Genomic DNA, 52,234 nt, shown 5'->3' with positions numbered 1-52,234 from the left:
GTCTCGTTCACCGTGACCCGCGCCGCGCCGCGCACCACGATCCAGTGCTCGGACCGGTGATAGTGCTTCTGCAGCGACAGCCGCTGGCCGGGCTTGACGATGATGCGCTTGACCTGGTGGCGCTCGCCATTGTCGACCGACTGATAGCTGCCCCAGGGCCGGTGCACCTTGATGTGCGCCTCGGTGACCTCCGGCGCGACGGTCTTGAGCTTGGCGACCAGCCGCTTCAAGCCGTTGGCATCGCGCTGGCGCGACACCAGCACGGCATCCTGCGCCGCCACCACGACGAGATCGTCGACGCCTTCGAGCGCGACCAGCGCCTTGTCGGTGACGACGTTGCAGTTGCGGGAATCCTCGAACACGGCGGTGCCGCGCGCGGCGTTGCCCTGCCCGTCCTTGTCGGACAGTTCCCAGACGGCATGCCAGGAGCCGACGTCGGACCAGCCGCACGACACCGGGGCCACGGCCGTCCGCTCGGTCTTCTCCATCACGGCATAGTCGATCGAGATCGGCTTGGCCGCGGCGAAGGCGTCGGAGTCGAGGATGATGAAGCTGAGGTCGCGGCCGGCCTTGGCAACGGAGTTGGTGACCGTCTGCACGCTGTCGCTATCGAACTTGCGGTATTCGTCGAGCAGGACCGACGCGCGGAACATGAAGTTGCCGCTGTTCCAGAGATAGCCCTCGCGGATGTAGCGCTCGGCGGTCGGCTGGTCCGGCTTCTCGACGAATTTTGCGACCGCCCGCACCTCCCCGGATACCGGCGCGCCAGGACTGATGTAGCCGTATTCTGTGGCCGCGCGCTCCGGATTGACGCCGAAGGTGACGATGCGGCCGGCCTCGGCGGCCGCGAGCCCCTGGCGGCACGCCGCGAGAAAAGCCGGGGTGTCGCGAACGACGTGATCGGCGGCGAGCGCCAGCACGACGGCATCCTGATGGCGCGACTGGGCGAAGGCCGCCCCAGCGGCGATGGCCGGGCCTGAATCGCGCCGCATCGGCTCCAGCAGGACGTCGGCCTCGATGCCGATCTCGGCCAGTTGCTCCAGCACCATGAACCGATAGGCCAGATTGGTGATGATGATCGGCCGCTCGAACAGATCGGCATCGGAGACGCGCAGCAGCGTGTCCTGGAACGTGGAACGGGCGCCGAACAGCGGCAGGAACTGCTTCGGCCTGACCTCGCGCGAGGCCGGCCACAGCCGGGTTCCGGCGCCGCCGCACATGATGAGAGGAATGATGCGTCCGGTCATGAAATCAATCCGTCAAATCCCGTGATACTCGCGGTACCATTTTGCAAAACGCCCAATGCCGTCGGCGATCGAGGTCGCCGGCCGGAAGCCGATGTCGCGCTCGAGGTCGCTGACATCCGCGTAGGTCGCCTCGACGTCGCCGGGCTGCATCGGCAGCATCTCCCTGATGGCTGGCCGCCCGAACTCCTTCTCCAGCAGCGTTATCACGTCCATCAGCTGTTCGGGATGATTGTTGCCGATATTGTAAATCCGCCATGGCGCCCGGCTGCTCGACGGATCGGGCCTGTTTCCGTCCCAATCCGGGTTTCCCTGTGGCGGCCGGCCGAGCAGGCGGACGATGGCCTGCACGATGTCGTCGACATAGGTAAAATCACGCCGCATGCGGCCATGATTGAACAGCTTGACCGGCTGTCCGGCGCGGATGGCCTTGGCGAAGATGAACATGGCCATGTCGGGCCGGCCCCAGGGACCGTAGACCGTGAAGAAGCGCAGACCGGTCGCCGGCAGCCGGTACAGATGGCTGTAGGAATGCGCCATCAGCTCGTTGGCCTTCTTGCTCGCCGCATAGAGGCTGATCGGATGATCGACATTGTCCCTGACCGAGAACGGCAGCTTGGTGTTGGCGCCATAGACCGATGAGGACGAGGCGAACAGCAGATGCTCGCAGCCATGATGGCGGCAGCCTTCGAGGACGTTGATGAAGCCTTCGAGATTGGCGTCGACATAGGCGTGCGGATTTTCCAGCGAGTAACGCACGCCGGCCTGGGCGGCGAGATGCACCACGGCTGGAAAGCGATGCTGAGCGAACAACGCCTTGATGCCGGCGCGGTCGACCAGATCGAGCTTGTGGAAGGTGAAGCCGGGCTGCCTCTTGAGAATGTCGAGACGCGCTTCCTTCAGCTTCGGATCGTAGTAGGCATTGACGTTGTCGATGCCGATCACCTGGCGTCCGTCGGCGAGCAACCGCTGCGACAGGTGAAATCCGATGAACCCGGCGGCGCCGGTCACGAGGATGGGATGATCAGCCATGGTCGCTCCGTCAGGGTCGCCACAGTTCGATGGCGGCGGGTTTGCTCGCGCGGTCGAGCTTCATCTTCACGTCGAGCACGAGGCCGCTCTCCTCGCGCAGCAGGCCCTGTACGAGAGGCCAGCCTCCGGCGAGATATCGATCGTGCGACACGGCCAGCACGACCGCGTCGGCCGGACGCAGCGCCTCGATCGCCGTCAGGCCGATGCCGTACTCCTCATGCACGGCCGCAGCATCGGCCAGTGGATCGGCGACCTGCACCTCGACGCCGAACGACTGCAATTCGCTGATGATGTCGATCACGCGCGAATTGCGGATGTCCGGCACGTTCTCCTTGAACGTCATGCCGAGAATGGTGACGAGGCCACCCCGGCCCTTCCGCCGCAGCAAGCCGCGGATGCATTCGCGCGCGATGCGCCGGCCCATCTCGTCGTTGATGCGGCGGCCCGCCAGAATGACCTCGGGATGATAGCCCGCCTTCTCGGCGCGGTAGGTGAGGTAGTAGGGATCGACGCCGATGCAGTGACCGCCGACGAGGCCGGGCGTGAACGGCAGGAAGTTCCACTTGGTGGCGGCGGCGGCGAGCACGTCACCGGTATCGATCTCCAGTGCCTGGAAGATCAGCGACAGCTCGTTCATGAACGCGATGTTGAGGTCGCGCTGGGTGTTCTCGATCACCTTGGCCGCCTCGGCGACCTTGATCGAGGGCGCGCGATGGATGCCAGCGGTGACGACCGAGCCGTAGACGGCGGCGACGATCGCGAGCGTCTGCGGATTCTGTGCCGAGACCACCTTGGTGATGGTCTCGAAGCGATGCGTCTTGTCACCGGGATTGATGCGCTCCGGCGAATAGCCGACGTTGAAATCCGTCCCCGCCTTCAGCCCCGAGCTGCTCTCCAGCAGCGGGACGCAGTCTTCCTCGACGGCGCCCGGGTATACGGTCGACTCGTAGACGACGATGTCGCCGCGCTTCAGAACGGCTCCCACCGTGCGCGTCGCGGCCAGCATGGCGCCGAGATCGGGCCGCCTTGCGTTGTCGATCGGGGTCGGAACGGTAACGATGAAAAAATCGGCAGTCGCGATATCATCCGGCTCGCTGGTGAAGCGCAGGCCCGGCCGGCGCAGATCGGCCGCATCGACCTCGCAGGTCCGGTCCCTTGCGTCCTTCAGCTCCGCGACCCGGACCGCATCGATATCGAACCCGATCGCCGGGCAGCCTGCCCGCGCGAACGCAGCCGCGACCGGCAGGCCGACATAGCCAAGGCCTATCACCGCAATCTTCCGGCCATGAGACATAAATTGATATTCCGGTCGTTTCGGAGGCCATTGACGCCACCCCTGCGACTGTTTAGCCACCGGGGCATCAGGACCGCAAGGGGCGGCTACGGCTCCCCCTGGACCCGGGGTCCAGCCTTGCCAGGACGGGAGTTGCGCGTATCGCACTCGGCTTGGAGCGTTTCAACCAAGAGCGAAGCCAGCCTGGCATGCGTGCGTTTTTGATTCTTCTCCTCCGGATCGTGGTGTCGCTGGCTCTGCTGTATCTCGCTCTGCGCGGGATCAACTTTGCGGCGATCCGTGAGCGGCTCAGCCAGATCAATATCGGCTGGATCGGACTTGCGGTGGCCATCACGCTGGTGCAGATCTTCATCGGTGCCCTGCGGTGGCGCGAGATCTCGGCGCTGTGCGGCGCGCCGCTGACGGACATGCAGGCGTTCCGCTACAACATGATCGGCGCCTTCTTCAATCAGACCCTGCCGTCCTCGATCGGCGGCGACGCCGTGCGTCTGTGGCTGATCGGGCGCACCGGCGCCGGCTGGCGCGCAGCCAGCTACTCGATCCTGACCGACCGCGCCGTCGGCTTCATTGCGCTGGCACTGATCATCGTCGCGAGCCTGCCGTGGAGCTATGGCATGATCGCCGACGAGCACGGGCGGCTGGCCCTGGTGCTGGTCGACGCGGCGGCGCTGGCCGCCGGCGTCGGCTTCCTCACCATCGGCTATCTGCCGGCCAAATGGATGAAGGCGTGGTGGCCGACGCGGCACGTCTATGCCTGCTCGGTGATCGCGAACAAGGTGATCTTCGGCCCAGGCACCGCTGCGAAGATCGCCGTGCTGTCGCTGTCGATCCATGTGCTGGCGGTCGTCATCGCCTGGTGCGCCGTGCGCTCCATCGCGGCGCCCGCCGCGTTCGAACAACTGTTCCTTCTGACCCCGCCGATCATGCTGATCACGATGCTGCCGATCTCGATCGCAGGCTGGGGCGTGCGCGAGGCGACGATGATGATCGCGTTCGGCTATGCCGGCCTGGCGCCTGCCGACGGCACCGTCGTCTCGATCCTGTTCGGCGCGGTCTACTTCATCGTCGGCGGCATGGGTGGGCTGGTGTGGATCCTCAGCGCCGAAAAGGGCGCCGGCCGCCTCGCGGTTCCCGCGACGGTCGAAGACTGACCTGGATCATGATGCGATTCCAAGGAATCGCATCATGATCTCATCTCTTTGTTTGAGCATGATCTTTTCGGAAAACCGGTTTCCACTTTTCCGGATCATGCTCTAAGCGGCGCGCGCCCATTCGTCGTGCCAAGCTTGCGCCATCAGCACGTTCCACAGCCAATAGGAATGATTATGGCGGCGGCTGACGTGCTCGTCGAACATGCGCGTCACCCGCACCGGATCGAACAGACCCTGCCGCCTCAGCCGCTCCGGCGACAGCAGATCCGATGCCCAGGATTTCAACGGCCCGCGCAGCCACGCGTCGAGCGGAATGCTGAACCCCGTCTTCGGCCGATCGATCATCTCAGCCGGCACGTGGCGATATAGCACCTGCCGAACCAGCCATTTGCCGCGGCCGTCCCGCACCTTCATGCCGGAAGGCACCTTGGCCGAGAACTCGACGACGTCCTTGTCGAGGAACGGCACGCGCGTCTCCAGCGCCACTGCCATCGCCGCGCGATCGACCTTCTGCAGGATGTCGTCGCTGAGATAGCTGAGGGAGTCCGCCAGGGTCATGCGGTCGAGCGGATCGAGCTTCGCCGCAAGCTGCCGCATCTCGTTCCCCGCCCAACTCTCCCGCTCCGTGCCGCCCACCACCGTCCCGGCCGGATCCTGATCGACCGAGCACAGCGCCCGGTAGAGGCCATCAAAGCCGTCGGCGGCAATGACGCGGCCGAGCTTGGCGACCTGATCACCGGCATGCCGAACCTTCAGTCGAGCCGGCAACAGCGGCTGCAGCGCCCTGAGGACCGTATCGGCCGGCTCCGGAGCAATCGCGCCGAGCACGACACCGATCGCGCGCCGCAGCGGCATCGGCACACGGCCCAGGCGCGCCTGCAGCGTGCCGCCCCAGACATGCCTGTTGTAGCCGCCGAACAGCTCGTCGCCCGCGTCACCTGACAATGCGACGGTCACGTGCCGGCGCGCGAGCTGAGCGACCAGATGCGTCGGGATCTGCGAGGAGTCGGCGAACGGCTCGTCGTAGATCCGCGGCAGCTTCGGTACCACGTCCATCGCGGTCCGCGCATCGACATACAGCTCGGTATGATCGGTACCGAGATGCAGGGCGACCCTGCGGGCATCCTCGGCCTCGTTGTAGCCGCCCTCGGCAAAACCGATGCTGAAGGTGCGGACCGGCTGGCCCGACTGCGCCTGCATCAAGGCCACGATGGTCGATGAATCGACGCCACCGGACAGGAACGCGCCGAGCGGCACGTCCGACAGGCACTGCCGCTTCACGGCGACCGACAGCAACTGCTCCAGCCGATCGACGGCCTCGCGCTCGTCGGCAATGCGATCGCCCTGGGCGGCGACAACGCGATCGCGCAGCGACCAATAGGGTTGCGGCGCGGGCCAACTGTCGGGAGCCGCATCCGCGGAGAAGCGCACGAACGACGCCGGGGGCAGCTTGCGGATGCCGGTCCAGATCGTGGCGGGCGCAGGCACGTAGGAATAGCGCATGAACGCCGTGAGCGCCGCGCGGTCGAGCGACGGCGCCCAGGACGGATGCGCCGCCAGCGCCTTGAGCTCGGAGCCGAACACCAGATCGGCGCCGCTCCAGCCGTAGAACAGCGGCTTCTCGCCGAAGCGGTCGCGCACCAGGATCAATTGCCGAGTCTCGGCGTCCCAGAGCCCGACGACGAACATGCCGATCAGGCGCTGAAGCGCCGGCTCAACGCCCCATCGGCTGATCGCGGCGAGCAGCGTTTCGGTGTCGGAATGACCGCGCCAATTCGGTGCGGCGCCGGCGGCCTCCAGCTCGGCACGGACATCGAGATGGTTGTAGATCTCGCCGTTGAAGGTGACGGTGTAGCGTCCGCAGGCACTGTGCATTGGCTGCGCCCCGGCCTCGGAGAGATCGAGGATCGCCAGACGGCGATGTCCGAAGGCAACTCCCCTCGCAGCACTGATCCAACTGCCGGACGCATCGGGGCCGCGATGCGCCAGCGCCGCCGTCATCCGTTCGACGATCCCGGCCAGTTGGGCCTCGTCAGCTCCGCCGGGGCGAAACAGGCCGGCTATGCCGCACATGGTGCCATCTCCGCCGCTTCGTCCCCCCTCTGCATGGCTCAGTCACCCTCACCGGTGTCGTGCAGCAACTCCGTCTCATGATTGGCCAGGAAACCGAGGCTCGGACGGCTGGTGCCATAGTAATAGGGCAGCTCCAGCGCGCGCCTCCAGCGCGACAACAGTCGCGCGCCATCGTGACCAGCTTCGAATTCGGCCAACCGACCGTCGGCGACGGCCAGGACCTCGTCCGCCGTGTGGCGGATGTCGTCCGCCGAGTTGGTCTCTGGATGCGCACCGCTCCGGCCCAGCACGGCCGCGTCGAACACGCGCCAACGCCAGGGCGACGTTGTCAGTTGGTGCTGCGTCAGTACGGTACCGTCTGCCAGTCTGACGGGCTTGAGGGCAAAACGGACGTTGCTGTTCCACAGCTGGGCGTCGGTCGTGATCGCATTCACGATCGCACAGGGAATACCGAAACTGACAGCGACATTCGTCAACCCGGACGTCGTCCCGATGAAGGCGTGGGCGTGGCGGATCAGGTGGATGTCCATCGGCTCCGATCTGAATTCGCTCAGCGCGTAGTCGATCGTGCGCGCCATCGGAGGAAGCCGCGGCGAGTTCGGACCGCCGAGCTTGACGACCCATCCGCCACGGGAGGTGACCAGACGAATGGCGTCCAGAGACGTCTCGATCGGCGCATTGCGGTGGGTCTGCCCTGTGCCCATGAACTCGAAATAATGCGCTGCGTCCCGGGTATGCAGGCACACATACCAGTCGTCGGGCTTCATGCCGTATCTGGAACGGAACGCGTCGAAGCGAGCCGTTGCGGCGGCCGCGCTCCGATCGTAGGCATCACGCAACGGATGCCCTCTTCCCTCGCGCTCCCATTGCTCGATGGCGATCGCTCCCGCATCCTGCCAGGGAACGACCCGCCCATCGGGCAACCTGAACGCGTTGAAGTTCAACCCGCACCAGCGCTGCAGGGACAGCAGTTCCTCACCCAGTCGCTCGGACACGGTTTCACCGATCACCACGACCTTGCCGAAACTCTCAAACAGCTTGAAGAAGACCGCGTTGGCGATGCTATCGGGACGGACGACGATCACGGCTTCGCCTGACCACCAGCCCAGCGCTCGCATCCGAAACAGAATGTCGAGCATGCCCAGATGGCCGATCTGCGTCGCCCATTCCTCAGGAACGAGCCGCAACGTATCGAAGGTGACGCCGAGCCGGTCGAGCAGACGCTTCAACTCATCAGAAAGCGGTGGCGGCGATGCCCGCAGTTCCTGCTGCGCATCCAAGGCGCGCTCGTACAACCGAATTGCAGTCTCGCCGCGACCGACATGCATCACACGCTGGCCCGTGAAGTTGCACAGGTCGAACAGCCGGCCTCGAGCGCCGCAGAGGAAGTCGAGGCTGTTCGGGACATAATACGGTGAATTCCGAGCCGCGATGTTCTGGTGGGGACGGAGAAAATGCAGGCTGCTCCGACACGCCCAGAACATGGCGTCGAGCGCCGCCGCGTCATCCCCTCCGATCACGTCGACCATGGCCTTGTAGAAGGCGAGATCGACCATCGCTTCGAGCTGTTCGGGCTTCGCTCCCGCCGCGGCATCGCGCGCTTCCGAAAACTCGCCCAGCTCGAACAAGGATCGAACCAGCGCGTATCTGGTCTCCGCATCATCGAACGCCAAGGTTTCGCGGCCGACAGTCCCGGCCGCCTCGCCATAGGCGCCGATGCTGCTCAGGGCTTGAATCGAAGGGCCGGGGAAATATCGGCTGAGAGCCGTCGAAAAACGAAACTCCGGCCGAGCTGCAAGATGCGACGTCACATAGGGAAAATACGCCTGAGCCAGGCGCCGCCGGAGTGGAAGTCTCGCGGCGAAAGCGATGACCAGACCAAAGAACACCGCGCGTCGCGGCAGCAGGTTGAGGGTCGCTCCGACTATAACGAAGACCTGGTAGACAATCCGTCGGCGGCCGCCGCGCATCGGCCTTTGCTTTTGCAGTTTCATACGACCAAGTTCCACACAACCTTGAAATCCCGGATTCCGCGCGTTCGGATCAAGGCGGAGCCTGGACGACCGGCCGTTCAAGTCGCCTGCGCGCCAAGGATCACGTCTCGGGATGAGGACAGTACGCTCGCCGGGTCCAATGCGAGAATTCCCCGTGCAGACATCGCCGCCGCAAATGCCAACCAAGGATTGAGCCGATTGGATCGCAGCTATAACAGAGGTGCCGGGAATTTTCCAAGCCGAACATGGGGATGAACGCAAGCAAAACTGGACGAAATGAGAATTCAGAATTCTAAGCCCCGGTGGCGATTAGTCTCGGGGAGCCCCACCTTGAGCGAGGGCCCTCGATGGCTCGGACGAAGCGTGTCGGACGAACCCGCGTGGAGCCGGCGGCTCCTTGGCTGGAATTCAGCAACATCGGCATCATTTGCCGTCGCCAGTTCCGACTGGAAATGCCCGTTTGAAAGCCGCCGTCTTGACGATCTCGCGAGCGAGATAGCTCGTAAAGACTTGCGCGCCGTGCCTGTCCAAATGGCCGCCGCCGTCGATCGTCGTCAGGCCATCGAATGGCGGCGCGATCAGTTCGATGTTCAATTCCTTCGCCAGCTCTGCCGCCTGCTGGACGCAGGACTGGCTGTGCGGGACCAGTGTGAGCACGACCTCTCCGCCCACCTCGTGGAGAAATCTCTTCGCATAGTCGACAATCGCGGGGGTCGTATGACAGTCCGGATCACGGGCCGATAGCATCGGCTTGTTGCCCGCGGCGACATAGCCCGGATTGGCATCCAGCCCCATGTCGCCGTCCGTGATGTTGCGATAGAGGCCGGTGGGCGAAAAATGGCCATTCTGATAGGCCGCAACGAGGTCCTCGATGCGCCAATGCAGATTGCGGCCGATCACCGTCAGGTACCCCCGCATTCGGTTGCGCTGGACGGCGGCGATGGGCTGCTTCTGCGGACCAAGAGTGACGCTGAGATCGTTGCTGAAAAAGTGCACGAACTGATCGTCGGCATTGATGACCCACAAACGCGGACGGATTTTCCAGCGCTGGATCACGAGCCGCGAGTACTCCCCGCCGCGAATGCCCACGAAGGCCATGTTGTAGATCCCCAATCGACCGAGCACCGGTGATTGCGCGAGCGTCTGCCGGTCTACCGCATAGCTGACGAAGGACGGGCCGAGAAAGACGAGATCGGCCTGCTTTGCGGCTTCGACCGATCCTCCCAGATTGCTGTAGAAGATATCCTGGTCCTGGATCTGCGGAATGCTGCGGCCGCCGAAATCACGATACCAGTTGGTGTCGCCTTCCCGTGGAATCTGCAGCAGCCCATCACGCAACGTCCACACGTCCGACGAAAAGAGCGACAGACCGAGCGAAAACGCGAGCGCGGCCGCCACGCCGACAATTCCGACTGCGATGAGATAGCGCCCGAATCCGCCCGGTTCAGCTGACTTTTCCGGTGCAGAACGGCCGACTGTCGACATGACGCAATTCCCGCTCGATAGGTTGTCTCGGTGGGTGTCGTGGCAGCTGCTTCGGCTCCGACAACGAGAGTCTAGACACGACGTCAGCCGGTGGAACAGAGGGCTTTCCACTCCTCCCCAGCTTGCTTTGCGCGCGAGAGCGCAGACCTATCGAGATGTCATCGGCATGGTCCATCGAGGGGTTTCTTGGCCGCGGCGGCCATCGGCTAGAGTGATTGCGCGAAACCCCATCATGGCATCATTGGATTGGCGTCGTTGGTCGAGTTGAGCTGCCATAGCAGAAGAATCATTGATCGAAAAGTGTCCGCCCCAGTCGAGAGGCTGGTCCCACGTCGCTGTCGTCAGGGAGCGACATCCCCCGAAATTCGCATCGCGAGAGGTGCGCCCAACTTGGCAGCGCCCTCAATCATTGATAAAGCAGCGCAATATGCAGCAACATCAAGAAACTTGTTATGCTCTTCACGCAGTTTGAGTTTCTGTTCCTGTTCCTGCCGGTGACCCTGGTCGGCTATTTTCTGCTGGCTCGCTTTTTCGCCGCTCCCGTCGTGCGCCTCAGCTGGCTCGGCGCGGCGTCGCTCACCTTCTACAGCTATTGGGACATTCACTTCGTCCCGATCATCATAATCTCCATCGTCTTCAATTATACGATGGGTCTGCTGATTGCCGGACAGACCGGCAAGCTCCGCACCGGCCTGTTTTCAGCTGCCGTCACGCTCAACCTGGCCGCGCTCGCGTTCTACAAATATACGAATTTCGGCATCCAGATCCTCAATGCGATCACCGCGTCGAAGCACCCCTCGCTCGCGATCGTTCTCCCGCTCGGCATTTCGTTCTTTACCTTCACCCAGATCGCCTACCTCGCCGACGTCTATGGCGGGTATTCCGATGAACGAAGCTTTGTGAAATACGGCCTGTTCGTCACGTATTTCCCGCATCTGGTCGCGGGTCCGATCCTGCATCACCGCGAGATGATGCCGCAATTCGGCTCGGAGGAGAGCCGACGGATTTCCATCGAGAAGGTCGCGGTCGGCCTCACGATTCTGACCATTGGACTTTTCAAGAAGTCGTTCATCGCGGACGGGTTCGGCCTGATCGCGAATCCCGTGTTCCAGGCCGCCAATTCGAGCCACCTTCACCTGATGGACGCCTGGGGCGGCGCGCTCGCCTACTCGCTGCAGATCTATTTCGATTTCTCGGGCTACTCCGACATGGCGATCGGCATTTCGATCATGTTCGGGATCCGGCTGCCTTTCAACTTCGATTCCCCCTACAAGTCGCTGAGCATCGTCGAATTCTGGCGCCGTTGGCATATCTCACTGTCGCGCTTCCTGCGCGACTATCTCTACATCCCGCTCGGCGGCAACCGCTACGGCGAGCACCGGAGAAACGCCAACCTCTTCGCCACCATGCTGCTCGGCGGTCTCTGGCACGGAGCAGGCTTCACCTTCATCATCTGGGGAGCGCTGCACGGGCTGTTTCTGATCGTCAATCATCGCTGGAGCAAATTCGTCGCGCAGCGACCGGGCCTCACCCGCCTGTCGGCGACCGCCTGGTATGCGGTGGCGGCGCTATTGTTGACACAGTTCGTCGTGGTTCTGGCATGGGTTTTCTTCCGGGCCGACAATCCGAATGCCGCGGTCAGGCTCATCAAGGGAATGCTTGCCCTGTCCAACCCGGAGAAGATCACGGCAACGAACCTCGTCGATCCGCGCCTCATGATCGCGATCCTGGCAGGCTATGTCGCCTGTTTCACGCTCCCCAACGTGAACACGATGTTCGAGCGCTGGAAAGTCGGGCTGGAAACCTACCACAACCCTCGTCCCTGGAGCATTCTGAACCTGAAGTGGCGGCCGTCCCTGCCGTGGGCCATCGGAACTTCGATTGCGCTCGTGGCGGCGGTTCTGATGAACATCATTGCCGGAGACACCTCCCAGTTCCTCTACTTCCAATTCTGAATGCGCAGCAGATGGCAAGCGACGGGCCTCGGGCCCTTCCCACCGATATTCGGCGTTACGAAGGCGGATATGTTCTCGCCGAGGCTGTCCGGGCGGACGGCGTGCCGGCGGCGCATCATCCGCTTGCAGCGGTCACGCCCAGCCATTAGCCTGATTCTGGCGCAATCAACTTCCAGCACGGCGCGGATTACTCGCTTAATCCCGAAGCACAATCACCAAGGCGGGCTCGAACTTTGGCGCGGTATCTTGCGATCATAGTGGCGCTGTTCGCCATCGTCTTCCTGCCGCTGCTGGCTGTATTCGAATGGGTCGGCTGGCGATTGGGCGCGACCGTCCCACTCTCGGTGCTCGCAGCCGAGCAATCGCGCACCGAACGGATGGTCTGGCTCGGCACCTTCAAGGACTACGCTCCCTACAAGCTCGAACGAATCAAACAGGTCCAACCCGAGGTTCTGCTGGTGGGAAGCTCGCGCTGCGGTCAGGCGCGTGAGCAGATGTTCCGTCCCTACGTGGCCTACAATGCGTGCCTGACGGCCTGGCCTCTCACGCACGTTGTGGATTTCGTCGATCGAGCGACCACGGTGGCGAAGCCGCGCGTGGTCGTCGTGGCGCTGGACTACTTCCTGTTTGGCGACTTCCTCGCTGACGTCTGGCGGAAAGAGCGCACGATGGACTTCGCCCAAGGCATCGATTCGCATCGGCGGAAGCTGCACGACGTCGCGGACTTCGTCATGCGGAATCACGGAGATCTCGATGCGATCCGTTCGGCCATGATGACGCCGCAACTCGAGCCCGTTGACAACAACAGGCTCGTCGGCACGGAGGCAATCCGCGGCAAGTTCGGCTTCCGCAGGGATGGTTCCGTCATGGTCGCACCGCCCTATCGAAATGCAGCGGCCGAAACCTTGGCGCGCGGCGCTCAATACGTCACCTCCTCGTTTCCGGGCGCCCCTCATCTCAGCGAACGCGAATTTGGCGAGATCGAGCGACTGTCCAGGCTTTCCCGCGAGCGCGGGTTCTCGGTGGTTGCGATCCAATATCCGTTCCTGGAAAGCGCTGGCGCCTTTCTCGACACCGATGAGGCCTATTGGCCCTATTCCGGACTCTGGCGCGAGATCAGGAGCCCACAGACCGCCGAAAGATTTGCGCAGCTTGGGATCCAGTTCTTCGATATGAGCCGCACCGAGATATCGCGCGATTCCGGCAACTTCTTCGATCCTGCGCATCCCTCGGAAAGGGGCATGCTCAAGACCTACCTCGCCCTGCTGAACCGGCCCGAGTTCAGCAAGCTGTTTCCGCGGATCGACCGCAGCGCCTTGGCTGCCGATCTCGAAAAGGGACAGGGCGAACAGTTCGATCTCTATCACTGAGGCATGCTGCGAGAGACTTGCGTCTCCGAGGCTTTTCCGCGGAGCCCGCCCACCAGCGCGCCGCTGCCCGTCTCTCGTCGGAGCGTCCTCGGATCCATCCTCCGCCTGATTCGCCAGCACAGGCGCTGAGCATCGCCGTGAAAGGACGATGAGCTCTCCGGAAGCCGCGTTCCGACGCGACCACACAACCGTAAGCTAACAGGACTGTTTGTGCTGCTGCGCACACCTGATAAAGAGACCACTGGAAATGATCGGCCGCCGGCCCCTCCATCGCTCCGATCGCGGGACCGCGCTTGTTTTTTCGCAACGAAATCAATGTCGAGCATGAAAGATGCAGATCGGAACGGGATTCGCGGTGCAGATGTGCCGGGCGACAGCGACGCTTTGCATCGGAGTCGCTCGGCCGGCGAATGACACGGTGGCCGATTGTCCGACCTCAGCCCGATCGAGCCGGAGGCGAATTCCTTGGATCAGGTGATCGATATGAGTGAGATGGATCTGGCCTGTCAGACGGTTCGCGCCTCCTGTGACTCCGGGCAGACGATTGCATTCGTGTCCGGCAATTTCAACGTCGTGCACCCCGGACATTTACGGCTTTTGAAGTTCGCTGCCGAGCAGGCCGACGTGCTGGTCGTGGGCGTCAATCCCGATTCGACGCCAGGCGTGACCCTGGCGCAGGACATGCGCCTCGAAAATGTGCGTTCCATCGCCTTTGTGCACCATGTCGTGCGCTTGGAAACGTCGGCGTCCGACTTCATCGCGCATCTGAAGCCGACCGTTGTCGTCAAGGGCAAGGAGTTCGAGGATCGCGCCAATCCAGAGCAGGAGGCCGTGGACGCCTATGGCGGACGGCTGATCTTCTCGTCCGGTGAATTGCGCTTTGCGTCGCTGTCGCTGCTGGAACGCGACGCCAACATCGACATCTCCACGGTCCGCAAGCCGCAGGAATTTCCAAGGCGCCACGGCTTCGAGATCGGGAATCTGAAGGACCTGCTCCGCAAGCTCTCCGGCATGCGAGTCGCCGTTATCGGCGACCTGATCGTCGACGAATATGTCACTTGCGATGCGGTCGGCATGTCCCAGGAAGATCCGACCATCGTCGTGACGCCGCTGATGACCCGTACCTTCGTCGGCGGCGCTGGCGCGGTTGCGGCCCATGCGCATGGCCTGGGCGCAGACGTGAAGTTCTTCACGCTGGTCGGCGACGATGAAGCGGCGCGGTTCGCCCGCAACACGCTGGAACAGCATGGGGTGAACTTCAACGCCTTCACCGACCAGAGCCGGCCGACCACGCGCAAGCAGCGTTTTCGCGCGCTCAACAAGACGCTGTTGCGCGTCAATCATCTGCGCCAGCACGCCTCCGATGCCGACCTTCAGCGGCAGATGCTGACCTCGGTCGAGCGCGCCTTGAAGACCTGCGATCTGCTGCTGTTCTCCTGCTTCAACTACGGCTGCCTGCCGCAGGATCTGGTCGACGCGATCGCCGATCGCGCCCGCGCGCAGGGCGTGATGATGGCGGCCGACAGCCAGGTGTCCTCGCAGACCGGCGACGTCTCGCGCTTCAAGGGCATGACCCTGCTGACGCCGACCGAGCGCGAGGCCCGCGTCGCGCTGAACGACTTCATTTCCGGTCTCGCCGTCATCAGCGAGCGCCTGGTCGAACGGGCCCGCACCAAGAACCTCGTGATCACGCTCGGCGCTGAGGGCGCGCTGATCAATACGATGGCAGAGGGCATCTTCACCTCCGACCGCCTGCCGGCGTTCAATCCGTCGCCGAAGGACGTCTCCGGCGCCGGCGACAGCTTCTTCATGGCCTGCTCGATGGGCCTGCGCGCGGGCGCCGATATCTGGCAGGCCTCCTATCTCGGATCGCTGGCGGCCGCGCTCCAGGTTTCCCGCGTCGGCAACCTGCCGTTGACGACGGCGGAGCTGGTGCGGGAAATCGACGAGACCGGATTCAGCCAGGAGTAGGATGTCGACATGCGTGCCCTCCTGCTCGCGGCGGGGATCGGAAGCCGGCTGCGCCCGCTGACCAATACGACGCCGAAATGCCTGGTGCGTGTGCACGACCGACCCTTGCTGGACTATTGGCTCGACCTCGTCTTCGAAGGCGGCATCGAGCGGGCGTTGCTGAACACGCACTGGCTCGCCGAGCAGGTTCGCGCGCACGTCGGGCAGTCGCGCTGGCGCGACCGGATCGATCTCGTTCACGAAGATGAACTGCTCGGGACCGGCGGCACCGTGCTTGCGAACCGCACCTGGTTCGGCGACCAGCCGTTCCTCGTGGCCCATGCCGACAATCTGACCGATTTCGACGTCGCAGGGCTGCTCGCCGCCCATCGCAACCGCCCTGACGGCTGCATCATGACGATGCTCGCGTTCCGGACCGACGATCCGAGCTCGTGCGGGATTCTCGAGCTGGATGCTCAGCACAGGGTGATCGCCTTCCACGAGAAGGTCAAAAATCCGCCTGGGAACCTCGCCAATGGCGCGGTCTACGTCTTCGATCCCGCCGTCATCGCCGACATCGCCGCGCTGGGAAAGCCGATCGTCGATCTCTCCACCGAAATCATCCCCAACTATTTGGGACGCATTTTGTGCGTGGAAACCAGCGGTTATCATCGGGATATCGGTAACCCGGAAAGCTTGCGCCGGGCCCATTTGGAGTTTAATCACGAACCGCGCCGTGGCGGGGACGCTTGACGGGCGATTTTCGCCGCTGGGCTGGTCGCCTTCCCCCGCCAATTTGTATAAAGGTGCGCGCGACGCGCCAGCCGGCGACACGACAGGCGAGCCACGGGGATTGCTCAGATGAAGATATTCGTGACCGGAGCGTGCGGCTACAAGGGCAGCGTGCTCGTGCCGAAGCTCCTGAAGGCCGGCCACAAGGTCGTCGCATTCGACATCATGTGGTTCGGCAACTTCCTCGATCCGCATCCGGATCTCACCGTCGTCCAGGGCGACGTGCGCAATCCCGACGCCATCGACCTCACCGGCGTCGATGCCATCATTCATCTCTCCAGCGTCGCCAATGATCCCTGCGGTGATCTCGATCCCAAGCTGACCTGGGAGATCTCCTGCCTCGCCACGATGCAGCTCGCCGATCGCGCCTACCGCCACGGCATCAAGCGCTTCATCTACGCGTCCTCCGGCAGCGTCTACGGCGTGAAGGAAGAGGAGCAGGTCACCGAGGATCTCGAGCTGCTGCCGATCTCGGAGTACAACAAGACCAAGATGTGCGGCGAGCGCATCGTGCTGTCCTACAAGGACGACATGGTGGTGCAGATCGTGCGTCCCGCCACCGTGTGCGGCTACTCCCCGCGCCAGCGGCTCGACGTTTCCGTCAACATGCTGACGATGCAGGCGCTGATGAACGGCCGCATCACGGTGTTCGGCGGCGACCAGACCCGCCCGAACATTCATATCGACGACATCACCGATCTTTATCTGTTCCTGCTCGATCATCCTGAGCACACCGGTGTCTACAATGCCGGCTTCGAGAACATCTCGATCCTCGACATCGCCAATCTGGTCACCAAGCACGTGCCGGCCGAGGTCATCGTGACGCCCTCGAACGATCCGCGCAGCTATCGCGTCAACTCCGATCGCCTGCTGGCGACCGGCTTCCGCCCGAAGAAGACGGTGGAGGACGCGATCAAGGAAATCATCGGCATGTACTCGCAAGGCCAGCTCAAGAACGAGGACCGCTGGTACAATCTGAAATGGATGGAGAAGGAGGTCGTGAAATGAACGTCCTGGCCTTCAAGACCCCCGGCAGCCTGTTCGCCGACTACACCAGCCGCTTCAGCACCGTGCTGAAGGATTTCGACTGGTCCCCCGTCGAGAAGCTCGCCTACGATCTGCGCGACTGCTGGCAGACCGGCCGCCAGGTGTTCTTCTGCGGCAATGGCGGCAGCGGCGGCAACGCCAACCATCTCGCCAACGACTTCCTCTATGCGCTGTCGAAGACGCCGGGCTCCGGCCTGCGCGTGCATTCGCTGTCGTCGAACCCGTCGGTGATCACCTGCCTCGCCAACGACGAAGGCTATGACCAGGTGTTCTCGCTGCAGCTCGCGGTGCTCGCACGCAAGGGCGACGTGCTGATCACCTTCTCCGGCTCCGGCAACTCGCCGAACATCCTGAAGGCGCTCGAAGAGGGCAAGAAGCTCGGCATGACCAGCTATGCCGTACTCGGCTTCACCGGCGGCAAGGCCAAGGCGCTGGCCGACGTGCCGATCCATTTCGCGGTCGACGACATGCAGATCGCCGAGGACGCGCAGATGGTGATCGGCCACATGATCATGCAGTGGCTGTACGCCCAGCGCGGCGACATCATCACGACGCGCGAGGTCTGACGGGCAAGGACGATGGCTGCGAACGAAAAGTACCTGATCCTCGGCTCGAACTCCTTTTCGGGCGCAACCTTCGTCGACTTCCTGGCTGCCGCCGGTCACGACGTGATCGCGACCAGCCGCTCGGACGAGCCGCATGATGCGTTCCTGCCCTACAAATGGCAGAAGCGCCCAGGCAACGTGCGGTTCAAGCGCGTCGACCTCAACCACGATCTCGATGCGCTGAAGGCGCTGCTGGTGGCCGAGCGGCCGACCCATGTCGTGAACTTCGCGGCGCAGAGCATGGTCGGCGAGAGCTGGCTGTACCCGGACCACTGGATGATGACCAACGTCGTCTCCGCCGTCCGCCTGCACGACATCCTGCGCAACTATGACGGCCTCGATCGCTACGTTCATGTCACGACGCCGGAGGTCTATGGCTCGACCGAGGGCTGGGTGCGAGAGGACGCGCCGTTCAACCCGTCGACGCCCTATGCGGTGTCGCGCGCCGCCGGCGACATGAGCCTGCGGACCTATTTCGCCAACTACCAGTTCCCCGTGGTCTTCACCCGCGCGGCCAATGTCTACGGCCCGGGCCAGCAGCTCTACCGCATCGTGCCGCGCACCATCGTCGCCGCGATGACCGGGCAGAAGCTGCGGCTCGACGGCGGCGGAAAGTCGGTCCGCGTCTTCATCCACATGACCGACGTGTCGGACGCGACGGTCAAGATCGGCCGCAGCGGCAAGCTTGGCGAGACCTATCACATCTCCGGCTACGAGCTGGTGTCGATCCGCACGCTGGTCGAGATGATCCTCGCCCGGCTGGGCAAGAACTTCGAGGATTGCGTCGAGATCGGCCCCGAGCGGCCCGGCAAGGACACCGCCTACACGCTCGACAGCTTCAAGCTGCGCACCGAGCTCGGCTGGCGCGACACGTTCTCGCTGGAGCAAGGCATCGACGACGTCATCGCCTGGGCGCGACGCTTCGAGGATGTCATGGCCAAGCTGCCGACCAAGTACGAACATAAACCCTGATCGAGACCCCTGCGCTTTCAAACGAAAGCGCGACTGGAGAGCACGATGAACGTGGCAGTCCGGAACACCGCGGCCAAGCCCGACGTGGCCGCCCTGAAGGCGCAGGCCGCGAAGCTGCGCGGCAAGATCATCGAGATGTCGCACAAGGCGCAGGCCGCGCATCTCGCCTCCTCGCTGTCCTGCGCCGATGCGATGACCGCCGCCTATTGGCACGTCCTGAACATCGACCCGAAGAACCCGACCGATCCGCTGCGCGACCGCTTCATCCTCTCGAAGGGCCACGCCGCCGCGGCGCTGTTCGCGACCTTGGCGATGAAGGGCTACTTCCCGATCGAGGAGCTCGACACCTATTGCCAGGACGGCGGCCGGCTCGCCGAGCATCCGCCGGCGAACCTGCTGCCTGGCGTCGAGGCCGCCACCGGCTCGCTCGGCCATGGCCTGCCGCTTGGCTGCGGCATGGCGCTGGCCGGCCGCATCAAGGGCGAGACCTACCGCGTGTTCGCGCTGCTGTCCGACGGCGAGAACAACGAGGGCTCGGTGTGGGAAGCGGCGATGTTCGCCGCCGCCCAGAAGCTCGAAAACGTCTGCGTCGTGGTCGACTACAACAAGTGGCAGGCCACCGCGCGCTCCAACGAGACCCTGATGCTGGCGCCGCTGCGCGACAAATGGGCCGCCTTCGGCTGGGACGCGCACGAGATCGACGGCCATGACGTCGGCGCGCTGGCGGAGGCCATGCAGAACATCCCGAACGGCTCCGGCAAGCCGGTGGCGCTGATCGCCCATACCGTCAAGGGCAAGGGCGTGTCGTTCATGGAGGACGACAACAACTGGCATTACCGCGCCCCCACCGCTGAGGAAGTCGTCAAGTCGTTCAAGGAGCTCGGCCTGTCATGAGAAATGCTTTCGCCGACGAGCTGACCAAGCTCGGCAATGAGGACAGCCGCGTCGTGATGCTCTCGGGCGACATCGGCAACCGCCTGTTCGACAAGTTCAAGGACAAGCATCCGAGCCGCTTCTTCAACTGCGGCGTCGCCGAGGCCAACATGATGGGCGTCGCCGCCGGCATGGCCATGAACGGCCTGCGCCCGGTCGCCTATACGATCACCCCGTTCGTGACGACGCGCTGCCTGGAGCAGATCCGCACCGACGTCTGCTATCACGAGGCGCCGGTGACGATCGTCGCGGTCGGCGCCGGCCTCGCCTATTCCGGCCTCGGTCCGACCCATCACGCCTGCGAGGACATCTCGTTCCTGCGCTCGATCCCGAACATGGTCGTGATCTGCCCGGGCGATGCCTTCGAGGTCCGCGGCGCCCTGCGCGCGGCAATGCAGCAGGACCGGCCGGTCTACATCCGCATGGGCAAGAAGGGCGAGCCGGTCGTTCACAAGGGCCCCATCGCTGACTTCAAGATCGGCAAGGCGATCACGATCGAAGAAGGCTCGGACGTGTGCCTGCTCTCGACCGGCAACATGCTGCCCGAGGCGATCGAGGCCGGCCACAGACTGAAGGAAAAGGGCATCTCCGCCGAGGTCGTGAGCTTCCACACCGTGAAGCCGCTGGATGAGGACAAGCTCAAGCAGGCGTTCAGCCGCTTCAAGCTGGTTGCGACCATCGAGGAGCATTCGCTGATCGGCGGCTTCGGCGCTGCCGTGTCGGAATGGCTCGTCGATTCAGAGACATCGGCGAAGAAATTCCTGCGCTTCGGCACCCCGGATGCCTTCTTCAAGAAATCCGGTGAACAGGAATATGCCCGCGAGGTGCTCGGCCTGACCGGGCACCAGATCGCGGACAAGATCATCCACGCCTTGAGCTGAGACATCACATGAAGACCCAAGCTGCCCTGCTGGTCCAGACCGGCCAACCGCTCGTGCTGGCCGAGATCGAGACCCCCGCCCTCAAGCCGGGCCAGGTGCTGGTCGAGATCGCCTATTCCGGCGCCTGCGGCACGCAGGTGATGGAGTGGCGCGGCGACAAGGGCGAGGACAAATGGGTGCCGCATTGCCTCGGCCATGAGGGCACCGGCACCGTGATCGAGGCCGGCAGCGCCGTCACCAAGGTCAAGGTCGGCGACAAGGTCGTGCTGTCCTGGATCAAGGGCAGCGGCATCGAGGCCGGCGGCGCCGTCTATGACTGGGACGGCAAGAAGGTCAACGCCGGCGGCGTCACCACCTTCCAGCGCCACGCCGTCGTCAGCGAGAACCGCCTGACCCTGCTGCCGCCGGACCTGCCGATGGATGTCGCGGTGCTGCTCGGCTGCGCCGCGCCGACCGGCATGGGCGCGGTCTACAACGTGCTGAAGGTGCAGCCGGGCGATGCGGTCGCCGTGTTCGGCACCGGCGGCATCGGCCTGAACGCGCTGATGGCCGCCGCCCTCGCCGGAGCGATGCCGGTGATCGGCATCGACCCCAACCCGACCCGCCGCGCGCTCGCCCAGATCTACGGCGCCACGCATGTGATCGACGCGGCTTCCGACGTGCTGGCCGAGATCAAGAAGATCGTGCCGCAGGGCGTTGATCTCGCGGTCGAATCCTCCGGCATTCCGGGCGTCATGGATCAGGCCGTCAACGCCACCCGCCAGCAGGGCGGCCGCGCGGTCGTGATCGGCAATGCCAAGCATGGCGCGGCGCTGACGCTGAATCCGGGCGTGTTCAACCAGGGTAAGAGCCTGCTCGGCACCTGGGGTGGCGACAGCGTGCCCGATCGCGATTACGGACGCTATGGGCGCCTGCTGAGCTCCGGCCGCTTCCCGGTGCGGGACCTCTTGTCGAAGCCCTACAGCCTCGCCCAGGCCGACCAGGCGCTGGCCGATCTCGCCGCCGGCAAGGTCGGCCGTCCGCTGATCGACATGTCCTTGCGTTAAGTCCAAGCCATGCGGATCGGGATCGACTTCGACAACACGATCGCCTGCTATGACGGCGTGTTTCATGCGGCAGCCCTCGAGCGCGGCCTGATCCCGGCCGATCTCGGCCGCGACAAGAACAGCGTCCGCGACCATCTCAACGGCAGCGGGCGCAAGGACGACTTCACCGAGCTGCAGGGCTATGTCTACGGCGCCCGCATGGACCTGGTGTCGCCCTACCCCGGCTTCGCCGCGTTTGTCACGGCGGCCCGCGCCGCCGGCCATGACCTGTTCATCGTCAGTCATAAGACGAAGCACCCCATTCTCGGGCCCAAGCACGACATGCATGCCGCCGCGCGCGGCTTCCTGACCGATCGCGGCCTGATGGGCGAAGCGCCCGGACAGATCGCGCCTGACCGGGTGTTCTTCGAGCTGACCAAGGACGAGAAGGTCGCCCGGGCCCATGCGCTGGCCTGCGAGCTGTTCGTCGACGACCTGCCGGAGATCCTGGCCATGACCGGCTTCCCCGAGGGCATGCGCAAGGTGCTGTTCGATCCGGAGAACCAGTTCGCGGCCAAGGCCGTGCCGTACGAGCGCCGAGTCTCCTGGGCCGAGATCGCGGCGGATGTCGTCCGTGACCCCCACTGACGCCGGCGCGGATCGTGATGCCGCCCTGCTGGCGCTGGCGCAGCGCCTCACCGCGCAGGCCGGCAGAGCGAGCCCGACGGCGCTGACCCGGCTCGCCGGCGGCCGCAACAACCAGGTCTTTCGCGTCGACACCGCAAACGGTCCGCTGGTCCTCAAGCGTTACTTCACCGACGCGCGCGACACCCGCGACCGGCTCGGCGCCGAGTGGAGCTTCATCAGCCATGCCTGGTCCCACGGCGTCCGCGTCGTGCCGGAGCCCTTGGCCTGCGACCGCGCCGAGCAGGCGGGCCTCTACAGCTTCGTCGCAGGCCGCAAGCTGACCGCGGCAGAGCTCGCGCCCGCCCATGTCGATGCCGCGATCGACTTCGTGCTCGCGGTGAACGCCCCGCCCCGCCCCGCGCTGGCGCCAGGATCGGAAGCCTGCTTCTCCCTCGCCGAGCACCTCGCCACCGTCGAGCGCCGGGTGGCGCGACTGGCCACGCTCGATGCCGAGGTGCCGCATGTCGCCGACGCCCGGGCATTCGTGGCGGCGCGGCTGCAGCCGGCCTGGACCGAGGTGAAGGCAACCATTCTGCGCGGAGCGGCGGCCGAAGGGCTCGCCTTCGAGGCCGCCATCCCCGCCGATCAGGTCTGCCTGTCGCCATCCGATTTCGGCTTCCACAACGCGCTGATCGACGACCAGGACAAGCTCACCTTCCTCGACTTCGAATATGCCGGCCGCGACGACCCGGCCAAGCTGGTCTCCGATTTCTTCTGCCAGCCTGAAGTGCCGGTGCCGCTGCCGGTGCACGAGCATTTCATCGACCGGCTGACGGACGGCCTCGGGCTCGACGCCGCCAGCGTGGCGCGCTGCCGGTTGCTGATCGACGCCTACCAGGTCAAATGGACCTGCATCATCCTGAACGACTTCTTGCCGCTCGGCGCCACGCGTCGCGCCTTCGCCGACACCGGCGCCTGGGCGCAGCGCTGCGCTGCGCAGCTCGCCAAGGCCGAGGCACAGCTCAGCCTGATCGGCGCCACATCCGATTAACCGACACTCACACGCCCGGAGATATTCATGGCCTATCGCGAGTTCGTCAGTCTCGTCCACAAATCGACCAAGCGCGACTATCTCGCGCGCGTCACCCAGCGCGACAAGGCCGATGTCGCGGAGATGGCGATCAAGTTCGACTACGACTACTGGGACGGCAGCCGCGAGACCGGCTATGGCGGCTACAAATATGACGGCCGCTGGCGCAAGGTCGCCGACGCCATGATCGAGACGTACGGCATCAAGCCGGGCATGCGCGTGCTCGACGTCGGCTCCGGCAAGGGTTTCATCCTGCACGATTTCCGCGAGGCCATCCCGGATCTCGAGGTCGCCGGCATCGACATCTCATCCTACGGCGTCGAGCACACGATGGAGAGCGTCAAGCAGTTCTGCCAGGTCGGCTCTGCCGCCAAGCTGCCCTACCCGGACAAGTATTTCGATCTCGTCATCTCGATCAACACGCTGCACAACCTCTACAACTACGATCTCGATGCGGCGCTCCGCGAGATGGAGCGCGTCAGCCGCGGCGCCAAATATCTCTGCGTCGAGGGCTACCGCAACGAGCGCGAGAAGGTGAACCTGATGTACTGGCAGCTCACCTGCCGCATCTTCCACACTCCTGAGGAATGGGCCTTCGAATTCAAGCGCTCCGGCTACACCGGCGACCACGAATTCATCTTCTTCGAATGAGTGTGAGCTGAGAGCGTCGACAGGCGCTCTCGCGACGCATCGGCGCCCGAGCTGTGATCTGATCGTCGCCCTTTCGACATGAGAGGGCGCGAGGAAGGCCGGGAGCCTGCCGCCCCCATGGCCCGCCTGCGAAAGAAAATGCAGGCGGCAGGTACCACAGGTTCGGCTGGGACATCCCGGCCTTCCCCGCGCGACTGGTTTTAACGGTGTCCTTCGTGCTCTCCCTGGGGATCGGCTTTCTTGCCCCCATTTGCGACAACGCGCCTTAAGGCACGTTGCGCAGACCTCAGCGTCGAGAGGCCAGGACCACACGACTTCGCCGTCCGCGCCGGCCAGCGCTCGTCTGGCGCAGCCCTCACGTCCATCGCAGCCCACCTCCACGTATCGTGACGACGCGTACGTCCCTCTGCATGAGGCGGGATGACGAGAGAGAACCATATTTTCCGATAAAACGAAAGAAGAATATTTTTCCTGGCGGGACTGGACAGGGGTGATGCACCTGAAGATGCGGGCCAATTCGTCGTGTACGCGCACGCAGGACCAGTTCGGCCACCAGCGCCGCCTCGCCGGCCGACACCCACGCAAAACGAGTGCAGAGCCCGCATGCCGCTTTTGCGATCTCTGCAAAATGTATCTATAAATTGGCGGCGAACATCGCGAGCGGCGGGGAACGGGGCTGTCATGACGAAGTCATTGAAGGTGGCGATTGCCGAAGGCCTGCCCCCCCAGACGCTGTTCAAGCTGCGCTCGATCAAGCGCGCGCTGATGGGGCAGCCGCCCCCCGAACGGCCGCAGGCCGCTGCGGAGCCGCAGCCCGAACCGGCGCCTCAACCGGCCCCCGCGCCGGTCGTCGAAGCACCGTCGGAGCCGCGGACGCGGCAGACCGAAGCCCTGGAGCGGCTCGACGCCCACAAGATCAGCGCGCCGTATTTGTTCTTCGACGTCGACGACGTCCTGATCCTGCCCGCCAAGGAGATCGCGCGGACGCTGACCTTGAGCACGATGTACATCAACAGCGCCGACGTCAAAGGCGACATCGCCGAATTCGGCACCATGGGCGGCTTCACCGCGCGCACCCTGGCGAACGCGATGGTGTTCGACCCGCGCTATCAGCCGAACCAGCCGCTGCGCAAGCTGCGCCTGTTCGACAGCTTCGAGGGCCTGCCGGAAATCACCGCGCAGGTCGACCTCGAGTCGCAGCATGTGAAATCGGGCACCTGGTCGAAGGGCGGCTGCCGGATTCTCAGCGCCGCCGATCTGCGGACCATGGTCGAGGCGATCATTCCGCCGAGCCGGGTCGAGATCTATGAGGGCTGGTTCGCCGACACGGTGAAGCTGCTCCCGGACGATACGCGCTTTGCGCTGATCCATTTCGACGGCGACCTGTATTCGTCGACCATGGACGCGCTGGTGCCGTGCTTCGAACGCGGCTTGATCTCGAAGGGCGCCGTGCTCTGCTTCGACGACTGGAACTGCAACGAGGCCGACCCCGAGGCCGGCGAACGCAAGGCCTGGGCCGACCTCGTCAGCCGCTTCAACATCGTCGCCAGCCATTCCGGCGACTACTCGATCCAGGGTACCAAGTTCATCATTCATTCCTATCTCGGAATGAAGCCGAGGGCTTGAGCAGCATGCGCTTCGCTTTCGTTGCGTCGCGGCCCCATGCGGTCAGAGGGTGAGTGCATGAATTGTCCCTACACCACGCTGCCCGCGAGCAGCTTCTGGCGCCAGGCCGTCGCCGAGCGCAGCCCATCCGATCTCGATCCGCATCTGACCGCGCGGCTCCGCTTTGGTCCGGATCAGCGCGTCGCCTCGGCTGGCAGCTGTTTCGCGCAGCACATCTCTCGTGCCCTGAAGGAGCGCGGCTACAACTACTACGTCACCGAGCCGGCGCCACCGCATCTGACGCCCGAGCAGGAGGAGCGCTTCGGCTACGGCCTGTTCTCCGCCCGCTACGGCAACATCTACAGCACCCTGCAACTGCTGCAGCTGGTGCAGCGCGCCTTCGGCGCTTTCCGGCCAGCCGATCAGTTCTGGACCGACAGCGACGGCTGGGTGTTCGATCTGCTGCGCCCCCGCATCACGCCGCGCGGCTACGTCTCGATGGTCGAAGCCGAGGCCGATCTGAAGCGGCACTTGCAGGCGGTCCGGAAGCTCATCGAAACCACCGATGTCTTCATCTTCACGCTCGGCCTCACCGAGTGCTGGGTCTCGAAGCTGGACGGCACGGTGTATCCGACCTGTCCGGGCTGCGGCAGCGCCGGCGACTTCGACGACACCAAATACGCGTTCCACAATCTCTCTGTCATGGAGACCACCGGCTATCTTGCCGAGGCGATCAACCTGATGTCGGCCGCCAATCCGCGCCTGCAGATCATCCTGACGGTTTCGCCGGTCCCGCTCGCGGCCACCATGGAGCCGCGCCACGTGTTGCAGGCCACGACCTATTCCAAGAGCGTGCTGCGCGTCGCCGCGGAGGAGATGGTCCGGCGCTACGACAACGTGCATTACTACGCGTCCTACGAGATCATCACCAATCCGAAGAACGCGGGGAGGTATTTCGCCAACGATGCGCGCTCGGTCACGGCCGACGGCGTCGCGCGCGCGATGAAGCTGTTCTTCGCGCAGTTCACCGCAGAGGACGCCGGCTCAGAGGTGCGATCCGCCGGCGACGGCACAGCGAGGCGGCCGACTGCTCCGGCCGCGGCGCCGCAAATCATCTGCGACGAGGACGAGTTCTACCGCGCGCTGGCCGCGCGCCGGAGCAACTGAGGACGAGCGGCAGCCGAGGCTGTGATGTAAGGGGACGTATCAGCGTGGACACCGAACTCGAGACGGTTCTGCCGGTCTATATCGTCGGAGACAGCCATTCGCTGCCGTACCGGAACATGGTGTTCCGGGAACGATGGACCGGCGCCTGGGTGATGGCCCGCACCAAGTACATCCCCGGCGCCACGGCGCGGGAGTTCTACGATCCGGCCACCGGCGAGTTTCATCCCGACTTCATCGCTTTCCTCGAATACGAAGGCCTGGTGCGCAACGGCCGCGCGACGCACCTGTCGATGGACGAGACCGACTTCGCCATTGCCAAGGCGGTCGGCCAGGCCGTGCGGCCGCCGCTGATCATGATCACCGTCGGCGAGATCGACGTTCGCGGTCCGCTCCTGCAACTGCTCAAGGACACCTACGACTTCGTTCCGCCGTTCGCGACGACGTTGCCGCTGCTCGACAGGCCGCTGGTGCCGTGGGATCTCATCGACGAGGCGATCGAGGCGCGTCTCGGGCCGTTCGTCGCCGGGCTCGATCAACTCGTCAAGGCCGGCTTCAGGCGCGTCTACGTCCAGAGCGTGGTTCCTCCGACCCGGCAGGAAGCGCGCATCCGCGAGCTGCAGAGCTACGACTGCCCGGTGTCGGTGCGCACCAAGCTGGTCCAGGCCTTCAACTGGAAGCTGGCGCAGAAGGTGCGCTCGGTGAACCTGTTCATGGTCGACCGCTGGTCAGACCTGACGGACGGCGATCTGTTGCGTCCGGAGTTCGATTTCGACGGGGTGCATCTGCCGCCCAAGGGCGCCCGCCTCCTGCTGGAGTCGCTGATCGATCACGCGATCGACAGCCGCGGCCTCGTGGCCAATCATCCGCGTTACGAACTGTATTATCGAATGGCGTGCGGCCTGGATCCGTTCCAGCCCACCAAGCCGAACGCAGCATGAGGACAGCATGGCCTTGGGACCGATGATCAGCACTGCCAAGCAGCGGCTCAAGGGCGGCGTCAACCAGGCGCTCAGCGCTCTCGGCTACCGCCTGGTCCGGGCCGACACGTTCGACCGCCTGAACGGGCACCTCAGTCCTGACGCAGCCCCCGCAGACAAGAACGGCACGGCGCAGCCGCGCCGGCTGACGCTCGTGCCGGCCGCGAACAGCGCTCCACCGCTGTGCACGGCCCATGCACCGAAGTTCGATCCGCACAAGACGCCGAGCCAGCTCGCCGACAAGATCGTCGCCTTCCAGCAGAACGGCGTCACGGTGATCGGCACGAATCCGGAAAAGGCGGCCATGTTCCGGGAAACCGAGAGCTTCGACCGCGACGTCAGCAATCGCCACTCGGCGTGGGACTGGGCCGGCAACAGTGTCGCTTCCTACACGCAGGATCTGCAGACCGGGATGCCGTCGGCCGCCCTCGTCGACTATCTGCATCAGCTGTTCAGCGGCGGCGATTTCGACTCGTTCTTCCGCGGCGTGCTCGGCTGTCCTGCCAAGGTCGCCAACGTCCGGCTGGTGCGCTCGAAGCCGCATGTGACCGAGGGCGTCGGCCCCCAGGAATGGCACAGCGACCACTGTCCCGCCGGCGTCATTCGCGGCGTGCTCTATCTCTGCGATGTCGACGAGCAGACCGGTCCGTTCCAGTATCGCGACGCCAATTACCGGGAGCACACGGTTCTGGGCAAGACCGGCGATCTGCTGGTGTTCGATGCAACTCGCCTCATGCATCGCGGCAGCCCGCCGTCGCACAAGACGCGCTCCGCGATCGATCTGGTCTTCATGCCGCGCATGCCCGACGAGGAGATGACGATCATGGTCGCCGGCATGAACCACTGGCCGGCGGACCCGTTCTTCGTCAAGCCGCCGAAGGAGCGGCCCGCGGACGTCCACGACGCGCTGGCCGACGGACGCCGCGCTGCCAACCTCTATTGACGCATGGCCGCCCGCTTGCACCAGGGATGGAGGACGGCTAAGCCAGGAGGCAGCAGGTGGGCTTGCGCGCGACGGCGCGCTCACCGCCGATGTCGACCTCTGGATGGCCATGCGCGGGATCGCTCGGAGATTTCGGATGTTCATCCCGTTGCGGCCGGTGCATGCGGAGACGCCGCCGTCACCGAGCGCGCAATCCCGTCCCGGCATGACGCCGCCTGCCTGGCGTTGCCAGGCGAACACCTCTCTTCTCTTCGGCGCAGCGCCATGTCTGCGCCATCCCTCAAGGTCGTTTTGCGGTCATCGAACAGCGCCGCGTTGGAGATTTGAATGCTGCAACCGTTGAAGAATGCGCTCGCCACCTCGCTGCCGCCGGACGTGCTGTACTGGATGCGCTCGGTCAAACGAGCGATCCTGTTCCAGCCGCCGCTGCCCTGGCCCTATGGAAACGGCAGCAGCAGCGCCAGCGTGCAGGACAGGCTTCCGGCCGTGGCGATCGCAGCCCCGTCCGTCGACACGGTCGATGACGGACGCATCATCCAGGACATCGCGCTGGAGAAATACAGCGCGCGGCAGCTTCCCTCGCCCGGCGCCTATTACAGCTATGCCGACGTGCTGATCCTGCCGGCACAGGAGATCGCCAAGACGCTCACGCTGTGCGTCCAGTACATCAACAGCGCCCATGTGAACGGCGACATCGCCGAATTCGGCACGATGGGCGGCTTCAGCGCCCGCGCGATCGCCACCTCGATGGTGTTCGACCTGCAGCGCCAGCCGCTCGGCAAGAGCGCGTCCGGGGAAAACCCGTTCCGCATCCTGCGCCTGTTCGACAGCTTCGAGGGCCTTCCCGAGATCACCTCGCCGGTCGACCAGGGCGCGCCGCACGTCATCTCCGGCGCGTGGGCCAAGGGCGGCTGCAAGGTGCTGGCCGCGCCACAGCTGAGCGCGCTGATCGGCAAGATCATTCCGCCGCACCGCTTTCAACTCTACGAAGGCTGGTTCGCCGACACCGTGAAGACGCTGCCGCCCGAGACGCGGTTCGCGATGATCCATTTCGACGGCGACCTCTACCAGTCGACCATGGATGCGCTCGTCCCGCTGTTCGAGCGCGGCATGATCTCGACCGGTGCCGTCATCTGCTTCGACGACTGGAATGCCAATCGCGCCATTCCGACCACGGGCGAACGGCAGGCCTGGAAGGAGCTGGTCGAGATGTTCGCGATCGAGGCGTCCAACGGCGGCGACTATTCGGTCGGCGGCACCCGCTTCATCATCCACGCCTATCGCGGCATCCCGGCCGATCCGGTTTGATCTGCTTACCGCGGCGGCTGCCGGGCAGGCCCCAGGAGGTCGTCGATGGCGTGGCGCGCCAAGAAGATCGAGGCGGGCACCGTGAGGTGCCCGGGATCGAAAGCCGTCAGTTGCGAGCCGCCGGGGCCGATGCGGCTGAGACAGCCTTGGTCGTTGCAGAACACGTCGCGGACGGAGATGAATTCGATATCGAGCTGACGCGTCAGCTCGCGAAACAGCGCGTCGCGGCCGCGCGTCCATTCGTCGTTGGAGCGGAACAGCGTCCGCTCCGGCAACACGGTTCCGGTCTGCCGGTAGTAGTCGAGCACGTTGTGCGACAGGCCGACGCCCTGCCAGCTCGGCGGCGGTCCCATCAGCACGATCTTCGCAATGCCGTTGGCCCTGAGCTGCGCGACCGTGCGCGGCAGATCCTCGCGCAGCACGGACTCGGCGTGGCCCCAGGTCGCGTCGAGGATGACGACGTCGGGCCGGAGACGGCCGATCCGCAGCACGACGTCGTCGTTGATGCTCTTGCAGAACGGGCGGGCCTCCAAGGTATAGCCGATCAGCGGCGGACAGGCGGAGGCCGTATATTGCGCGACGTCATAGCCGCGCTCTGTCGAGAGATGCAGCAGCCCCGGATACAGCGCCGCGCCGTAGGAATCGCCCCAGATCAGCAGCAGCGGCCGGCGCCCCTGCCCGGCGCAGTCGGCGCCGAACGCGGAGGCCGGCTGCAGCAGCAGCAGGCAGCGGCCACGGCGCCAGTGCGAGGAGGTCTCGGAGCCCGAGAGCATGAAGCCCCTGATCTCCGGCGCGAACCGGACCGGCAGGCCGCGCGTGCTTGTCGCCGCGACACCGATCGGGACCAGGGCTGCCATCGCCGCCAGCAACGGCCCCACCCGCCACGCGACGGGCGCGGCTCCGAACCTGATCGGCAGCTCGATGAAGCGATAGGTGAGGAAGGCCAGCACGGTGCTCAGCCCGAGCACCGCGAGCAGGATCCACGCCGGAACCGCTCCGCCGAACTGCAGCTTGGTGAAGGCGATCAGCGGGAAGTGCCAGAGATAGAGCGGGTAGCTGATCAGGCCGACGAACACCAGCGCGGGCCACGCCAACACCCGCTGAACCGGCGTGTCGCCGGCCGCAATCAGGGCCATGGTCGCCAGGACGGGGATGGTGGTGCGAATGCCGGGCCAGGGCGAGGTGGCGCCGAACGCGAAGAAGGCGACGGCGAGGCCCGCCACGCCGACAGCCGCGAGAATGTTGCTGGTCGCCGCACCGATCGGACGATCGGCCCGCCGGCGCAGCCACACCGCCAGGAGCGAGCCTGCCAGCAGCTCCCAGCCGCGCGTGGTCGGCGAATAGAAGGCCCACGCCGCCTCCCTTGCGGGGGTCGACAGACAGACCGCGAGGGATCCGAGCCCGAGCGCGGCCACGATGGCCGCCTTCTGCGATGGCCATCGGGCAATCAGCACGAACATTGCGGGCCAGACGATGTAGTACTGCTCCTCGATGCCGAGCGACCACAGATGCAGCAGCGGGAGACGCTCCGCGCCGGGATCGAAATAGCCCACGATCTGCTCGTGCAGCATGAAGTTCTCGACAAAGGCGGCGGCGCCCTTGATGTTGGATCCGAGCGCTTCCATCTCGGCGACCGGGAATATGAACCAGGCGATCGCGAACGTCGCCAGCACGACGGTGATGAGAGCTGGGAAGATCCGGAGGATGCGGCGGGCGTAGAAAGTCGCGAAGCTGAAGCTCTTGTCCGCGCACTGCCGGTCGATGATGCCCGTGATCAGATAGCCCGAGATCACGAAGAACACGTCGACGCCCGCGAAACCGCCGGGCAGCAGCCGCGGGAAGGCGTGAAAGACGAGCACGGCGATGACGGCGACCGCGCGCAGGCCGTCGATGTCGGGACGATAGAGCAGCGCGTGCGCCCGGCTGATCGGCCGCTCGTGGCGATCCGCTGCGGCCGCAGGGTCAAGGCTTTCGATGATCGCCATTCTCACGCATTCCCTGAAACGTTCGCGTCCTTTCCAGAGCGCCAACGAGGTCGCGGGTGAAATCGGCCGCGCCCCTGGCGTCGAGATGACCCCCGCCATCCCAGCTCGAATAGTCGGTCCGCGCCGGCGTCGCCGTCTCGACGCCGATCGCATCCGCAATCTCACGAACCTGGGTCAGGCAGCCGTGAAAATTCGGAACGAAGGTCAGAACCACGGGCGCGCCGAGCGACTGCACGAAGTCACGCGCATTGGCGATCACGTCGGGCGTGGTGTGACAGTCGGGATCGCGCGTCATCTTCACGCCCGGATTGCCGTCGGCGAGAAAGCGCGGAAACGTGCTCATGTCGGCGGCGCCGGTGCGGTCATCGCGGTCGAAGCGCGGCAGCGGTCCGGATCGCGGGCCGGTGATCGCCTGGCGCCATGGCCGGGTCACGTCCTCGAAGCGCCAGCGCAGATTGCGCCGGATGATCTCGTAGGTCGCGCCGTAGCGGCTGAGCTTCGTGCTCGGGATCGGACGGACGTCGGCGCCGAACGCGCGGGTCAGATTGCGGTGGAAGAAGTTGCCGCCGCCGCCGCCATCGTCGGCGTTCAAGATCCACAGGCGCGGATGGAGGTGATACTTCAGCGCGATCTGCCGTGCGAACTCGCCGCTGGCAACGCCGACGAACGCCATGTTGTAGAACTTCAGGCCGTAGGGCTGCTCGAGGCGCTCGCGCATGACGGTCTCGTCGAGCGCAAACGACACCAGGGATGAGCCGAGGATGATGACGTCGGCCTGGCGGGCATTGTCGATCGACCGGCCGATGCCATGGTAGAACAGATCCTGGTCCTGGATCTCGGTGACCCTGTCGCCACCGAAATTGCGGTACCATGACCGATCACCCGGCCTGCTGATCGCGCTGAAATGGTCGCCTCCCTGCGCGGCGAGCCAGACGCCGAGGCCACCCAGCATCGCCGCCGTCAGTCCGAGCAGGCAGCCGAGATAGCGGCGTCCTGCCCGGCCGAGGCCGTCCCCGGCCTCATGCCCGGCCCAACCGGTCTGCTCTGTCCGACGATCCATGGCGACCACGGGCGAACGACGCGACTATTTGTCGAAGCCAGGCAACACCTCAAGCGCCTGTTTGGCAATGAAGAGGGAGCCGGGATAGGTCAAATGGCCGCTGTCATACGCGGTCAGGTTCGATCCGTCTGCGCCGATCCGGGCGAGACAGCCGTCATCATTGCACATCATGCGGCGCGCCGAGATGTACTGGATCCCTACGCGCTGCGCCTGCGCCTCAAGGAACTCATCGAGCGCCCGCGTCCAGTTGTCGTTTGAGCGGAATTTGGTGCGCGCCGGCAGCAGCGAATGCGTCCGGAAATAATAATCGAGCACATTCGCCGGCAGGCTTTCGCCAAGCCAGGTCGCCGGCGGCCCGAGCAAGACGATCTTCGGGACGTTGAGCTCCTTCAATGCGGCGACCGTTCTGTCCAGCCCGTTGCGCAGGTCGTCCGGACCATAGCTCCAGGTCGAATAGAACAGGACCAGATCCGGCTTCAGCTCGGCGACCTTCTGGATGACGAAGTCGTTCGCGCCCTTGCAGAACCGCCGTTCCGGATGGACGAAACCGAGCAGCGGCGGACAGGCCGAGGCGGTGTATTCCGCGACCTCGAATCCCCGCTCGGCACCGAAATGAGCAAGTCCCGGATAGAGCGAGGCCGCATAGGAATCGCCCCAGACCAGGATGAGCGGATGGCGGCCGGTGCCCGCGCAGTCTGGTGAGAACTCGGATGCGCTCTGATCGGGCTTCAGCAGGCATTTGTCGGCCCGCCAGAAGCGCGCCGTCTCGCTCCCGTCCAGCATGAAGCCGCGAAGCTCGGCCGGAATGCGCGACGGCAGGCCGTTGGTGCGGTCGGCGACCACACCGACGATGCCTAGCGCGACCATGCCGCCCACGAGTCCGCCGACCTTGAGCGGCACCAGGCGCCGGCCGAAGCGGATCGGCCGCTCGATGAAGCGGTAGGTGGCCCAGGCCAGCACCATGCTGGCCACGATGATCGCGAGCATGACCCACACCGGCACCGCGTCGATGAACTGGATGCGCGCATAGGCCATCAGCGGGTAGTGCCAGAGATAGAGCGGATAGCTGATCAGGCCGACGAAGACGGCCGGTGCCGAAGCCAGCACATAGCGATGCACCAGCGTGCCACTGGTCGCGATCAGGGCGGCGGCGCCCAGCACCGGCAGCAACGTGTGAACGCCCGGATGCGGCGTGAGCCGGCCGTAGCGCCAGAAGGCGAACACGATCGCGAGCATCGCGGCCAGCGCGACGAGCTCGCGGACGAGCGCGACATCGATCAGCGGCCGCGGGCCGGCCTCCGCGCTGCGGCCGTTGACCCAGAGCGCAAGTCCCGAGCCGACCAGCAGCTCCCACGCCCGTGTCACCGGCAGATAGAACGCATACTCCGGCGCGCGCGGCTGCACGATGAGGCAGGCAACGAACGATGCCGCCGCCAGCGCGACCGTGATCGCGAGGCTCCTGCGCCGCCATGAGCCGATCAGCATCAGCAGCAGCGGCCAGACGATGTAGTATTGCTCCTCGATCGCCAGCGACCACAGATGCAGCAGCGGCTTCTTGTCGGCGGCGAGGTCGAAATAGCCGACCTGCCCGAGCAGGACGAAGTTCTGGATGAAGACCGCACCGCCGGCGATGTTGGTGCCGAGCGATTTCAGCTCGCGCGGCGGCAGGAAGAACCAGGCGATCAGGAAGGTGACCAGCACCACCGTGATCAGCGCCGGAAAGATGCGGCGGATCCGGCGGGCGTAGAAATCGGCGATGCTGAACGTCTTCGACAGCATCTGCTTGTGGATGATCCCGGTGATCAGATAACCGGAAATGACGAAGAAGATGTCGACGCCGTAGAAGCCGCCGGGGACGGCCGCGGGAAACGCGTGGTAGAGCAGAACCGGCAGCACGGCGATGGCGCGCAGGCCGTCGATGTCGGCGCGGTAGCCGAGCGGCGTGGCGCGGGCTTCTTCCAGGGACATGTTCGGTTGGGCGAAGTTCATCGGACCGTTTCGTTTCAGGAGCGATCGAGCAGGGACGCCGCATATTTGTCCAGGAAATAGCGGGACGGCCGCGAATTGCCGAAGAATCCCTGGATGTTCACACATTTTTCCCAGGCATCATCGACCGGGGGAATGACGGGCGGCGCCCCGGACGACAGATCCAGCACCTCCCGGGTGGTCTCCAGGATCTCGTCGGCGGAGCTCTCGCCGACCGTGAGGCCGGCAGCCTTGACCGACTCATAGGTCGGGAACGTCCAGCGCCACGTCTCGGAGGTGACATCGCTCAACGACAGCATGCGCCCCTCGCGCGTATGCACGGGCTTGAGCGAGAAGCGCGTATCCTTCGACCATAACAGGCCGACCGAGCTCAGGGCATTGACCATGGCGGTCGGAATGCCGAAGCTGGTGGCGACATAGGCGAAGCCCGACGTCGTGCCGATGAACATGCGCGCGCGGCGCATCAGGTGGATGTCCATCTCCGCCACCTGATCCTCGCTTCGCGCGTAGTCGATCACGCGCGGCATGTCCGGCAGCGGCGGCGCCTTGCGTCCGCCCATGCGGATCACCCAGCCGCCCTGCTCGGTGACGTAACGAACGGTGTCGAGATAGTTGCCGATCGTGGCACTGCGGATCGACTCGCCGGTGCCGAGAGTCTCGCCGCGCGCCTCGGCGTCGCGCATGTGCAGGCAGACGAACCAATCGCCGGGCGAAAGCCCCCATTTCCGGCGCAGCGACTGGTACAGCAGCTCGGTCCGGTCATCCGCCTGAATGCGCGCGTCATAGATGTCGCGCAACGGAAAACCCCTGCCTTCGCGCTCCCACTGCTGAAGTGCCATCGCGCCGGCATCGTTCCAATACATCGTCCGGCCGTCCTCGAACTGGAAGGCCTGATGCGAGTCGCCGAGGAAAGGCGTCAGGCTGGCAAGCTCGTGCCAGACGCCGACGCTGACGTTCTCGCCCAAGGTGAGTGTCGGACAGATGTCCGAGAACAGCGACAGGAACGGCTTGTTGGCGATCCGATCCTTGTAGGCGAGCAGGACCGGCTGTCCCTTCCACCAGCCCATGCTCCGCATCATCAGGTGCACGTTCAGATGACCATTGTGACCGATCAGCGCGCTCCAATCGGGTGAAAGCAATCTGACATCGCCGAGCTCGACGCCGACCCCGTCCAGCACCCGCTTCAACTCGGCGGACGGCTTCGGAAGCTGACGGCGAAGGCGACGCTGCGTGTCCAGACCGCGGCTGTACACGACAGGGACCTTGTCTCCTTCCCCGTTGTGGTAAGTCCTGAGCAGGAGTTCGCGATAGGCATAGAACAGGTAGATGTCCAGACAGACCGTGCGATCAGGCAGATAGCTTGGAAGGCTTTCCCAGTACTGCCCGGACTCGTCCAGCTTACGAAGGACGCCCGTCGAATCGACGAGACCAAGTTCCTGCATCAGGCGGACGATCACCTCGCGGTCGCGGAAGAAATAAGGAATGAATTGTTCGGCCGAAACGTCCCTCGGCACGTGATCGAACTCGACACGCCCGCGAAAAGCCCGTTCCTCATATTGAAAGTTGCGATGCTCCAACATCATCCGGACGAAGGTCCGCATCGCCGGCGACCCCTCGGCAACATGCTGCCAGTCAAGAAAATGGATCTGCGTCAGCATATCCATCGAGTAGCCGTCACCGACGACGCCCGTTCCTTGCAAGGCGAGCTCGGCGATCGGGCGCTCCCCGTCCCACGTCAACCGGCGAAACAGCGGGAGCGCTTCCTTCCGGTGCCCCGCGAGTAGAAGATAAAATGCAACCTCGCTCGGGTAGCGCTGCCAAACGGAGCTGTTGAAGATCCAGGGCAGGTGCCTGCCCACGAAAGGACCGCAGAAAAAGACGAAGTGGCGGTCCAGGCCCGGATGCTGGAAGAAATGGCGGAATTGTACCGTCAGCAAAAATCTCGCCCTGAAGGGCAGCACCGTGAATGCCAGATTGCGCAGAAAATGCCGGCCCGGGAGCCGCGCGAGAAGGCGCAACAGAGGATAATATCGGCCGAATTTACGTTCCGCGCGAGTCAGGTCGCGGACCGGAGCGCTGCCGACGGGCCCGCCCTCGGTCGAAATGGTGTCGAGCGGCAAACGGCACCTCCGGCGCAACCTCGGAAACAGCCCGCAACGATTACTGTGAAGGCCCGACCCGATCAACCCGAATCGGGCGGAACAGGCCGGCACGCCCTGGTTCAATCGAGCGAAGCACTGCCGCCGGACTTGCCGACACCCCAGGAGCCCTGCCCCGCTCTCGCGAGCCCAACAGCCGCCTGGACGCCCCGTCCGAGAGCTGCCTGCCATCCTTGAGGGCAGCGGTCCGTTCAAGTCTCCTCCCCTGACAGGCCGCGAACGCTTGGACTGGCGGCCGACCGACTCGCGCTCTATGCTCCTGCCACGCCTGGGCGCAATCCCTGTCTGGTCTGGAACGCTGGCAGGCCCGTTTCAATGCCGGACAGTCGGGCCGCAGAAGTGCTGCGCCGGTGAAATCTTCGATATCGTCATGGGGCCTTGGAAATGCTCTTCGAGTCCGTCCACTCAAATCCAGCCGGGCATTCCGCGCCACGTCAACGCAGTCTGGTACAATCGTTGAAGTCGAACCTCGCCGGCCGCGCCGCGAGGGCGATCGGCTGGTTTCTGAATGCAGCCGGGCAGGAACGGGCGGAATCGTTGAAAGACCTGATCTTCGCCCTGTTGACCTTCAAACAGGCCTTCATGGTGGCGCTCGTCTTTCACCGCTATGCACACCGGAACGAGTTTGACCGGCAATTTCGCTATTTCTGCGGTCCCGACATCGAAAAGGAGATGCAATGGGTGCTGACCCGCGGCCACTCGGGTCAGTACTGCAACGAGCTGATCCTGTTCCTTCTCATGTGCGAGAAGGAGAAGCGCGTTCTGGAGCTGTTTCCCAAAATCGACTGGGAGCGGGTCGATGACGAGTTCATGGAGGCGCTCGGCAAGCTGACGAAAAAGCTGACGTCCGGCTACTTCATGGAGCTGCTGGCGCAGGCCCACACCATCAATTGGACCGCGCTTCGCCCGCAGGACCTGCGCCGGTTTGCCGAGCTGATCAAGATCATGCTGGAGCACCGGAACTTCCGCTTCGAGCAGACGTCCTTCGAAGGACGGCAATACGATGCGCGCAGGGATGGCGAACCCGAGCTGTTCGAAGCCCCGCTCGACCGCTACGTTCCCGACTTCTTCTGCGACAAGGAGCTGATCGAGACCCTCGTCACTCAGCTCGGTCTCCCGCGGCACGACGATATCCTCGTCGCACGCGAGGAGCGCGGCCAATACTGGGAGCGCTTCCCCGCCGACCATCCGCAGCGCAAGGTGCTGTCGGAGATCAACCTGTTCTACGCCTATCGCCACCTCCTGCTGACGACATATCACAGCGGCGAGGGCTTCCATGTCCCGCAGGTCTACACCAAGCTGACGGAGACACAGAAGCGGTTGCGCCGTCATCTTCCCGCGCCCAGCGCCGAGCTCAAGGCCCTTCTCAAGAAGCTCGACACGGATCTGTCGGACGTCAGGCTGCTTTCTCCGGACTGGAGCGCGTTGATCGGCCATAACGGCCATCTCAACGTTCATCTGATGATGCGCGAAATGGGGTGGTGGCAGGGCCAGCCGGTGCTCCTGGCCTACAAGGACCGGATCGCCAACAAGCCGTTCCTGTCGCTGTTCTCCGAGATCTGTCCGACGCTCACCCTGGGCGAGAACGTCACCGCCGGAGTCTGGCACGAACTCGCCAGCCTCACCCCGTTCATTGGCGACTCCCACCAGGCCTTCCGCTTCGAGGACGGACGTGCGGTGTACTGGAACGATGCGGGCTCACTCGCGCTCAAGCAGTGGGAAAGCCGGCAGCGAAGCTTTCCGCTGCGCGACATCTACGACCGCCGCCTGCTTGCCGACAACCGCGTCGAGCAGACGTACCAGGACTACCGGCGCAGGTGGGGGATGGCGGACGGCGACTGGTTCGTCTGCCTGCACGTGCGGGATGCCCAGACCCGGAATGATACCGAAGGCGTCGGCGAATCCATCCGCAACGCGTCGCTCGCGAGCTATCTCGATGCGGTCCGCCACATCACCGAATGCGGCGGATGGGTTGTCCGGATGGGCGGTCGCAAAGTGCCGCCGTTCCCGCAAATGGAACGCGTGGTGGACTACGCCCGCAGCGACGATGCATTTCCGGAGATGGACATTCACTTGATGCGCCGTGCGCGCATGTTCATCGGCACGACCTCCGGCTTCGCCTATGTGGCAAGCAGCTTCGGCATCCCGACTGCGATGGTAAATGCATTGAGTTCGATCGGCCTGCTGTGGTCGACGGACACCCGCTTTGCGCTCAAGCCGGTGCACAGGGCGGACGGCCAGATGCTTTCGCTGAGCGAATGGACCTCGGAGGAGTATCGCTGGGCTTACCCGACCCATGAATCCATGGCGCGTGCCAAACTCGTCGTGAGCGAGAGCAGCTCGGACGAAATCCTGGAAACCGTGCGCGAGGTGCTCGAAATCTCCGATCCCCGGCGGAAAGGACCCGCCCCCGGCGTGGACGGCAAATGGGAGCGTCACGTCCAGGTGCCGGGCTTCTTCGGCAGTTCGCGGCCGAGCAAATATTTCCTCGAGAAATACGCTCAAGACCTGCTGAGAGAACCGTGAGGACAGCGCGATGCATCAAGCGATGCCGCCCGGACCAGGCGCGCACCTGACGACGCAGGCCGCGAACAGTTGGGCCGCGCTGCCAGACTAACGTTGTCGCGCCACAGCGACCTCGGGAAGGCTCCTCGCCGCCGGGGCCGCTCCAGGCACCAGGAATGCGCTTTCGTACTTCGCGAGATAGTGGGCACTGATCGTGCCGCCGCCGTAATAGTGAGGCAGCACAAGCTGCTCCCTCCAGAGCGACAGAAGTTGCTGCGAGGCGGTGTTGGCCGCACGTCCGCAAGCGAGATCGACGACCTCTTCGACGACCGCGAGAATTTCGTCTGACGTGTTGTTCGACGGCTGCGCTCCGTTGCGGCTGAGAACGCAGGCGTCGAACAGGCGCCAGCGCCAGGGGGACGAGGTGAGCTGCGTCTGGGTCAGCATCCTGCCGTCGGCGAGACGCACCGGCTTCAGCGCAAACCGGACAGCGCTGTTCCACAATTGCGGATCCGTGGTGATGCAGTTCACGAGAGCGCACGGAATGCCGAAGCTGATCGCGACATTCGTCAACCCTGACGTCGTGCCGATGAAGGTTCTGGCATTCCGGATGAGGCAGATATCCATCAGTTCGGATCTGAACTTGCTCTGCGCATAATCGATTGCACGGTCGAGCGGTGGAAGTCCGGGTGAATTCGGGCCACCGAGCTTGATCACCCAGCCTCCCCTGCGGGTGATCGCGTGGATGGCATCGAGGTAGGTCTCGATCGGCGCATTGCGATGGGTCTGGCCGGTCCCGTCGACCTCGGAATAGTGAGAACCGTCGCGGGTGTGCAGGCACACGTACCAGTCGTCCGGCTTCATGCCCCAGGATTCGCGCATCCGCCGATAGTCGTCCTGCACCTTCGGCGCCGCCTCATAGATCCGGTCATACTGGTCGCGCAAGGGATGCCCGCGGCCATCCCGCTCCCACTGCAGCATGGCAAGCGCCCCGGCTTCCTGCCACGGCACGACGTCACCGTTCGGCAGCCGAAACACATTGAAGTTCATGCCGTACCAGCGCTGCAGCGACAGCAGCTCTTCGCCGAGCGCGTGAGAGACGGTCTCGCCGATCACGACGATATCGGCGAACCTTTCGAACAGCCGAAGAAACGCCTTGTTGGCCACGCAATTCGGTCGGACGACGATCAGCGGTCTTCCCGACCACCACCCCAGGTCGCGCATTCGGAACAGGATGTCCAGCATGCCGAGGTGACCAATCTGGGTCGTCCATTCCTCGGGAAGGACCCGCAATTGCTCCAGGGGAATTCCCAACCTGCGCAACAGGTGGCTGGCCTCCGCCGATATGGCCGGCGCCGCCCTGCCGAGCAGCTCCGACTGCGCCGCGAGCGCTCTCGTGAACAGACCGATGCCGATGTCGCCAGAGCCGACATGAGTCACGCGCTGGCCGGTGAAGTTGCAGAGATCGAACAGCCTGCCCGCGGCGCCGCAGGCGAAATCAAGAGGGTTGGGATGATAGTTCCGCGCCGGCCGCGACGCCATGTTCTGGTGAGGACGCATGTAGTCGGGAATACCACGGCATGCCTCCGACATGCATTCGACCGCGCGGGCCTCGTTGCCGACCATGATCTCGAGCATGCTCTTGAGAAAGGTGAGATGTATCTCCGATTCCGACCTTGCCCTCAGATCCAGCTGCGAGGCCAGCCGATAGGCCTTGTCGAACTCCCCGAGCTCGAAGAGCGCGCGAACCATCATGTGCGCCAGTTCCGGCGAGCGGGCTGCGAGCTGATGCTGGAGGACCAGATCATAGGCTTCCCAATCGGCCCCGATCCGAAGCAGCAGTTCCGCTGACAGCATCGGAAAGCTCCGTCTGAGCAATCCCGAAAACCGCAGGTCAGGGTCCTTCGCCAGCAGAGACGCGCAGTGGGCCTGATAGGCCCTTTGCAGCAGGCGGCGGTCGCGAAGTTCTCCGATCTCGAAGAAGGCGAGGATCAGGAACGCCAGCCGCGGCGGCAGCAGGCTCAGCAGCCTGGCAGTGCCGACAATCAGGATGCGCGCCCATCGCTGCGGCGCCAGCAGAGACCGCTCTCTCCAACGCGCCGTTTCGGCCGGCAGAGTCTCCAGTGCGTCAAACAGCTCAAGGAGTCCGCGTCTGCGCACAGGGCTCTGCAGAACTAGCGGCTCCTTGAAGCGCTGCATCGGCTACCCCAACTCCATCTCCGGCTCACGGCCAGCCCCCGTTCTCGAACATCCAGACCGCCCTGCGGCAGACCAGGAGAAGGCTATGCCGATTGTCGCCTGTCTCGAATTGGCTTCAGCAATACACGCCGCATGCCGATCGGGCTGTCAAGCCAACCCACGACCAATGAGTATGATGATCCCATGAACCCACTCGGCGATCGGCAGCAGCCCTGCCCTGTCGACAATCAGCAGAATTGTCGACCACAGAGCCAGCCGCTCGAGCGCGAGCCGGCCGATTCCCAGCGAGATGAATACGAAAGCCACAAATCCCGCAAGCAAGGCGTTGAGGAACCCTGCGCCGACCGCAAGAAGAACACAGAAGAGGACCGTGCTCACGCAGACGGTGCGCAAGATCGATCTTAAAACGAGAACCATATCCTTCACGCAGGCGCCCCCTCTTACCAACGTTAGATCTCATATGGCCGAACAATAGCAGCCAAAGCCCCTGATCATCGTCTGTAGCATCTCCGCTGGAAGACTGCCCAGTCGCGCAATCCCCGTTGCGGCAGAACAAAAATCTGCTGACGTTCTTGACACTGATTCGCCCGTTGAACCGACAGGGAGATGCGAGCGCTCAAAGAACAACAGCAGCGCGAAACATCACAATGGACGCGAGTTCCAGGGTCCGTGCCGGACGAACATTTTACGTTGTCATGTTCCCGATTACACTGCTATTGAGGTTGCCTCCAGATGGCAACATCCATAGCGGCCGGCGCGCTGGACACAGCGGCGAGCCCGAGCGTGCCCATTGATCGAGCGATCCAGCCGAGCCATGTCCACCGGACCACTATCCGGCTGCCGATTGTGCGGTCAGCCGATCTCCACGCAGGCGCTCCCGCTTGGTGAGCTCCCGGTCTGCAACCGGTTCGCGCGCGAGACCCGTGTCCAGCTTCGGGTAACCCTCGACGTCGTCGTGTGCGACACTTGTCAGCTCGTCCAGCTCCGCGAGCTTCCACCGGCCGAGGCGCTTGTTCCCGAGGTGCCATGGATCCGCTACCGGGAGCCGGAAGGCCATCTCGACGCCCTGGTCGGAGAGCTGCTGTCGTTGAAGCCGCGGGCCGGCACCGCCCTCGGCACCGGTCCGTTCGAGGGTCCTCTGCTGGGCAGGTTGCAGGCCCGCGGGCTCACCGCGAGCGCCCTCGCGCTTGGCGTCGCCAGCGCTCCGGGGCGCTATCCTTATCTGGAAACCTGGCAGGCCAGCCTCCACGCCGAACGGCTGGCCGCCGAAGCGGCGCAACTTGGCACGTTCGATATTGTATCGTGCCGCTACATCCTCGAGCACACGCCGGAGCCCGTGCAGGCGCTGCAAGCGCTCAAGGTTCTGCTTTCTCCCGATGGCCTGCTGCTGATCGAGGTCCCCGACAGCAGCAAGTTCCTCGCGGCGCGCGACTACTGCTTCCTGTGGGAGGAGCACAGCTGCTATTTCGTCGAGGACACGCTGCGGCGTCTCGCTGAAGTGAGCGGCTATCGCGTTCTGACCCTGCTTCGCTATCCGGGCGCCCTGGAAGATGCCCTGGTCGCCGTCCTCACCCCGGCCGATATTCCCGCCCCTCCGGTGGATCCCCGCGGACCTTCCAGCCTGTTCCAGGCCTATCGTGACAATTTCGCCCCCGCCCGCGCGCGACTGCGCAGCAGGCTGACGGCCCTGGCCGGTCCCGACCGCGATCGGATCGCGCTGTTCGGCATCGGCCATCACGCCATCATGTTCGTCAACGCCTTCGGCCTGGCCGACCTGATCGCGGTGGCCGTCGACGATGATGCCGACAAGGCCGGGTTTTTCCCGCCCGGCTTCCGTACACCTGTGGTAGGCTCCGAGCGGCTGCTCGACGACGAACGGATCAGGCTGTGCCTGTTTGCGATCGCGCCGCATATCGAGGCCAAGGTGCGTGAAAAGCTTGCGCCGCTCGCTGCCAGGGGCGTGGAATTCCGCTCGATCTACGCCGCGCTCGACAATTCGATCATGAGGGATCACGCATGACGCTCGTCCAGAAATCCCCCGAGGTCTTCCTGGCCGAGGGCCCCATTTCATCGGTGGGCGCTGCCGAGATCAACACCCTGAAAGCCGCGGTGAAGGCCAGCCCGAAGCGGCGGGCCCGCATCAACGCCCATCCGGACGGCGATGACAGCCTGCATGAAATGATCATCGCGATCGATTCCAGCTCCTACATCCGTCCGCACAAGCACCCGGGCAAGAGCGAGGCCTTCCACATCATCGAGGGCGAGGTCGATATCGTGGTGTTCGACGACGACGGCCAGATCGAGCGTGTCGTCGAATTGGGGCCGCCGGGCGGTGCGCGGCCGTTCTACTACCGGATGTCGAACGCGTTCTTCCACACCCTGATCATCCGCAGCGACCTCCTGATCGTGCACGAGATCACCAACGGCCCGTTCCGCCCCGGCGCCAGCGTGTTCGCCGACTTCGCGCCCGAGGACAGCGACACCGCCAAGGCCGCAGCCTACCAGGCTGATCTCGTCCGGCGTGTCGCCGCACGGCAGGGCGTCGCGGCATGACCGATCATGCCGTCGTGGTCGGCGGCACCCGCGGCCTCGGCCGCGTGGTCGTCGAACGCTTCCTGGCGCGCGGCTGCGCCGTCAGCGTCGTGTCGCGGCAGCGCCCGGCCGATTTTCCCGATCAGCCCGGCCTGAAGCATTTTTCCGCCGATCTCGAGCGCAGCGAGAGCTTTGCCGGGCTCTGGCGCGAGATCGCCGAGGCCTCCGGCCCGGTCCGCTACCTCGTCCTGAGCCAGCGCTTTCGCGGCCAGGGCGATCCCTGGGCCGGCGAGATCCAGGTCGGCCTGACCGCCTCGCGCGACCTGATCGAGGGCTTTTCCGGCCATTTCGCTGGCGATGGCGACCGCGCCATCGGCGTGGTCAGCTCGGTCTACGCCGAATTCGTCGGCTCCTCGCAGCCGGTCGGCTACCATGCCGTGAAGGGCGGCCTCAATGCGATGGTCCGGCATTACGCCGCAACGCTCGGCCGGCGCGGCATCCGCGTGAACGCGATCATGCCGCTGACCTACCTGAAGCGCGAATCGCGCATCTTCTATGAACAGAACGAGAAGCTGATGGAGACCTACCGGAAGCTGGTCCCGCTGGGCCGGCTCGGGACGGCCGAGGAATGCGCCGACGCCCTCGACTTCCTCTGCAGCCCGCGCGCGTCGTTCATCAACGGGCAGAGCCTGTTCCTGGATGGCGGAGTGTCCACAGTCTGGCAAGAAGAGGTCGCCAAGAGCTTCGCCGGCCTGTAAAACCCGCCGCAAATTCCTCTTCGGCCGACCATCCCGCCTGCGGGATCGCCAACCCAGGATCGACACCTCATGCAGCACGTCAAGCACAAGACCGATTGCCGCCTGTGCGGCTCGACCTCGCTCGATCACGTGCTGCCGATCAGGCCTTCGGCGATCGGCGACGCATTCGTGACGGCCGACCGGCTGAGCGAGAAGCAGGATCTCTACCCGCTCGACTGCTATCTCTGCCTCGACTGCGGCCATCTGCAGAATCTCGACGTCGTCGATCCCGACATCCTGTTTCGCGACTACACCTATCGCACCTCGGTCTCGCTCGGCCTCGTCGAGCACTTCAAGCGCTATGCGCAATCGGTGGTGTCCTCGCTCGGCATCCCCAAGGGCAGTCTGGTCGCCGAGATGGGCAGCAACGACGGCTCGCTGCTCAAGGCATTCAAGAACGAGGGCATGCGCGTGCAGGGCATCGACCCAGCCCGCGACATCGCGGCGACCGCCACCAAGGAAGGCGTGCCGACGATCCCGGATTTCTTCACCAGCGCGCTGGCGGCCCGCATCAAGGCTGAACAGGGCGAGGCCAAGCTGTTCTGCGCCAACAACGTGTTCGCGCATATCGACAACATGTCCGACGTCGTGAAGGGCATCCGTCTGCTGCTCGCCGACGACGGCGCCTTTGTGTTCGAGGTCTCCTACATCGTCGACATGATCGACAACATGGTGTTCGACACGATCTACCATGAGCACGTCTCGCATCACGCGCTGATCCCGCTCGAGACCTTCCTGAACCGGCACGACATGACGCTGTTCCACGTCGAACGCACCGGCACCAAGGGCGGCTCGATCCGAGCTTTTGCGCAGCCGAAATCGACCGGCAAGCGGCCGCGCTCGGCGGAGCTGTCGAAACTGATCGCCGAGGAGGAGCGGCGCGGGGTGACCAAGCCGCAGATCTACCGCGACTGGTTCGTCGCCATCGAAAACTGCAAGCGCCGGGTGCTCGCCACGCTCGACCAGGCCATCGCCGCGGGCAAGCTGGTCGCGGCCTACGGCGCCTCGACCACCACCACCACCCTGCTCTACCATTTCGAGCTGGAGGGCCGGATCAAGTTCATCGTCGACGACAACCAGCTCAAGCACGGCCGCTTCAGCCCGGGCGCCCACATCCCTGTGCTGCCGTCCAGCGAGCTCGCGACGCGCAAGCCCGACATCGTCGTGATTCTCGCCTGGATCTATGCGGAGCCGATCCTGAAGCGCAACCAGGCTTACCTGGACGCCGGCGGCCGATTCCTGGTGCCGCTGCCGGAGCCGCGGATCGTCGACGCCTCGGGCTCGGTCGCGATCTGAGCCTGCGGCGGCCGCCTGAGCTGACCGGTTGACAGTGCCCGCGTAACATGGTCCAGCAAGCCCCGGCGATTGGCCGCCGGCGTGACGGGCGTCCAACCGCTTTCAGCTGGTAAGCCAAATACTTACGGCTCTCGCGAGGTAGAAGGATGACCACCCTGACCGATGGACAGGTCGAGCGGTTCGTGGTTGCGGATCGGCGTCGCATCTCCTGGGCGCGCTGCCGCGAGGACATCGCGCCGTTCATCACCCGTCACGTCACCTGGCGCGCACTCGCTGCCGGTGACATCCGATCGAAATACCGCCGCACCATGCTAGGTCCGTGGTGGATCACGGCCACCAACGCGATCACCGCCCTGATCATGGGTACGGTGGCCGGCCGTTTCCTCGGCGCCGACATGAAGACCTACCTGCCCCACTTCATGGTCAGCATGACCATCTGGAGCTTCATCTCGTCCTCGCTCAGCGAAGCCTGCTACACGATGATCAATGCCGGCGGCATGATCAAAGCCGTCGACATGCCGATCCTGATCCATGTCATGCGCATGGTTCAGCGCAACCTGATCATCTTCCTGCACAACATCGCGGTAATCCCGTTCATCTGGCTCGTCTATCCATGGTCGGTCGGATTCGGAATGGTGCTCGCCATCCTCGGCCTGATGATCGTCTACGTCTTCGTCGTCAGCGCCTCGGTGATCGTCTCGATGATCTGCGTGCGCTATCGCGACGTGCCGCCCGTCATGGCGGCGGTGCTGCAGCTCCTGTTCTTCATCTCTCCGATCATCTGGGAGCCGTCGAGCATTCGCGGCGGCGAGTTGATCGTCACGCTCAATCCGATCGCCTATCTGCTGGCGGTCACGCGTGGTCCGCTGATGGGCGACGTTCCCGGCCTTGCGACCTGGGCCGGTGCCATTGGATCGGTCGCGGTCCTGACCGCGGCCATGATCTATATCTACACGCGCTATCGGTCGCGCGTCGTGTATTGGGCCTGACATCATGGCCGGAGACCTCTGGATCCGCCTCGAATGACTCTCATTGAAGCCAAGCAAATCGGTATCGAATTTCCCGTCGCACCGCCGAACGCACGATCATTCCGGCATCTGGCGATCAAGGCGGCCTCACGCGTCGGCGGCCGGGTCTCGAAGAGCGACGGCTCGTTCCAGTTCGTCCAGGCGCTCGATGACATCAGCTTCACCCTGAAGCAGGGCGACCGGCTCGGCCTGGTCGGCCACAACGGCGCCGGCAAGACCACGCTGATTCGCGTGCTCGCCGGCATCTACGAGCCGACGAGCGGCTCGCTGCGGACCGTAGGGCGGAACGTTCCGATGTTCGACATCGGTCTCGGCATGGACGAAGAGGCGTCGGGCTACGAGAACATCCGCACCCGCGGCCTCATCCTCGGGCTCTCGCCCGAGGAGATCGAGCAGCGCGTGCCGGAGATCGCCGAATTCGCCGAGCTCGGCGACTATCTTGAGCTGCCGATCCGGACCTATTCCTCCGGCATGCTGCTGCGCCTGGTGTTCTCGATCGCAGCCTCGATTCACGGCGACATCATCCTGATGGACGAGTGGATCGCGGTCGGTGACGCGCAGTTCCGCAAGAAGACCCACGGCCGGCTGCAGGACATCACGAACCGCTCGGGAATCGTCGTGCTCGCCTCGCATGATCACGGCCTGCTGCGCGACACCTGCAATCTCGGGCTCTATCTCGATGGCGGCCGCGTGCGCGCCTTCGGCGCGCTGGACGACGTTCTGAAAGAGCTGCCCAAGGTTTGAGCGGCCGGGCTCGACAGCATGCGGCAGGAAGCGCGCTGAACCATGACCACGTCGACCGCCCGCGCCGCCTCCCCGACCGTCACGCTGGTCGTCCCGAACTTCAACCACGCCCACTACCTGCCCGAGTCGCTCGGCAGCATCGCGAACCAAACCCGCCCCCCAGACCGCGTCGTCATCATTGACGACTGCTCGACGGATGACAGCATCGCGGTCATTTCACGCTTCGTGGCGGACCGTCCGAGCTGGCGACTGATCCGCCATGAGACCAACCAGGGCGTCGTGCGCGGTCAGAACGAGGCGCTGGCGATCGTGGACACCGAATGGATCGGCTTTCTCGGGGCCGACGACGCGCTGCATCCGACCTATCTCGAAAAGGCGATGGTACAGGCCACCAGCCATCCCGAAGCCGGCCTGGTCTTCGCTTGCTGCGAGATCATCGGTCCTCAGGGGCCGTCCGCAAGACGGATGCTGCGGCCGGCAATGCTGCCCGCGTCGACCTCGGCGATGCTGGCGCCGGCCGACATTCGCGAGGCGCTGCGCTTTGGCGACAACTACTTCTCGGGGACCACATCGCTGTATCGCCGCACGGCCTTGCAGGCGCTCGGCGGCTTCGACGTCCAGCTCGGCTCGTTCTCCGATGCCTTTCTCGCCCGGCGGCTGGCCTTGACCTATGGCTGCTGCTTCATCGCCGAGGCGCTCGGCTACTGGCGCATCCACGGCCAGAACTATTCGACGGCGACGGCGACCGATCCGGCTTCGCTCAACGCCAAGCTCGCGGACATCGGCGCGCTGATTGCGCAGAGCAAGTTGTTCCCCGAAGGCTATGGCGATCTCTTCACCCGGCGCAACCGCTTCGGCGCGGCGCGGATGGTGCTCGGCGGTGAAACGATGCCGTCGGCCAAGGCTGCGCGCGTCAAGGCTGCGCGCGTATCCGCCTTGCTGGATGGCAACGCGCTCGACACGCACCTGCTTCGGGTGATGCTGAGCTTCGGGGCCGTCGGCCGCCTGGCCGCGCTGGCTTGGGTCACGCTCCGGACGCGGCCGATGTCGCTGACGCGCCTGCTTGCCCAGACCGCCGCCCGGCGCGCGATCTTGTCCGCTACCCCTGGCTATCGCGCGCCATGACGGCCCGCGCCCCCTTCGGCTCTCTCCGTCGCCGCCTCGGCGCCAAGGCTGTTCCTGCGCCGACTCGCGCCGTGCCGGCCGAGCAACCGTCGCCGCAGACGCCGCGAGGCCGCTGGTCGCCGCGGACGTGGCTGACGGCATCCGCGTTTCGCCTCTATGCGTTCCTGAGTGCGCGGCGCCGGCAATTGCTGCCGCTGACCACCCGCGCCGCGAACATCGTCGACAGCAGGCTCATCGTCGCGCCGGCCGGTGCGACGCTGCTCCGGCTGATGGACCGGCAATTGGCAAAGGGATCGCGGCTCGGCCGTTTGCTGGCGCTGACGGCCTCGACCACGCTGGCCGCGGCAGCGCAGGTTCATCTCGCTGCCAGCCGCAAGCCGAGCGCGTTGCGTGCGGTGCGGATCTTGAACCTGGTCTTCCGCAGCAATGTGCGCGCGAGAGCCGGTGTGGGCGCGCAGGCCTATTTCACCGCCATGGCGCTATGCAGCGCCTATGACCGGATCGTGCGCGAGGTGCCGCGGCCGGAGACGATCGACAGCTTCGCGATCAATTTCGCGGTCGGCGTCGCCCACATGTATCGCGGCAATCTTCCAGTCGCGGCGCATTTCCTGACGGCGGCTGCGGCCTCGGGCGACGGCAACGCGCTGCGCAAGCTCGGCGCCGCCCATGCCCTGGCCGGCGACCACGTCCAGGCCGCCGCGTGCTTCAAGGCGTCGGTCGCGCGCGATCCCCGCTCGGTGATGGCGCACCAGAACTATGCCGGCGGCTACGATCCATCGACCTATACGCCGAGCGCCTGGGAGCTGGAGCATGCCGGCGAGTTGCTGATCTACGACAATCTGATCCAGCTCGGCGAGAACTTCTATCACCAGGGCCGCTACGACGACACGTTCCGCAGCTATCAGGCCGCGCTCGACCACCAGGATTCCTTGGCGGCCAAATGGTCGATTCCCGACGCGCTGATCGCGCGCATTGCCGGCGTCAGCAGCATCTTCGATCCCGCGCTCCCGGTTCGGCTGCTCGGCTACGAATGGGTGACGCTGATCGGCCACGTCGGCTTCATCGACTGCCATTTGCGCATGGCCGCGCTCGGCATGCTGCCGCGCGCCAACTACGTGCTGCTTGCCCCGGCAAGCAAGGTTGTCAACCAGCCATTCCTCAGGCTGTTCGATCAGCATGTCACGATCATCGAAGACCCCGCTCTCGTCGACGATCTGCTGCCCTATCAGCGGCTGGTCGGCGACCAGTTCATCGCCGTCCGGGGCAAGGACGGCATCGCCGAGCCGTGGGCTCACGCAGCGTCGCGCGCGCAGGTCGCCTGGGCCGAACAGCAGCGGCTGCCGATCGTGAAGGTCCCGTCGGAGCTGATGCAAACCGCAACGGCCAGGCTGCGTGCCGCCGGTGTCACCGCCGACTGGTTCGTCGCGATGCACATCCGCGAGGGCGGCTATCACGGCGATGGACCCGGCACCACGCGCCAGCATCGCTCCGCCAATGTCGGCGACTACCTCGACGCCATCGCCGCGATCACCGCACGCGGCGGCGCCGTGGTCAGGCTCGGCGATCGCAGCATGACGCCGCTGCGCGGCATGGCAGGCGTCTTCGACTACGCCCACAGCGACATCAAATCGGCGGAGATGGACCTCTATCTTTGCGCCGCCGCTCGCCTGTTCGTCGGCACGACATCGGGCCTGACCACGGCCGTGCAGGCGCTGGGAACGCCGATGCTGCTCGTCAACTGCATCTCCAACGACTGCCAGTTCTGGCATGAGCGCACCGACTTCACCGTGCGACCGGTGTATGACCGGCGCGCGCGGCGCTACCTCTCGCTGCGCGAGACCTATCGGCAGCCGCTGCAGGCGCTGCTGATCGACACCGCCGTGCTGGCCCGTCACGGGCTCGAAATCCACCCCAATACCGCGCAGGACATCACCGCAGCCGTCCGCTACAAGCTCGATTGCCTCGATGGAACGGGCCGGGCGCTGCGTGAAGGCGGGCCGCAACTCGATCGCTATCGCGCCGCGCTCGGCGACAATCCCTATAATTTTGGTGCTGCGCTACCGGTCCCCGCGTTTCTGGACCGCCTGCCCGAGCTGCTGGACTGAACGCGTAAGCGAACCTCGGTTCGGTGAACGCCCGCGACAACCGTCGCCGGTCGTTTTCCGGCGCTTCGGAACGCCCATTAACCTCCGAGCAAGATCGTTGCCCTGTAACTTGGGACGGTCACGATTCGACTCGGCAGCGTGTCGATACGGTCGAGCCATGCGCCCCTCACGCGACGAGCCGGAACTGAGGCAATGCCTGGAGCATCCAACTTACAGTCGGTCACGACTTCACCTCCATACGACGCGGGGGTACCCCCGCCGTCGAATCCCGTGGAGCTGCCCGACGAGGCGGTCGAGGCGCAGCTTGCGCAGGGCGACTTCGGCGGGATTGGCGCGGTCACCGCGGTGAGCGCCGGCGGACTGACGATCAATCTGCTGTTCGACACGGCGGCGATGAATGCACCGGCGAGCTTTCGCGCCGGCATTCAGCAGGCCGCCGCGATCCTCACCTCGATGATCTCGGACCGCATCACCGTCAACATCAAGATCGACTATAGCGGCGTCGGCGGCGGCGCGGCAGCCGGTCCTGACGGCGGCCAGTG

The 52,234-nt window shown here is 64.7% G+C and carries 40 protein-coding genes and 1 pseudogene; 29 read left to right on the top strand and 12 right to left on the bottom strand.

Going from position 1 to position 52,234, the window contains the following annotated elements:
- From QX010_RS30870 to QX010_RS30860, 3 genes are all read right to left on the bottom strand, one after another.
- The coding region (locus tag QX010_RS30870; protein ID WP_316183400.1) for a mannose-1-phosphate guanylyltransferase/mannose-6-phosphate isomerase at positions 1-1,247 on the bottom strand (1,247 nt) is incomplete at its 3' end.
- 12 nt (positions 1,248-1,259) lie between these two features.
- The gene (locus QX010_RS30865) at positions 1,260-2,276 is read right to left on the bottom strand and encodes an NAD-dependent epimerase (RefSeq protein ID WP_316183399.1); all 1,017 of its coding nucleotides are present in this window, start codon (positions 2,274-2,276) and stop codon (positions 1,260-1,262) included.
- Between the two features lie 10 nt (positions 2,277-2,286).
- Positions 2,287-3,570 (bottom strand): nucleotide sugar dehydrogenase, encoded by a 1,284-nt coding sequence (locus QX010_RS30860; RefSeq protein WP_316183398.1) that lies wholly within the window; start codon positions 3,568-3,570, stop codon positions 2,287-2,289.
- 188 nt (positions 3,571-3,758) lie between these two features.
- On the opposite strand from QX010_RS30860, the gene QX010_RS30855 reads away from it, so the two are divergent.
- The gene (locus QX010_RS30855) at positions 3,759-4,721 is read left to right on the top strand and encodes a lysylphosphatidylglycerol synthase transmembrane domain-containing protein (protein WP_316183397.1); all 963 of its coding nucleotides are present in this window, start codon (positions 3,759-3,761) and stop codon (positions 4,719-4,721) included.
- Positions 4,722-4,823: 102 nt separating this feature from the next.
- Here QX010_RS30855 and asnB read toward each other — a convergent pair whose 3' ends face one another.
- The 3 genes from asnB to QX010_RS30840 all read right to left on the bottom strand — a co-directional run bounded on the left by asnB (position 4,824) and on the right by QX010_RS30840 (position 10,273).
- Positions 4,824-6,794: an asparagine synthase (glutamine-hydrolyzing) gene (gene asnB / locus QX010_RS30850; RefSeq protein WP_316183396.1), complete on the bottom strand. Its 1,971-nt coding sequence runs from the start codon at positions 6,792-6,794 to the stop codon at positions 4,824-4,826.
- A gap of 38 nt (positions 6,795-6,832) precedes the next feature.
- Positions 6,833-8,788, bottom strand: a complete 1,956-nt coding sequence (locus tag QX010_RS30845; RefSeq protein WP_316183395.1) for a TIGR04372 family glycosyltransferase — start codon at positions 8,786-8,788, stop codon at positions 6,833-6,835.
- Positions 8,789-9,211: 423 nt separating this feature from the next.
- Positions 9,212-10,273 (bottom strand): hypothetical protein, encoded by a 1,062-nt coding sequence (locus QX010_RS30840; RefSeq protein ID WP_316183394.1) that lies wholly within the window; start codon positions 10,271-10,273, stop codon positions 9,212-9,214.
- A 452-nt stretch (positions 10,274-10,725) separates the two neighbouring features.
- On the opposite strand from QX010_RS30840, the gene QX010_RS30835 reads away from it, so the two are divergent.
- The 18 genes from QX010_RS30835 to QX010_RS30750 all read left to right on the top strand — a co-directional run bounded on the left by QX010_RS30835 (position 10,726) and on the right by QX010_RS30750 (position 30,171).
- Entirely contained in the window at positions 10,726-12,228 is a 1,503-nt protein-coding gene (locus QX010_RS30835) for an MBOAT family protein (protein WP_316183393.1), read from the top strand.
- A gap of 233 nt (positions 12,229-12,461) precedes the next feature.
- Positions 12,462-13,598, top strand: coding sequence for a hypothetical protein (locus QX010_RS30830; RefSeq protein WP_316183392.1), 1,137 nt, complete (start codon positions 12,462-12,464; stop codon positions 13,596-13,598).
- Between the two features lie 483 nt (positions 13,599-14,081).
- A complete protein-coding gene (locus QX010_RS30825; protein WP_410051472.1) occupies positions 14,082-15,569 on the top strand; it encodes a PfkB family carbohydrate kinase in 1,488 nt (495 codons plus the stop codon).
- Positions 15,570-15,578: 9 nt separating this feature from the next.
- Positions 15,579-16,301 carry a nucleotidyltransferase family protein gene (locus tag QX010_RS30820; RefSeq protein ID WP_316183391.1) on the top strand — a complete coding sequence of 241 codons (723 nt, stop codon included), beginning with the start codon at positions 15,579-15,581 and terminating at the stop codon, positions 16,299-16,301.
- 108 nt (positions 16,302-16,409) lie between these two features.
- Positions 16,410-17,348 (top strand): NAD-dependent epimerase/dehydratase family protein, encoded by a 939-nt coding sequence (locus tag QX010_RS30815; protein ID WP_257170486.1) that lies wholly within the window; start codon positions 16,410-16,412, stop codon positions 17,346-17,348.
- A complete protein-coding gene (locus QX010_RS30810) occupies positions 17,345-17,953 on the top strand; it encodes an SIS domain-containing protein (RefSeq protein ID WP_316183390.1) in 609 nt (202 codons plus the stop codon). The genes QX010_RS30815 and QX010_RS30810 overlap by 4 nt, the downstream gene beginning before the upstream one ends.
- Positions 17,954-17,965: 12 nt before the next feature.
- Positions 17,966-18,964 (top strand): NAD-dependent epimerase/dehydratase family protein, encoded by a 999-nt coding sequence (locus QX010_RS30805; protein WP_316183389.1) that lies wholly within the window; start codon positions 17,966-17,968, stop codon positions 18,962-18,964.
- 45 nt (positions 18,965-19,009) lie between these two features.
- Positions 19,010-19,858: a transketolase gene (locus QX010_RS30800; RefSeq protein ID WP_316183388.1), complete on the top strand. Its 849-nt coding sequence runs from the start codon at positions 19,010-19,012 to the stop codon at positions 19,856-19,858.
- Positions 19,855-20,778 (top strand): transketolase family protein, encoded by a 924-nt coding sequence (locus QX010_RS30795; protein ID WP_316183387.1) that lies wholly within the window; start codon positions 19,855-19,857, stop codon positions 20,776-20,778. Before QX010_RS30800 ends, QX010_RS30795 begins: the two co-directional genes overlap by 4 nt.
- Before the next feature lie 8 nt (positions 20,779-20,786).
- On the top strand, positions 20,787-21,824 hold the full coding sequence (locus QX010_RS30790; protein ID WP_316183386.1) for a zinc-binding dehydrogenase: 1,038 nt from the start codon (positions 20,787-20,789) through the stop codon (positions 21,822-21,824).
- A 9-nt stretch (positions 21,825-21,833) separates the two neighbouring features.
- Positions 21,834-22,451 carry a hypothetical protein gene (locus QX010_RS30785; RefSeq protein ID WP_315805296.1) on the top strand — a complete coding sequence of 206 codons (618 nt, stop codon included), beginning with the start codon at positions 21,834-21,836 and terminating at the stop codon, positions 22,449-22,451.
- Positions 22,438-23,481 (top strand): aminoglycoside phosphotransferase family protein, encoded by a 1,044-nt coding sequence (locus QX010_RS30780; RefSeq protein ID WP_316183385.1) that lies wholly within the window; start codon positions 22,438-22,440, stop codon positions 23,479-23,481. Before QX010_RS30785 ends, QX010_RS30780 begins: the two co-directional genes overlap by 14 nt.
- A gap of 27 nt (positions 23,482-23,508) precedes the next feature.
- Positions 23,509-24,171 (top strand): class I SAM-dependent methyltransferase, encoded by a 663-nt coding sequence (locus QX010_RS30775; RefSeq protein WP_315805294.1) that lies wholly within the window; start codon positions 23,509-23,511, stop codon positions 24,169-24,171.
- A gap of 681 nt (positions 24,172-24,852) precedes the next feature.
- On the top strand, positions 24,853-25,797 hold the full coding sequence (locus QX010_RS30770; protein WP_316183384.1) for a TylF/MycF/NovP-related O-methyltransferase: 945 nt from the start codon (positions 24,853-24,855) through the stop codon (positions 25,795-25,797).
- Positions 25,798-25,854: 57 nt separating this feature from the next.
- Complete coding sequence (locus QX010_RS30765) at positions 25,855-26,943, top strand: GSCFA domain-containing protein (RefSeq protein WP_316183383.1); 1,089 nt, start codon at positions 25,855-25,857, stop codon at positions 26,941-26,943.
- A 44-nt stretch (positions 26,944-26,987) separates the two neighbouring features.
- A complete protein-coding gene (locus QX010_RS30760) occupies positions 26,988-27,881 on the top strand; it encodes a hypothetical protein (RefSeq protein ID WP_316183382.1) in 894 nt (297 codons plus the stop codon).
- A 7-nt stretch (positions 27,882-27,888) separates the two neighbouring features.
- The gene (locus QX010_RS30755; RefSeq protein WP_315805290.1) at positions 27,889-28,863 is read left to right on the top strand and encodes a hypothetical protein; all 975 of its coding nucleotides are present in this window, start codon (positions 27,889-27,891) and stop codon (positions 28,861-28,863) included.
- Between the two features lie 327 nt (positions 28,864-29,190).
- Entirely contained in the window at positions 29,191-30,171 is a 981-nt protein-coding gene (locus tag QX010_RS30750) for a TylF/MycF/NovP-related O-methyltransferase (protein WP_316183381.1), read from the top strand.
- A gap of 5 nt (positions 30,172-30,176) precedes the next feature.
- On the opposite strand, the gene QX010_RS30745 is transcribed toward QX010_RS30750, so the two are convergent.
- Genes QX010_RS30745 through QX010_RS30730 form a run of 4 tightly spaced genes read right to left on the bottom strand, consistent with a single transcriptional unit; the run spans position 30,177 to position 37,322 of the window.
- Positions 30,177-32,156: an acyltransferase family protein gene (locus QX010_RS30745; protein ID WP_316183380.1), complete on the bottom strand. Its 1,980-nt coding sequence runs from the start codon at positions 32,154-32,156 to the stop codon at positions 30,177-30,179.
- Positions 32,134-33,216, bottom strand: a complete 1,083-nt coding sequence (locus QX010_RS30740) for a hypothetical protein (RefSeq protein ID WP_316183379.1) — start codon at positions 33,214-33,216, stop codon at positions 32,134-32,136. Before QX010_RS30740 ends, QX010_RS30745 begins: the two co-directional genes overlap by 23 nt.
- 24 nt (positions 33,217-33,240) lie before the next feature.
- The gene (locus QX010_RS30735; RefSeq protein ID WP_316183378.1) at positions 33,241-35,205 is read right to left on the bottom strand and encodes an acyltransferase family protein; all 1,965 of its coding nucleotides are present in this window, start codon (positions 35,203-35,205) and stop codon (positions 33,241-33,243) included.
- A 14-nt stretch (positions 35,206-35,219) separates the two neighbouring features.
- Positions 35,220-37,322 (bottom strand): TIGR04372 family glycosyltransferase, encoded by a 2,103-nt coding sequence (locus tag QX010_RS30730; protein ID WP_316183377.1) that lies wholly within the window; start codon positions 37,320-37,322, stop codon positions 35,220-35,222.
- 495 nt (positions 37,323-37,817) lie between these two features.
- Here QX010_RS30730 and QX010_RS30725 point away from each other — a divergent pair, with 495 nt between their 5' ends.
- Complete coding sequence (locus tag QX010_RS30725; protein WP_316183376.1) at positions 37,818-39,887, top strand: TIGR04372 family glycosyltransferase; 2,070 nt, start codon at positions 37,818-37,820, stop codon at positions 39,885-39,887.
- A gap of 87 nt (positions 39,888-39,974) precedes the next feature.
- On the opposite strand, the gene QX010_RS30720 is transcribed toward QX010_RS30725, so the two are convergent.
- Together QX010_RS30720 and QX010_RS30715 are read right to left on the bottom strand one after the other, a co-directional pair.
- The gene (locus tag QX010_RS30720; RefSeq protein ID WP_316183375.1) at positions 39,975-42,065 is read right to left on the bottom strand and encodes a TIGR04372 family glycosyltransferase; all 2,091 of its coding nucleotides are present in this window, start codon (positions 42,063-42,065) and stop codon (positions 39,975-39,977) included.
- Positions 42,066-42,212: 147 nt separating this feature from the next.
- Positions 42,213-42,482, bottom strand: coding sequence for a hypothetical protein (locus QX010_RS30715; protein ID WP_315805361.1), 270 nt, complete (start codon positions 42,480-42,482; stop codon positions 42,213-42,215).
- A gap of 397 nt (positions 42,483-42,879) precedes the next feature.
- Here QX010_RS30715 and QX010_RS30710 point away from each other — a divergent pair, with 397 nt between their 5' ends.
- The 9 genes and pseudogenes from QX010_RS30710 to QX010_RS30670 form a co-directional block, all read left to right on the top strand.
- Positions 42,880-44,085 (top strand): class I SAM-dependent methyltransferase, encoded by a 1,206-nt coding sequence (locus tag QX010_RS30710; RefSeq protein WP_316183374.1) that lies wholly within the window; start codon positions 42,880-42,882, stop codon positions 44,083-44,085.
- Entirely contained in the window at positions 44,082-44,618 is a 537-nt protein-coding gene (locus QX010_RS30705; RefSeq protein ID WP_315805281.1) for a WbuC family cupin fold metalloprotein, read from the top strand. The genes QX010_RS30710 and QX010_RS30705 overlap by 4 nt, the downstream gene beginning before the upstream one ends.
- Positions 44,615-45,355 carry an SDR family oxidoreductase gene (locus QX010_RS30700; RefSeq protein WP_316183373.1) on the top strand — a complete coding sequence of 247 codons (741 nt, stop codon included), beginning with the start codon at positions 44,615-44,617 and terminating at the stop codon, positions 45,353-45,355. Before QX010_RS30705 ends, QX010_RS30700 begins: the two co-directional genes overlap by 4 nt.
- Positions 45,356-45,424: 69 nt before the next feature.
- Positions 45,425-46,690: a class I SAM-dependent methyltransferase gene (locus tag QX010_RS30695; RefSeq protein WP_316183372.1), complete on the top strand. Its 1,266-nt coding sequence runs from the start codon at positions 45,425-45,427 to the stop codon at positions 46,688-46,690.
- 146 nt (positions 46,691-46,836) lie between these two features.
- A complete protein-coding gene (locus QX010_RS30690) occupies positions 46,837-47,679 on the top strand; it encodes an ABC transporter permease (protein WP_315805278.1) in 843 nt (280 codons plus the stop codon).
- A gap of 33 nt (positions 47,680-47,712) precedes the next feature.
- Positions 47,713-48,462, top strand: coding sequence for an ABC transporter ATP-binding protein (locus tag QX010_RS30685; protein WP_316183371.1), 750 nt, complete (start codon positions 47,713-47,715; stop codon positions 48,460-48,462).
- Between the two features lie 42 nt (positions 48,463-48,504).
- The gene (locus tag QX010_RS30680) at positions 48,505-49,587 is read left to right on the top strand and encodes a glycosyltransferase family A protein (protein ID WP_316183370.1); all 1,083 of its coding nucleotides are present in this window, start codon (positions 48,505-48,507) and stop codon (positions 49,585-49,587) included.
- Entirely contained in the window at positions 49,584-51,692 is a 2,109-nt protein-coding gene (locus tag QX010_RS30675; protein WP_316183369.1) for a TIGR04372 family glycosyltransferase, read from the top strand. Before QX010_RS30680 ends, QX010_RS30675 begins: the two co-directional genes overlap by 4 nt.
- Before the next feature lie 270 nt (positions 51,693-51,962).
- Positions 51,963-52,234: pseudogene (locus tag QX010_RS30670) on the top strand (hypothetical protein); the annotation flags it as partial.

This window comes from Bradyrhizobium sp. SZCCHNRI1009, from assembly GCF_032487575.1.
In the GTDB taxonomy this organism is placed as follows: Bacteria; Pseudomonadota; Alphaproteobacteria; order Rhizobiales; family Xanthobacteraceae; genus Bradyrhizobium.
The sequence above is the reverse complement of the archived record's forward strand: the minus strand, read 5'-3'. Positions and strand labels throughout refer to the sequence as shown.

Excerpts from the sequence above, each read along its gene's own strand:
- QX010_RS30865 (WP_316183399.1), bottom strand. The coding sequence starts at position 2,276 with ATGGCTGATCATCCCATCCTCGTGACCGGCGCCGCCGGGTTCATCGGA.
- QX010_RS30860 (WP_316183398.1), bottom strand. The coding sequence starts at position 3,570 with ATGTCTCATGGCCGGAAGATTGCGGTGATAGGCCTTGGCTATGTCGGC.
- QX010_RS30855 (WP_316183397.1), top strand. The coding sequence starts at position 3,759 with ATGCGTGCGTTTTTGATTCTTCTCCTCCGGATCGTGGTGTCGCTGGCT.
- asnB (WP_316183396.1), bottom strand. The coding sequence starts at position 6,794 with ATGTGCGGCATAGCCGGCCTGTTTCGCCCCGGCGGAGCTGACGAGGCC.
- QX010_RS30845 (WP_316183395.1), bottom strand. The coding sequence starts at position 8,788 with ATGAAACTGCAAAAGCAAAGGCCGATGCGCGGCGGCCGCCGACGGATT.
- QX010_RS30840 (WP_316183394.1), bottom strand. The coding sequence starts at position 10,273 with ATGTCGACAGTCGGCCGTTCTGCACCGGAAAAGTCAGCTGAACCGGGC.
- QX010_RS30835 (WP_316183393.1), top strand. The coding sequence starts at position 10,726 with ATGCTCTTCACGCAGTTTGAGTTTCTGTTCCTGTTCCTGCCGGTGACC.
- QX010_RS30825 (WP_410051472.1), top strand. The coding sequence starts at position 14,082 with ATGAGTGAGATGGATCTGGCCTGTCAGACGGTTCGCGCCTCCTGTGAC.
- QX010_RS30820 (WP_316183391.1), top strand. The coding sequence starts at position 15,579 with ATGCGTGCCCTCCTGCTCGCGGCGGGGATCGGAAGCCGGCTGCGCCCG.
- QX010_RS30815 (WP_257170486.1), top strand. The coding sequence starts at position 16,410 with ATGAAGATATTCGTGACCGGAGCGTGCGGCTACAAGGGCAGCGTGCTC.
- QX010_RS30810 (WP_316183390.1), top strand. The coding sequence starts at position 17,345 with ATGAACGTCCTGGCCTTCAAGACCCCCGGCAGCCTGTTCGCCGACTAC.
- QX010_RS30805 (WP_316183389.1), top strand. The coding sequence starts at position 17,966 with ATGGCTGCGAACGAAAAGTACCTGATCCTCGGCTCGAACTCCTTTTCG.
- QX010_RS30800 (WP_316183388.1), top strand. The coding sequence starts at position 19,010 with ATGAACGTGGCAGTCCGGAACACCGCGGCCAAGCCCGACGTGGCCGCC.
- QX010_RS30795 (WP_316183387.1), top strand. The coding sequence starts at position 19,855 with ATGAGAAATGCTTTCGCCGACGAGCTGACCAAGCTCGGCAATGAGGAC.
- QX010_RS30790 (WP_316183386.1), top strand. The coding sequence starts at position 20,787 with ATGAAGACCCAAGCTGCCCTGCTGGTCCAGACCGGCCAACCGCTCGTG.
- QX010_RS30785 (WP_315805296.1), top strand. The coding sequence starts at position 21,834 with ATGCGGATCGGGATCGACTTCGACAACACGATCGCCTGCTATGACGGC.
- QX010_RS30775 (WP_315805294.1), top strand. The coding sequence starts at position 23,509 with ATGGCCTATCGCGAGTTCGTCAGTCTCGTCCACAAATCGACCAAGCGC.
- QX010_RS30770 (WP_316183384.1), top strand. The coding sequence starts at position 24,853 with ATGACGAAGTCATTGAAGGTGGCGATTGCCGAAGGCCTGCCCCCCCAG.
- QX010_RS30765 (WP_316183383.1), top strand. The coding sequence starts at position 25,855 with ATGAATTGTCCCTACACCACGCTGCCCGCGAGCAGCTTCTGGCGCCAG.
- QX010_RS30755 (WP_315805290.1), top strand. The coding sequence starts at position 27,889 with ATGGCCTTGGGACCGATGATCAGCACTGCCAAGCAGCGGCTCAAGGGC.
- QX010_RS30750 (WP_316183381.1), top strand. The coding sequence starts at position 29,191 with ATGCTGCAACCGTTGAAGAATGCGCTCGCCACCTCGCTGCCGCCGGAC.
- QX010_RS30745 (WP_316183380.1), bottom strand. The coding sequence starts at position 32,156 with ATGGCGATCATCGAAAGCCTTGACCCTGCGGCCGCAGCGGATCGCCAC.
- QX010_RS30740 (WP_316183379.1), bottom strand. The coding sequence starts at position 33,216 with ATGGATCGTCGGACAGAGCAGACCGGTTGGGCCGGGCATGAGGCCGGG.
- QX010_RS30735 (WP_316183378.1), bottom strand. The coding sequence starts at position 35,205 with ATGAACTTCGCCCAACCGAACATGTCCCTGGAAGAAGCCCGCGCCACG.
- QX010_RS30720 (WP_316183375.1), bottom strand. The coding sequence starts at position 42,065 with ATGCAGCGCTTCAAGGAGCCGCTAGTTCTGCAGAGCCCTGTGCGCAGA.
- QX010_RS30715 (WP_315805361.1), bottom strand. The coding sequence starts at position 42,482 with ATGGTTCTCGTTTTAAGATCGATCTTGCGCACCGTCTGCGTGAGCACG.
- QX010_RS30710 (WP_316183374.1), top strand. The coding sequence starts at position 42,880 with ATGTCCACCGGACCACTATCCGGCTGCCGATTGTGCGGTCAGCCGATC.
- QX010_RS30705 (WP_315805281.1), top strand. The coding sequence starts at position 44,082 with ATGACGCTCGTCCAGAAATCCCCCGAGGTCTTCCTGGCCGAGGGCCCC.
- QX010_RS30700 (WP_316183373.1), top strand. The coding sequence starts at position 44,615 with ATGACCGATCATGCCGTCGTGGTCGGCGGCACCCGCGGCCTCGGCCGC.
- QX010_RS30695 (WP_316183372.1), top strand. The coding sequence starts at position 45,425 with ATGCAGCACGTCAAGCACAAGACCGATTGCCGCCTGTGCGGCTCGACC.
- QX010_RS30690 (WP_315805278.1), top strand. The coding sequence starts at position 46,837 with ATGACCACCCTGACCGATGGACAGGTCGAGCGGTTCGTGGTTGCGGAT.
- QX010_RS30685 (WP_316183371.1), top strand. The coding sequence starts at position 47,713 with ATGACTCTCATTGAAGCCAAGCAAATCGGTATCGAATTTCCCGTCGCA.
- QX010_RS30680 (WP_316183370.1), top strand. The coding sequence starts at position 48,505 with ATGACCACGTCGACCGCCCGCGCCGCCTCCCCGACCGTCACGCTGGTC.
- QX010_RS30675 (WP_316183369.1), top strand. The coding sequence starts at position 49,584 with ATGACGGCCCGCGCCCCCTTCGGCTCTCTCCGTCGCCGCCTCGGCGCC.